Genomic DNA, 40,910 nt, shown 5'->3' on the forward strand with positions numbered 1-40,910 from the left:
GCGCTCGGCGGCGAGGCCACCCTCGTTCCTTGCGACGTCACCGATTTCGCGGCGCTCGACCGACTCGGCGCCGCGATTCACGAGCGTTGGGGCAAGCTTGACATCTTCGTCGGCAATGCCGGCGTGCTCGGCCCGCTGACGCCGATCTCCCATTGCGATCCGGACAAGTGGGACAAGCTTTTCGCGGTCAATGTCACCGCAAATTACCGGCTGCTGCGCTCGCTCGATCCGCTGCTGCGCGCCTCCGACGCGGGCCGCGTCGTTCTCATTTCCTCCGGCGCGGCTCAAAGGGCGGATTATCGCGCGTTCTGGGGACCCTATGCGGCCTCGAAAGCCGCGCTCGACGCGATCCTGCGCTCCTATGCCGCCGATGTCGTCAATGTCTCGAACGTCAAGGCAATGAGCGTCAATCCCGGTCCGCTGCGCACCAAGATGCGGGCCTCGGCCATGCCGGGCGAAGACCCGTCGACCTTGCGCACGCCTGAGGAATTCGCGCCGAAACTGGTTGATCTGTGCGACCCGGACTGGACCGAAACCGGCCGGATCTACGATTTCCCGGCCGACAAGGTGCTGTCCTTCCAGGGACCGGCTTGAGCAAGGCCCGGCTCAAGCCGGGCGCCTCGCCTCAGCGCTTGCGCTTTTTCCCCGCATAGGGATTGTCGCCCTGCTTCAGGGTGAGGCGGATCGGCGTGCCCGGCAAGGCGAAGGTCTGGCGCAGTCCATTGACGAGATAGCGCTGATAGGAGTCCGGCAGCTCGTCGAGCTGGTTGCCGAAAACGACGAAATGCGGCGGCCGCGCCTTGGGCTGGGTCATGTAGCGGATCTTGATGCGGCGTCCGGCCACGGCCGGCGGCGGATTCTGGTCGATCGCGCCTTCGAGCCAGCGGTTGAGCCGACCTGTCGAAATGCGCCGGTTCCAGATTTCATGGGCCTTGATCGCGGCTTCGATCAGCGCGTCGACGCCCTGCCCCGTCGCGCCGGAAACCGGAACAACCGCCGCGCCGCGCACTTGCGGCAGCAAGCGCTCGGCCTCCTCGCGGAGTTCAACCAGTTTCGCGCCCTTGTCCTCGATCAGGTCCCATTTGTTGACGCCGATGACGAGCGCACGGCCCTCGCGCGCGGCAAGGTCGGTAATGGTCAGGTCCTGTTTTTCGAACGGAATGGTCGCATCGAGCAGGATGACGACGACTTCGGCGAAGCGCACGGCGCGCAGGGCGTCGGCGGCGGCGAGCTTTTCGAGCTTGTCGTCGATCCGGGCGCGCCGGCGCAGGCCGGCGGTGTCGAAAACCTTGAGGGCGCGTTCCTGCTCGCCCTTGCGCCAGACATATTCGACGCCAATGGAATCGCGCGTGACGCCCGCCTCCGGCCCGACCAGGAGGCGGTCCTCGCCGAGCAGTCGGTTGATGAGCGTGGATTTGCCCGCATTGGGCCGGCCGACGATGGCGATGCGTAGCGGCTTGGTCGGGTCGAGTTCGCTGCCGTCCTCGTCCTCGGCGAGAACCAGCCTCTCGCGCACGTCCTCGTCGTCTTCCGACAGCGCCGTGGCTTCCGGCAAGGCGGTGAGCAGCGACGCATAAAGCTCCGCCAGGCCGTCGCCATGTTCGGCGGACAGCGCGACCGGATCGCCGAGGCCGAGCGTGAAGGCGTCATAGGCGCCCGCCTCGCCCGCCCGCCCTTCGGCCTTGTTGGCGATGACGATCAGCGGCTTGCCGGCGCGGCGCGCCAGCGACGCGAAATGCCGGTCTTCGGGCGTGACGCCGACGCGCGCGTCCATCACGAAGAAGATTGCGTCCGCATCCTCGATCGCCGCCTCGGTTTGGGCGCGCATGCGGCCGGTGAGCGTTTCGACGCCGCCCTCTTCCAGGCCGGCCGTGTCGATGATGGTGAAATTCAGGTCGCCGAGCTTCGCCTCGCCCGCGCGGCGGTCGCGCGTGACGCCCGGCTGGTCGTCGACAAGCGCGAGCTTCTTTCCGACCAGCCGGTTGAACAAAGTGGACTTGCCGACATTGGGGCGGCCGATGATGGCGACGGTAAAGGTCATTATTTCTTTGGGTTCTGGTCGGCCGGCTTGTCGGAAGCGGGCTCGGGGGGGGCCGCCTTGGCGGGCGCCGGCGGGGCGGAAGCCGCCGGCGTGAATTTGCCTCCGCCGCGCACCAGCGACAGATAGGCGTTGACTTGCTGGCGCAGGTCCTCGGGCGCCTTGGAATCGACTACGATCTGGTCGAACCACTTGCCGGCGTCTTCGAAATCGCCGCGCTTCAGGGCGGCGAGGCCGAGAAATTCCCGCGCGGTGTGGCGGAAGGAGCCGTCCAGCAGCGGCGTGAGACGCTGCTCCAGTTCGGCCTTGCTGGCTTCGTCCACCCGCAGCAGGGCGGCGCGCAGACGGGCGACATCGCGCAGCAGACTGTCGAGCGCGCTATCGGCGGCGAGCGCGTCCAGTTCCTTCACGGCCGTCGCGCGGTCCGACAAGGCGCGTTCCTCGGCCGCGCGCAGTCGCGCCAGCGTCTGATAGCCCAGCGGCGCGGTCCTGGCGAGTTCCTCGAAGGCGGCGGTCGCGGCTTCCGGCTTGCTGTCCCTGGACAGCGCCTGCGCCGCCGCATAGGCCGCCCCGGCCGCCTCGGCGCGCGACTGACGCTGATGGCTCAGGAAGACAAAAATGGCGGTGCCGACCACGATCGCGGCGGCCAGGCCATAGACGACGATGGAATATCGCGACCACAGCCGTTTCAGCACGTCAGAGCGGACGTCTTCATCGACTTCGCGGAAAATATCGGCCATTTCGTTTTTCCCTTGCGCCTTTCGCCTTGCGGTTAGCACGGCGCGGCGTCAAAGGCGAGGATCAGCCGCGTTTTTCTCGCGCGTCACGCTCAATCGGAGCGGGCGCGTCGCCGCCATAGCCAAGGACCTTCCGGGATCCGATCGGCGTTGGCACGGGTGTAATTCTAATTCCTCGCGCCGCCAGACGCGAGCCAGGCCGCATAAACGCCAACATCCTTCGGCCAATCGGCGATGATTGCGTCAAACTTGGCGTGATCGCCAGCAAACAGCGCGCGCGACGCCTCCTCGAACCCGGCGAAATCCCCGGCCATCGCCGACATGAACCCATAGGCTGCATCCCGGGCCTCCCTCTGGCGGTCGGATGCTCCTGCCTCCCTTCGAGCCTGATCGACAAGTTTGCGAAGGACTACGGACGCGCCGCCGGGTTGGCCGTTTAGCCAATCCCAGTGACGCGGCAGCAGCGTGATTTCTCGCGACACGACACCCAACTTGGGCCGGCCGCGTCCACGTGTTTCCGCGGCAGGGGCAAGTGGCGACGCCGCGCGCGGCGCGAGATCGATCTGACGACCTGTCGCGTCGTCGAAGATCAAGAGGCGCAGCGTGGGGTCGCTCCCCGCAACTCTGCTGGCTGCGTCGGCTATATCGTCGCGCGGCCCGCTGGCGACGCGACGAAAGCCCGCGAAGAGCGTACAGGAATCGATATCAAACGTGTTCATCGGAGCGGCGCCTTTCTTTGCAGCGCAAATTATACCCGGATAAAATGATATTGCAATTCTACCCGGGTGTTTTTTCATCCTTGACCTTCGGGCCGTGTGAAGCGAAATGTGCCGGGTTGAACACGGCGGAAAGAGCCGCCGTTGCGGTGCGCAGCTGCGCGAGCCCGCTTCTTTCCCATTGATCGGTGTAGATGACTTTACCTTCCAGACCCGTGCACATCGTCGGCGGCGGCCTCGCGGGCTCTGAAGCCGCCTGGCAGATCGCGCGCGCCGGCGTTCCCGTCATACTGCATGAAATGCGGCCCGAGCGCGCGACGGACGCGCACAAGACGGGCTTCTGCGCGGAGCTGGTCTGCTCCAATTCCTTCCGCTCCGACGACGCCGGGACCAATGCCGTCGGCGTGCTCCACCGCGAGATGCGGGCGATGGAATCGCTCATCATGCGCTGCGCCGATTCCCATCAGGTGCCGGCGGGCGGCGCGTTGGCGGTGGACCGCGACGGCTTCGCCGCAGCGGTAACGGCGGCATTGGAGGCCGAACCGCTGATCGAGATCCGCCGCGAAGAGATCGCTGGCCTGCCGCCTTCGGAATGGGACAATGTCATCATCGCCTCCGGCCCGCTGACCTCGCCGGCGCTGGCGCAGGCCATCGGCGCGCTGACAGGCGAGGCGGAACTGGCCTTTTACGACGCCATCGCGCCGATCGTACATTTCGACTCGATCGACATGGACAAGGCCTGGCTGCAATCACGCTATGACAAGGCCGGACCGGGCGGCACGGGCGCGGATTACGTCAATTGCCCACTCGACCGCGAGCAATATGAGGCCTTTGTCACGTCCTTGATCGAAGGTCCCAAGACGGAATTCAAGGATTTCGAGAAGACACCCTATTTCGACGGCTGCCTGCCGATCGAGGTCATGGCCGAGCGCGGGCGCGAAACCCTGCGCCACGGTCCGATGAAGCCAGTGGGCCTGACCAACCCGCACAACCCGACCGTCAAGGCTTACGCGATTGTTCAGCTTAGGCAGGATAACGCTCTGGGAACGCTGTATAATATGGTCGGATTCCAGACCAAGCTGCTCTATGGCGCGCAGGTCGAGACCTTCCGGAAGATACCCGGCCTGGAGCGCGCGGAATTCGCGCGGCTTGGCGGCCTCCACCGCAACACCTTCCTCAATTCTCCCAAGGTTCTGGATAAAGCCTTGCGGCTCAAGGCCCAGCCGCGCCTGCGCTTTGCGGGCCAGATCACCGGCTGCGAAGGCTATGTCGAGAGCGCGGCGGTCGGCCTGATCGCCGGGCGCATGGCGGCTTTGGAGCGCCTCGGGCGCGAACTGCCGGCGCCGCCGCTGACCACAGCCATCGGCGCCCTGCTCAACCACATCACCGGGGGCCATATCGAGACCATCGACGCCGGGCCGCGCAGCTTCCAGCCGATGAATGTCAATTTCGGCCTGTTCCCACCGCTCGACTTCACGCCCAAGGCGGAGGGCGGGAAGAGATTGCGCGGGCCGGAAAAGGCCGTCGCCAAGAAGCGCGCCCTTTCGGCGCGGGCGGAAGAGGATCTGCGCGGATGGCTGTCAGCCGCGCAATGAGCCTGTCTCCGCCGCTTACAGCGAGACGTAGACGAATTTCGGCCCTTTGAGAGCCGGATAATTCTCGCGCAGGGCCTTGGCGATCTTGCCCACCAGGGTCTTGTCGCTGGCCGCCGAGGGGCCGACGAAATCCGTTCCGGTCATCCACGTCTCGAAAAAGCAGTGCAGGCCTTCGTCATAGTCCGGACCGGTCGGATTGGCGCTCTTGTCGGAAAGCGACGCAATCCCGGCGGGATTGACCTCCAGCCGCCAGTCGCGATCGTCTCTTTGGGACGCCAGAAGTTTGGCAAGATCGGCGTCGGTCCAGTTTCCCTTGAGGTCGAGCGTCATGGTTTGATCCCTGTTCCGTGGCTTCCAGCCGCCGCCGCGCGACGCCTGTAGCGAAAGCGACACGTGCCGGACGAAGCAGAGAATGGGCCAAGGTCGAGCGACGCCCGCGAGGCCGCCGCTCAAAGCCCAAGGGCTGCGGATCTCGGGAAATCGGGCGCGGCATGAACCTTGATTGGCCTGGACGCCATTGTCGCGAGACCGCCATGCCAGAAATCATCGAAGGTCCGAAACTCGCCGCGCTTTCCTGCGGCAAGCCGGTATATCTTGTCGTCATGCTTCATGGCGAGGGCGAGAAGGGCCAGGATATGGCCGATCTGGCGCTCGGCTGGGCGCCCGGCATGATCAAGGCCGATTTCATCGCCCTTGAGGCGCCCTTCCGCGACGCTCACGGACGCGCGGTCTGGCGCGATCCGGCGCGGCCCGGCGATTCCATCGCCGAAGCCGCCATGGCGCTCGACGCCTATCTCGACGAACAATTGGCGCGGACCCGCCTGCCCGCCTCGCATGTCGCTCTGGTCGGCTTTGGCGAAGGCGCCGAACTGGCGCTTGATGTCGGCCTGCGCCGGCCGGAGCCTTTTGCGGCTTTGGTTGGCTTTTCCGGCGCCTATTACGCCTCCGGCCTGCCGGTACGGGAGTTTTCCGCCGCGCCGACCCTTCTCGTCCACGGCGAGGCCGATGGCGAAGCGCCCTTTTCCGGCATGCTCGCGCTCAAGGAGGCGCTGAAGGCGCGCGGGGCGCCCGTCTGGAGCTTCAAGCGCCCCGGACTCGGCCATGAGATCGACGGCGAGGGCGCGGACGCGGCCGGCGCTTTTCTCGCCCGCCATGTCAAACATCAGAATCCGCAACGTCAGGCAGTCGACCACGGCTGACAAGTCGCAACTGGAGCCAATCCATGCCGATGAACGAAGAAGATATCCAGCCCGGCAAGTGCTATTCGGCCGGCGCCGAGAATTACAAAGTCCTGTCGATCACCCGGCAGATCGTCACCTATCAGGCCTGGCCAAAAGGCGGCAAGTTCAGCCCCCTGCGCATCAATTGCGGCCTGAAGGCCTTCGCCGCCGCCGTCCGCAAGGAAATTGCCTGTCCCGCCGGCATATAGCGCGACGTCTTGCCGAAACTCCGTCGTTCGGGCGTCATGCGCCCGCGCTAGTCTCCCGGAAAATGGAGACGCACATGGCGGAAGATCTCGACCATCTCGACGAATTGCAGGGCGCCTACAAGGCCGCTGTCGAGGAATGGATCGCGGCGATCAAGCATGAAGAAGATCTCGCCACGGTCGATCACGATGTCGCGAAGATCGACCTGTGGGAACAGGCGCATTTCGACGAAGACGCGATCCGTTCGAAGGTGAAGGCCGCGAAAAAGCGCTATGAAGACGCGCTGCGCGAGAACATCTACGGATTTTAGAGCCTGTTGCGCCACAGCGCCCATTGGCGGCGCCAGAGCGGAACATCGACGAGCGTCAAATAAGGGTCGTAATCCCGGCGCTCCATTTCGCGCAGGTAAAGTTCGGGCAGTGTGAGAAGGCGGAAAGCCTCGCGTCCGGATCTTGGCAGGGAGAGAAGGCTATGTTTCGCTTTGCCGATATTGTCGCGCGCCAGAGCCCGCAGCTCCGCCAGAGCCGCAGTGATGGCGGGATTTTTTTCGCGGGCGAAAAAGTCGCCCGCCGTCAGCCCGTGCCGGGCCAGAAGGTCGCCCGGAAGGTAGCATTGCCGCTGCGCGACGTGCCAGGGCAGCGCCCGCAGCAGGCCGACGAGCGCAAAAGCGCGGCCGGCGTGACGCGCGGCCAGCGCCTCGGCCTCCCCGGCTCCACCCCCACCCCCCGAGCCCCCTATGATATGGGACGCAAGCGCAAACAGAGCCGAACAGGTCTCGTCGCAATAATGATCGAGAAAGGCCATGTCCGGCGCAGGGTCTTCGTAAAGGTCGAAGCGCCGCGCATCTAACGCGTCCAGCAGAACCTGACGCGGCAGGCCGCGGCTTTCCACGGTGGCGAGCAGCGCGTCCGCGACGGGATGGGCGCGCAGGTCGCCGCGCGGTTCGGCGCCTTCCAGAGAGTCGAGGGCGTCGATCCACCATTGCAGGCGCATTTCGCCCAGCATCGGCTGCGTGACCAGGCTCCGGATGCGCGCAATCTCGGCGTTGAAGGCATAGAGCGCGAAGAGATGCGGCCGCGCCGCCTCCGGCGCGAACAGGCAGGCGAGCCAGCGGTCGCGGTCGCTCTCGCGCAGGGCTGCGCCGCAGAGCGCATAATGCTCGGCCAGCCGGTCGGCCGTCACAGGCTCAACCGCATGAAGTCATAGGCCGGCTCGACATTTTCCGGCAAATTCCGGCGCAGCGTCTCGTAATCCAGATCGGTGTGGAGATTGGTCAGCACCGCCCGTTTGGGCTTGAAATGCGCGATCAACTCCAGCGTCTCGCCGACCGAAAGATGGCTCGGATGAAGGCGGTGGCGGAGGGCGTCGACGATCCAGAGATCAAGATTTTCCAGATATTGCGCGCTCTCCGGCGGGATATATTTCACATCCGGCGTATAGGCGCAGGCGCCGAAGCGAAACCCGAGCGCGTCTATGTCGCCATGATTGAGACGGAACGGCATGGTTTCGATCTCGCCCGCGGGACCGCCATGGAAGAACGGTCGGCCATAATGGATGAAATGCGGGATCAGCAGGGGCGGATAATTGCTGCCCGGCGGCGTCTCGAACAGGTAGTCGAAGCGCAGTCCGACAGATTTCCAGGTCGGCTGGTCGAGATAGGTGGCGATCTTGCGGTGCATCTCCATGGTCAGCGGGCGAAGATCGTCGAGCCCGTGGATGTGATCGGCATGGGCATGGGTGAGCAGCAACGCGTCAATGCTCTGAACGTTCGCCAGCAGCAATTGCTCGCGCAAGTCGGGGCCGGCGTCCACCAGCAGCCGGGTCGGCTCGCGCTCGCCGCGCTTCTCCACCAGAATGGCGCAGCGGCGGCGGCGGTTCTTGGGGTTGCGCGGGTCGCACGCGCCCCAGCCCTGCGCCACCCGGGGCACCCCCGCCGACGAGGCGCAGCCCAATATGGTGATGTCGAGGCTCATGCGGCGAGCGGCGGCATTTTATCGAACAGCCGCAGGGCGTTGGCCGTCGTCACCGCCGCCAGTTGTTCGGGCGTGATTTTCTTGACCTCGGCCAGCACCTTGGCCGTCGCGGCGACATAGGCCGGCTCATTGGTCTTGCCGCGATAAGGCGTCGGCGCAAGGAAGGGCGCGTCGGTCTCAACGAGAATACGGTCCAGAGGCACGATCTCCGCGACGTCGCGCAGCTCCTGGGAATTCTTGAAGGTCACGATGCCGGAAAAGGAGATGTAGAGGCCGAGTTTCAGCGCCGCTTCCGCCAGCGCGCGGCTGGAAGAAAAGCAATGCAGGAGCGCCTTGAACGGACCCTTGGCGGTTTCTTCCGTCAGGATCGCCGCCATGTCCTCGTCGGCGTCGCGGGTATGGATCACCAGCGGCAGGCCCGTTTTCCGCGCCGCGTCGATATGGGCGCGGAACACCCGATGGGCGAGATCGCGCGGCGCGCGGTCGTAGAAATAATCGAGCCCGGCCTCGCCGATGGCGACGCATTTGTCATGCTCCGCCAGAGCCGCGATCTCGACGGCGGAAAATTCGCGCTCGTCGAGCGCGTGATTGGGATGGGTGCCGACCGAGCAATAAATGTTTTCATCGCTCTCGGCGATTTCGCGAATGGCGCCGAATTTCTCGATCTCGGTGCAGATGGTGATCATCCGCCCCACTCCGGCGGCTCGCGCGCGGGCAAGCACGGCGTCGCGCTCTTTCGTCAGTTCCGGGAAATCGAGATGGCAATGCGTGTCGATCAGCATCAGGAAACCGCTCCTCTAGCGGGCGCCTCTTCCGCCTCGACATAGCGCGGGAAGATCGGCGACGGCGCGGGAAGGTCCGCGCCCGCAAACAGCCGGTGCTCCGGCCTGGCGTAGACATAGTCGCGTTCGTCCGCGCGAACAGAGAGCAGGTCGAGCAATTTTCCTGCCGCCTCCGGAACGAAGGGCTGGCAGAGGATGCCGACGACGCGCAGCGTCTCGATGGTCACAAAGAGCACCGAATCGCGCCGCGTCGGATTGGTCTTGGTCAGCTTCCATGGCTCCTGCCCGGCGAAATAGCGATTGGCCTCGCCGACCACGGCCCAGATCTCGGCCAAGGCCTGATGCGGGGCATAGACGATCATGGCGGCGCGCGCCTTTGCCACGGCCTCATAGGCCTTGGCCAGCATTTCAGCATCGGCGGGCTCGACCTCGCCCTGTTCCGGGACCTTCGCGCCGCAATTCTTGGCGATCATCGAAAGCGAACGCTGCGCCAGATTGCCGAGATCATTGGCGAGATCGGCATTGATGCGCTGGACGATGGCCTCATGCGAATAATTGCCATCCTGGCCGAAGGGCACTTCGCGCAGGAAGAAATAGCGCAAGGCGTCGACGCCATAATGGTCCGCCAGCGCGATCGGGTCGATGACATTGCCGACCGACTTCGACATTTTCTCGCCGCGATTGAACAGGAAGCCGTGGACGACGATCTGCTTTGGCAAGGGAAGGTCCGCCGATAGCAGGAAGGCCGGCCAGAAAATCGCGTGGAAACGGGTGATGTCCTTGCCGATGACATGGGCGTCGCAGGGCCAGAATTTTTTTCGTGGGCTGTCGTCGAACCAGCCGGTCGCCGTAAGATAGTTTGTCAGGGCGTCGACCCAGACATACATCACATGGCGCTCGTCGCCGGGCACGGGAATGCCCCAGTCGAAGGTGGTGCGGCTGATGGACAGGTCCTTCAGGCCCCGCTTCACAAAGGCGACGATCTCGTTGCGGTATTTTTCGGGCGTGACGAAATCCGGATTAGCCTCGTAATGGGCCAGCAGCTTTTCGGCATAATTGGAGAGGCGGAAGAAATAGCTCTCCTCCTCGACCCATTCGACCGGCGTGCCGGTGGGCGCGAATTTACGCCCTTCCGCATTCGCGGTCAGTTCGCCTTCGTCGTAATAGGCCTCGTCGCGGACCGAATACCATCCGGAATATTTCGACAGGTAAATGTCGCCCTTGGCCGCCATGCGGCGCCAGATTTCCTGCACCGTCGCCTTGTGGCGCGGCTGCGTCGTGCGCACCACATCGTCGGCGGCGGCGTTGAGCTTCTCGCCCATTTCCATAAATTGCGCGGCGGTGCGGTCAGCGAGCGCGAGCGGGGTCAGGCCGTCCCGCGTTGCCGTCTGCTGCATCTTCAGGCCGTGCTCGTCCATGCCCGTCACGAACAGCACGTCGCGCCCGTCGAGCCGGTTGAAGCGGGCGAAGGCGTCGGTCGCGATGCGCTCATAGGCGTGGCCGATATGCGGCGCGCCATTGGCGTAGGGAATCGCGGTCGTGATGTAAAAACTGGCGCGTTCGGACATGTGCTGGAATTTCTCCGTCATAAGGCCGTGAAACTAGAGAATGGCGCGCGGGAGGAAAAGGGTTTTCGCACCGCAGGGGCGTTGAAAGCGCACCCGCCTCAGCCGCGCAGCAGCAGGCAGGCGTCGCCATAGGAATAGAAGCGATAGCGCTCCTTGATGGCGTGGGCGTAGGCCGCTCGCATCCGCTCAAGCCCCGCGAAGGCGCTGACCAACATGAAAAGGGTCGAGCGCGGCAGATGGAAATTGGTCATGAGCGCGTCCACGGCGCGGAATTCATAGCCGGGCGTGATGAAGATCGCAGTGTCGCCAGCAAAGGGCATGATTTCGCCAGAGGGCGCGGCGGCGCTTTCCAGAATGCGCAGCGAAGTGGTGCCAACCGCGATGACGCGCCCGCCCGCCGCCCGCGCCGCATTGAGCCGCGCGGCGACATCGGCGTCGATCGATCCCCATTCCGAGTGCATGACATGATCGGCGGTGTCTTCGGCCTTGACCGGCAGAAAGGTGCCCGCGCCGACCAGCAGCGTCACTTTTTCTACTGCGGCGCCGGCTGCGCGCGCGGCGGCGACCAGTTCGGGCGTGAAATGCAGCCCCGCCGTGGGCGCGGCGACGGCGCCCGACTTCTCGGCGAACAGGGTCTGGTAATCGCGCGCGTCCTTCTCGTCCTCGGCGCGCCGCGCGGCGATATAAGGCGGCAGCGGCATGTGGCCGACCGCCAGAATGGCGTCGTCGAGCGCCGGGCCGGACAGGTTGAAGGCGAGCAGCGCCTCGCCCTCGTTGCGCTCCACGACCTCGGCCCAGAGCGCGCCAGCCTGGCAGGCGGCGCCCTCCCCCGGCTCGCCGAAAATAACCTTTTCGCCGGGCTTCAGCTTCTTGGCGGGACGCACGAAGGCGCGCCAGCGGTAGCCATCCTCGCGCTTGTGCAAGGTGACGTCGATGCGCGCAACTGCGTCGCCGCGCCTGCGCCAGCCGAATAGTTGCGCCGGAATGACCTTGGCGTCATTGACCACGAGCACATCGCCCGGCCGCAGGAATTGAGGCAGGTCGCGCACGAAAGCGTCCTGGAACCGGGCGTCCTGAAAACTCTGCGGCGCCACGACCAGAAGCCGCGCGGATTCCTTCGGCTCGGCAGGCCGCAAGGCGATCCGCTCCGGAGGAAGATCGAAATCGAACAGGTCTACACGCACGCGTCTTCGCCTTATGTTGAGGCTGCGGTCATAAAGCGCGCGTCCAAAAAGCTCAAAAGAAAAACCCCGCCGGAGCGGGGTTTCTCATCTGCCGTATGGGCCGATCAACGCGAGGCGAAGACCGGGGCCGACGGGCCAAGCGCCACCCACACATTCGGGTCCTGCTGGCTCTGGCGCTTCACCAGACGATAGGCGACGCGATTGACCGGCTTCACTTCGTCGTGGAGGTTGTCCAGAATATATTCGCCGCCATTGGTCTTCACGGTCAGGACGGCGTGGCCTTCGTTGTTTTCGTCACGCACCACGGTCATCAGCAGGGCCTGGCGCGGGAAGCCGCGTTCGATCAGGATCTTGCGCTTCATCAGGGCGTAATCTTCGCAATCGCCCTTGCCGTCCATCGGATAATCCCAGCGATCCACGACGCCCCAATGGTCCATGTCAGAGACCGCTTCGACGGAATGATTGACCTTGGCGTTGACCTGTTCGATCTCGCGCATGGACTTCTCGGTCATGTTGACGTCAGCCGCCGGCAGTTCCGGGGCGGCGCATTCACCCTTGTAACGCTGGCAGAAATCCACCCAGCCGAAGGGAATGCTGGTTTCGCCGCCGACCGAGGCGTAAGCGACATCCTTGCTGCCGAAGGCTTTGACAACGCTCGACTGCGACGCGAGAACCGCGAAGGCGAGAGCGAAACCGGCAAGAGACGTAAGGCGCATGTCATTCCCCTTTGATAGGGCAATAATGACCAACTCCTTTTGTTATGCGGCTAAGTAAAATCGCCGCATTTTAGACAAATGCGTTCATTTTTTGCTTTGATCGGCTTAAGTATAATATTCACTTCCCGATTTGATTCAAATTGCGCGCATTCGCCTGTAACGCTTGAGATTCAAGGCATACAGCGCGGCGGAAGCGCGTCGGAGGCTTTCCTGCTTTGCTTAACGAATTGCACGCGTTAACGTACTGCGGCTCGCGAAGGTTAATTCAGGGCTTGAAACCGCGCGAAAAGGCCACATTTTCTGTCTGATGCAGGAAGGCGCCCATGGGCCCGAAATTCGATAAGACGCAGATGACCCCCGCTGACCACGCTGCGCTGATCGAAGCGGTGCGGCGACTGGAGCGTATTGGCCCCGCGCTGCGCCTCGCCAATCTCGTCGGGCAAAAGGTCAATTTCTTCAAGAATCTGGCGCCGGAAAAGGCCGCCAAGATCATCGACAACGCAACCATGGTGGCGATGAAGCTGGCCCTGCGCGCCGCGCTCGCCAGCCTGCACGGCCGCCCCCTTCGCGACCGCGACCGCAGGCACAAGATCCTCGCCGCTGCTTCCGGCGCCGCAGGCGGCGCGCTGGGTCTGGCCAGCCTGCCCTTCGAACTGCCGGTCACGACCATTGTCATGCTGCGCTCGATCGTCGATATCGCGCGCGGCGAAGGCGAGGATCTCCGCGATCCGGAAGCCGCGATGGCCTGTCTCGAAGTCTTCGCGCTCGACGGCCGCGTTCCCGGCGACAATGTTTCGGAATCGGGCTATTTCGCCATCCGAAGCCTGCTGGCGCGCTCCGTTTCGGAAGCGGCGCGCTATATCGCCAGCCGGGGCGTCATCGACGAGACGGCTCCCGCGGTGCTCAGGCTGCTATCGCAGATCGCATCGCGATTTGGCGTAGTCCTCAGCCAGAAATTCGTCGCCCAGGCGACGCCCGCGCTGGGCGCCTTCGGCGGCGCGGCGATCAACGTCGCCTTCATCGACCATTTCCAATCCCTGGCGAAAGGGCATTTCACCGTGCGCCGGCTGGAGCGCAAATATGGTCAGGAGCATGTCCGCTCGGAATATCAACGCATCGCCGGGGCGCGCGAGCCGGACGAGATCCAGCCGCCCGCAGCCTGAGTCAGTGGGAGCGCAGGGCGTCGAAAGTGGCCGCCATGTCCTGCGCGGCGGCTTTATTCTCATGCAGATCGGCGAAGACCGGCTCGCCGCGCAGCCAGCGCGCTTCACAACCCTCGTCATGCAGCGCGCGGTCAAGCCCGGAGAGGAACTCGCACGCGCCCCAATCCAGCCCGGCGTCGCGCAGCGAGGCCTGCAGGGCGCTTTGCACCAGCGAGCGCACAGCGCGATGGGCGGCTGAGAGCGGCGCTTCCGCATCCTCCTCTCCCGCCGCCGCGGCGAGACAGGCCTCCTTGTCGAACGAGACATGGCCCCGGCAGGCCAGCGTGCGCACCGAATAGATCGCGCAGGCGCCGCCAATGATGAAGGGGCACAGCAGGCAAGAGGAAAAGCGCTCCTGCTGGCTCTTGCCAGCGGTCGTTTCATGGGCTCCGGCCAGTTTGCTTGCCATGTCGACGCCATGGCGCGCGAAAGCCGGCGCGGTCAGCCGCAGGAAGCGTGCGGCCAAGAAAATCTCTGGCGCCGTTGCCGAGACATGCAGGCAGCAGCAGGTGTCGCAGCCGCGCGAACAGGCCGGGTCCGGCTGCCCTTCGCTTTGAATTTCGGCGTTGCGGTCGAAACTCTCGAAAGCTTGCGCGGTCAAGGCGTCGACGAGTCGCGGATCGCCGCGCCCGACGGCGAGAATCCGGTCGAAACTCTCGCGCATCGCAAGGAAAAACGCTTGCGCGCCGCTCTCGTCTTCTCCCGTCACGCCGTCGGCTCCTGGTGCGGGATTTTGGGCGGGAACAGGCCCGCCTGGAAACAGACGCTCATATGCTCGACCCGCGCAATGGCGGCCTGCGCCGCCGCCGGCTTGAGATTGGCCTCGGCGTTTTTCCTGAACAGGCCCACCCAGCGGTCGAAGAATTCTGGCTTCAGGTTCATCGCCAGATGCGGCGTGAACGGGCTGCCCTGATAGCGCGTCGTGCCGAGCAGCGCGCGCGACCAGAAATTCTGCACGATCTCGAAATGATGCTCCCAATCCGAGACATTGCGCGCGAACACCGGCCCGATCAGCGGGTCCGCCATCGCTTCGGAATAGAAGGCGCGCACCATGGCCTTCAACTCGTCTTCGGTCGCGTCGATCTGCTCCCCGGCGTGCTCGCCCTCGCCGGCCGGCAGATTCTTGCCGCGATCCGGGATGAGCGCGGCGATTTCCGGCGCGGCGCGGCCCATCCGGAAGTCCTCGTTGAGGGGCGGATCATATTTGCCGACAAGATCGCGCAGCACATGAAGGCGCTGGCGCGCATTGTCGCGGGCGCTCCAGAAGCAGCCGTCGGCCAGGCCAGCGGCGAGGACCGGCTCGTCCGCGCGCAGGCGCGTCAGTGTGGCGTCCATGTCCTCCGCTTCGGCGAACAGCACGGGATAGAGAAATTCGCCGATGCGCCGCGTGAGCGCGAACAGGCCGGCGCGCGGCGGCGGATCGCCCGCGACGAAGGCGAAGCCCGCGAAGGCGACTTCTGGGGCGTCGGCGCGCGGCAGACTCGGACCGGCGCGATGCGCGGCGGGCATGGGCGAATGATCCAGTCGATGGGCGGCGTCCTGGCGCTGATGGGGCTGCATGCCGGTCCCTCCTCGAAATTGCCGCGTGGCTAATTTTTCGGCAGCGAGCATAAAGCGGGCCAGCGTTTTCGGGGGCTATTTTCATCATGGACACGGGAATATGGGCGCAGTCCAGACAATATGTGATTCACTTACGACATGTCCTGTCGCAAGCCGGCGAAACGCGTCGTATCCGCGCCAAAAGCGCGCGAGACGGAAGAGATTTGCCTCCTCGACGCGATGCGCGGTGGGGAGAAAACGCTGATTTTTCAGGAGAATGGAGGCCTCGGAGGGAATCGAACCCCCGTACAAGGATTTGCAGTCCTCTGCGTAGCCACTCCGCCACGAGGCCTCACGCGGGGACGTTCGTCCAGACCGCAACGACGCCTATAGCAGCAGGACGGCGCCTGCGGCAAGGGTCTGGCAAACTTTCCTTCCCTTGTCGTGAAAAGTTCGTTTTCGGGCTTTTCAATCGGATTCTTCGCTGCTATACGCCGCTCATCGCAAACGTGATCCCTGATAGCTCAGCCGGTAGAGCAAGCGACTGTTAATCGCTGGGTCGCAGGTTCGAGTCCTGCTCAGGGAGCCACCTCTTTTCCTCGAAAGATTTGGCGGCTAAGGCTTGGTCCGGCATCGGAACAAGCCGTGATTCATGAGTCGGCGAAAGCCGTTTCGCGAGGCCCATAAAAGCCCGACCGTCCGGGGAAAAAATGACGTTTAGCAATTATTTCGGCGCGCCGCCGCCGGAACTCGCAGACATCGCCGCGGATGCGCGCCAGTTTTCGCCGACCAGTCCCGGCGCTGCGGATCTGTCCGCCCTTCCGCCCGGCGCGCTGGACAATCTCGTCATGCTCGCGCCGCCCGGCGCCACCGAGCGCCGCCGCGCCCTCGCGCTCGCCCTGAGGGCTCTCGCGACCGGCGCACCCTTTCGCGTGATGGCGCCCAAGGACAAGGGCGGCGGGCGTCTCGCCAAGGAGCTGGCCGAACTCGGCTGCCCCAGCGAGGAGAGCGCCAAGCGCCACCATCGCATTTGCGGCGCGGCCGCGCAGGGCGACCCGGCCGCTCTTGAAGCCGCGATTCACGCCGGTTCGCCGCGATTCTCCGAATCGCTCGGCCTGTGGACCCAGCCCGGCGTCTTTTCCTGGGACCGAATCGATCCCGGCTCAGCGCTCCTGATTCGCCATTTGCCGGAATTTTCGGGACGCGGCGCCGATTTCGGCTGCGGAATCGGCGTCATCGCGCACAAGATCCTGTCCTCGCCCCGAGTCAAATCGCTGCTGATGGTGGATATCGACCGCCGCGCCATCGAACTTTGCGCGCGCAATGTCGATGACTCGCGCGTGGCGATTCTCTGGGCGGATGTGCGCGCGCTTTCGGTCGGGCCGTTCGATTTCATCGTTATGAACCCGCCCTTCCATGAGGCGGGCAAGGAGAGCAAGGCGCTCGGCCGCAGCTTCATCGACGCCGCCGCCGCCAATCTGCGCCCCGGAGGCCAATGCTGGCTGGTGGCGAATCGCCACCTCCCCTATGAGGCGGCGCTGGAGCAGAAATTCCGATCGGTCGCGCCGATCGCCGCCGAGGGAGGCTACAAGATCATCGAGGCGATCAAGTGAGCGCCGCAAAGTCGGTCCGGCTCGATCGCCTGCTCGCCAATCTCGGTTACGGTTCGCGACGCGAAATCCAAATTCTGGCGCGAACGGGACGCATCAAGCTCGATGGCGCGCCCCTGCGCGATGTCGAGCAACGCGTCGCCGCCGACGACGCTTTCGCCGCGCGCCTGACCGTGGATGGCGAGGAACTGGATCCCCTGCCCGGCGTCGCGGTGATGCTGAACAAACCGCTCGGCGTCACTTGCTCCCATAAAGAAGCCGGACCTTTGGTCTATCGCCTGCTGCCTGATCGCTGGCGCCGGCGCGATCCGGCCCTGTCCACCGTGGGGCGGCTCGACAAGGACACCTCTGGCCTGCTGCTGCTGACCGACGACGGCGCGCTGCTGCATAAAATCATTTCACCGCGCCAACAGATCGCCAAGTCCTATCGCGCGAAGCTCGATCGCCCTTTGCGCGGCGACGAGGCGGAGGTTTTCGCTTCCGGCGCGCTGATGCTGGAAGGCGAGGACAAGCCGCTGCTGCCGGCCCGAATGGAGGCGCTCGGCGAGTCCGAGGCGCTGCTGACCATTGTCGAGGGCCGTTACCATCAAGTCCGCCGCATGTTCGCCGCCGTCGGCAATCATGTCGTCGCGCTGCATCGCGTCTCGGTCGGCGGGCTGACCTTGCCGGATGATCTGGAGCCGGGCGAATTTACGGTCCTCGACGCAAGCGAGATCGCGCGAATTTTCGCGGAAACCTGAAGCGCAGGCCATAAGGTTACGTAACCAAATTTGGTCACGTAACCAATGATGGTTACGTGACTGTTTTTCCGCCGCGCGGCGGTGATCCTTCCCTGTCCTTTCACGTAAAAGGACCGATCCGAAACCTCCTCGCAAACGCCCTGCAAAGGCGCCCCTCATGCCCCAACCCTGCGCCCTCGTCTGGTTCCGCAACGATCTTCGCGTCTCGGACAATCCGGCGCTGGCGGCCGCGGCGGCGAGCGGCCTTCCCGTGCTCTGCGTCTTCATTCTAGATGAGGTTGGCGATGGTCTGCGGCCTGCTGGCGGCGCCAGCCGCTGGCGCCTCGATCAGGCGTTATCGGCTTTGGAAAGCGAACTGGCGCGGCGGGGCGGCGCCCTCCATTTGCTGCGCGGGCCGGCCGAAGAACTGCTTCCGCGCGTGGTGGAAGCCGCGAACGCGAGCTGGATTTTCTGGAGCCGCCGCTACGGCGGGGCCGAAATCGCGCAGGACGCGCGCCTCAAGCAGGCTTTCCGCGAACAGGGGCGCGAAGTCTGCAGTTTCAACGGCGCCTTGCTCGCCGAGCCTTGGCATATCGCCCCCAAGACGGGCGGCGCGTTCAAGGTTTTCACGCCCTTCTGGCGCGCCCTGCGCGCACAGCTCGAACCCCGCCCGCCCCTACCCGCGCCGGAGCGGCTTTGCGCCGCCGCCTGGCCTGCCGATGCCCCGCAAACGCTTGCGCGCGAAAAGCTTCTCCTTGCGCCCGGCAGGCCGAACTGGGCCGAAAGCTTTCCCGATCCGGACGCGGGCGAGGCCGGGGCGCAAAAACGGTTACGTGACTTTCTGAGCGACAGGCTCGATGGTTACGGAACCAATCGCGACCGCCTCGATCTCGGTGCGACTTCGCGGCTTTCGGCCCATCTTCATTTCGGGGAAATTTCGCCGCGCCAGATCTGGGCGGCCGTTCCAGCGCCAGCACGCGGCGCGGACAAATTCCTGTCCGAACTCGGCTGGCGGGAGTTTTCCTGCCACCTGCTTTACGCCTTCCCGGATCTGTCCTGGCGCAGCTTCAATTCGCGATTCGACGCCTTCGCCTATGCACACGACGCAACCTCGGAGAAGGACTTTGCGGCGTGGCGGCGCGGCCGGACAGGCTATCCGGTCGTGGATGCGGCCATGCGCGAATTATGGACCACGGGCAATATGCACAATCGCGCCCGCATGGTCGCCGCCTCTTTCCTCACCAAGCATCTGCTGATCGACTGGCGCGAGGGCGAGAAATGGTTCTGGGACACGCTGGCCGACGCGGACGAGGCCAGCAACGCCGCAAGCTGGCAATGGGTCGCGGGCTGCGGAGCCGACGCCGCGCCTTTTTTCCGTATTTTCAATCCCGTGTTGCAGGGCGAGAAATTCGACCCTGACGGCGCCTATGTCCGGCGCTTCTGCCCTGAACTGGCGCGCCTGCCCGCGCCGCACATCCACAAGCCCTGGGCCGCGCCGCCGGCGCTGCTCGCCGAAGCGGGCGTGAAACTCGGCTATACCTATCCGTCGCCGGTCGTGGATCACGATTTCGCCCGACGCCGGGCGCTCGCCGCCTTCGCAGCGCAACCGGCTTGATCGGCGCCGCGCTTGCAGGCCGGCGCCAGCGCCATTAGCATGGCGACAAAAGTCGATAGGGTTTGTCATGAAGGTCACGGAAACAGTTCTCGACGCCATTGGCGGCACGCCCCTCATCAAGTTGCGCGCCGCCTCCGCAGCCACCGGCTGCGCCATTTACGGCAAGGCCGAGTTCATGAATCCCGGCGGCTCGGTGAAGGATCGCGCGGGTCTGGCGATCATCCGAGACGCCATCGAAACGGGCGCGCTCAAGCCGGGCGGCACGATTGTCGAAGGCACGGCGGGCAATACCGGCATCGGACTGGCGCTGGTCGCCAATGCGCTCGGCTTCCGCACCGTGATCGTGATTCCCGAAACCCAGTCAGAGGAAAAGAAAAGCCTGCTGCGTCTGCAGGGCGCGGAGCTGATTGAGGTGCCCGCCGTCCCCTATTCGAACCCCGACAATTACGTGAAATATTCGGGCCGTCTGGCTGAGGAACTGGCGAGGACAAGTCCGGCGGGCGCGATCTGGGCCAATCAATTCGACAATGTCGCCAACCGGCGCGGCCATCAGGAAACCACCGGCCCCGAGATCTATGACCAGCTCGGCGGCAAACTGGACGGCTTCATCTGCGCGGTCGGGACCGGCGGCACGCTCGCGGGCGTTGGAATGGCGCTCAAGGCGCGCAATCCGGACATCAAGATCGGCCTGGCCGATCCCTTCGGCGCGGCGCTCTATTCCTATTACACCACCGGCGAGCTGAAATCCTCCGGCTCCTCCATCACCGAGGGCATCGGACAGGGCCGCATCACCGCCAATCTGGTCGACGCGCCGATTGATGTCGCCTATCAGATCCCGGACGAGGAGGCTCTTCCCGTCCTGTATGATCTTGCCGAGAATGAAGGGTTGCTTCTCGGCGGATCGTCGGGAATCAATGTTGCGGGCGCGATCCGCCTCGCGCGGGAGCTTGGCCCTGGCAAGACGATTGTGACGGTTCTTTGCGATTCCGGCGCGCGTTACGCGTCCAAATTGTTCAATCCCGCCTTCCTGCGCGAGAAAAACCTGCCCGTTCCGCCCTGGCTCGACAAAAAAGCGGCTGTGTAAAAACTTCACTCGCCAGAAAGAACGGGTTTCGCGTTGGGCGCCCGGCCTATAATTTGCCGCCAGCCAAGGAGCGGAACATGACCGGCGACACCGACAACACGTCACCTTATCTTGTATCGACAGACTGGCTCGCTCAGCATCTGGGCGCGCCGGGCGTGGCCATTGTAGACGCCTCCTGGCATCTGCCGACGGTCAATCGAAACGGCGCCGAGGAATTCGCGAACGCTCATATCCCCGGCGCGGTCTTTTTCGACATTGACGCCATTGCCGATCACTCGACCGACCTGCCGCACATGTTGCCCGACCCGGTGGCCTTCGCGAGCGCCGTTCGCAAGCTCGGCATCGGCGATGGCATGAAGGTCGTCGTCTATGACAGCCTCGGCCTGTTTTCGGCGCCGCGCGTATGGTGGACCTTCCGCGCCTTCGGCAAGCGCGACGTCGCCGTTCTCGACGGCGGCCTGCCCAAATGGATCGCGGAAGGCCGCCCCGTCGCCGAGGGCGAAGCCATTCCGCAGCCCCGCCATTTCACCGCCCGCCTCGACCATGCCCTGGTCGCCTCGCTGGACGACATGCGCGCGGCGAGCGCCCGGGCCTCCGCGCCCGGCGGCCCGCAGATCATCGATGCGCGCTCCGCGCCGCGTTTTCGCGGCGACGAACTGGAGCCCCGCCCCGGCCTCCGCTCCGGCCATATTCCCGGCGCGCGCAATCTGCCCTGGGGCAATCTCGTCTCGGACGGCCGCCTGAAGCCTCAGGCGGAGCTGGAAGCAGCCTTCGCCGCCGCTGGCTACGACCCCGCGCGCCCGGTGGTGACCACCTGCGGTTCCGGCGTGACTGCTTCGATCCTCGCGCTGGGCCTCGCCGTGATCGGGCGTGACGCCGTTCCGGTCTATGACGGCTCCTGGTCCGAGTGGGGCATGCGGCCTGAACTGCCGATCGCGACGGGAACGAACTGAGTCGCAACGCGAGGCGCGCCGCCTCAAAAAGGGGCGCCCTCGCGCCGCATTCACGAAGAATTGCGCGCCCGAAGAAAGAAAACGCTCGCTGACGGAGCGGGAACCCCGTCGGAGGGGTGGATTTTCCAGTTGGGCTGGCGCGAAATGCGGCGCAACGTCGCGCCCCGTGCCCGGTTGGGGCCAAAATTCCGTCCCTGCGCGAAATCCTGGCAGGAATTGCGGATTTTGCCCTCGCGGCGAGCAAAATGACGCCAATTCCGCCGTGCTTGTGCTGGCTTGTCGTTCGGCGCGGTGCTAGAACGCTGGAGTTGCGCGCGGCGAGCCGAAAGAGGCGGGTCCGCGCAAGACAGGGAGTGATACCCAGGAATGAAAAAAGTCGAAGCGATCATCAAGCCCTTCAAACTCGACGAGGTGAAGGAAGCCCTTCAGGAAGCCGGTCTTCACGGCATCACCGTCACGGAAGCCAAGGGCTTCGGACGGCAAAAGGGGCATACCGAGCTCTATCGCGGCGCGGAATATGTCGTTGACTTCCTGCCGAAGGTTAAGATCGAGCTGGTCCTCACTGACGAATCCGTCGAGCGCGCTGTGGAAGCCATCCGCCGGTCCGCTCAGACCGGACGTATCGGCGACGGCAAGATATTCATCTCGAATATTGAAGGCGCGATCCGCATTCGCACCGGTGAGACCGGTCCGGACGCCGTCTGACGCCTCCTCCTTAAAATCCCCTATCCCCTTTTCAACGTCACCTCCAACGACAAGAGGCGTGAAATGACGACTGCCAAGGACGTTCTCAAGAGAATCAAGGACGAAGACATCAAGTATGTCGACCTCCGCTTCACCGATCCGCGCGGCAAGTGGCAGCATGTGACCTTCGACGTCGCCCTCGTCGACGAGGAAATGTTCTCGGAAGGCACGATGTTCGACGGTTCCTCCATCGCCGGCTGGAAGGCGATCAACGAATCCGACATGCTGCTGATGCTCGATCCGTCGACCGCGACGCTCGACCCCTTCTTCGCCGCCGCGACCCTGTCGATCGTGTGCGACGTGCTCGAGCCGATGACCGGCGAGCCCTATAACCGCGATCCGCGCGGCATCGCCAAAAAGGCCGAGGCCTATCTCAAGACCACCGGCGTCGGCGACACCGCCTTCTTCGGTCCGGAAGCCGAGTTCTTCGTCTTCGACGACGTCCGCTTCAAGGCCGATCCCTACAACACCGGCTTCGTGCTCGACTCCGTCGAGCTGCCGACCAACCAGGACACCGCCTATGAGGGCGGCAACCTCGGCCATCGCGTCCGCACCAAGGGCGGCTATTTCCCGGTTCCGCCGGTCGATTCCGAGCAGGACATGCGCGGCGAAATGCTCGCGGCCATGGCGGCCATGGGCGTCAAGGTCGAAAAGCACCATCACGAAGTGGCCTCGGCCCAGCACGAACTCGGCATGAAGTTCGGCACGCTGACCACGATGGCCGACCATCTCCAGATCTATAAATACGCCATTCACCAGGTCGCCCATTCCTATGGAAAGACCGCCACCTTCATGCCCAAGCCCGTCTTCGGCGACAATGGCTCGGGCATGCATGTCCACCAGTCGATCTGGAAGGGCGGCAAGCCGGTGATGGCTGGCGACAAATATGCCGACCTGTCGCAGGAATGCCTGTGGTACATCGGCGGCATCATCAAGCACGCCAAGGCCCTGAACGCCTTCACCAACCCGACGACCAATTCCTACAAGCGCCTGGTCCCGGGCTATGAAGCCCCCGTTCTGCTCGCCTATTCGGCGCGCAACCGCTCGGCGTCCTGCCGCATTCCGTGGAGCAACAATCCGAAGGCCAAGCGCGTCGAGGTTCGCTTCCCCGATCCGACCGCCAATCCCTATCTGGCTTTCGCGGCCATGCTGATGGCCGGCCTCGACGGCATCGTGAACAAGATCGATCCGGGCGCCGCGATGGACAAGGATCTCTATGATCTGCCCCCGCGCGAACTGAAGAAGATCCCGACGGTGTGCGGCTCGCTGCGCGAGGCGCTCGTGAGCCTGGACAAGGACCGCGCCTTCCTGAAGGCTGGCGACGTGTTCAACGACGACTTCATCGACGCCTATATCGAGCTGAAGATGCAGGACGTGATGCGCACGGACATGACCCCGCATCCGGTCGAATTCGACATGTATTATTCCTACTGAGCCGCAAGCTCAGGGAAGCGCGAAGGGCGGCCGAAAGGCCGCCCTTTTCGTTTGGCGTGTGGAATGGAATGGCTGGGCGGCGCGCCAAACAGGCGCCGAGTGCGGGCAACCACGCAGAGACAGCGAGGGAAAGGCTTCGATGAAGCGGGGAAAGTCTCAGGCGGCGTCGCGGGCCGCGATATTGGCCCGTCCGACCGCAAGGGTGAAGACGAGGCTCAGGGCCAGCAAAAGCGCGGCGAGACCATAGCTGCCGCCCGGATTGCGCCCTCCCGCGATTTCCCAGGACAAGATCTGGGTATAGGCGATCGGGCCGATCATGCCGGAAATGCCGCGCAGACTCGCGATGGCGCCCTGAACGGTCCCCTGTTCGCTCACGCCGGCCAACCGCGTCGCCAAAGCCTGGAAGGCCGGCCCCGCGAGGCCCCAGAGCGCGACCAGCGGCAGCGCGGCGATGAAGACGGTCCCGGTCGGCGCAAGCGCGTAGGCGATGAAGCCGGCGACGCCGCAGGCGAGCCCGAACATGGCGGTCGGCAATTCACCGAATTTCTTGACCGACTGCCGCACCAGGCCAGCGGCGACAATGGTCTGGGCGAGTCCGACCAAAGCGAGCACCTCGCCGGTGGTGCGGGCGTCCCAATGATAGCGAAAGCTGGTGTAGAGCACGAAGATGCTCGGCAGCGAGTCATGGGCGAGATAGGACAGGAAGATCGCGGCGGACAGCAGCGCCAGCGCCGGTTCGCGCCCGAGGAAGCGCAGCGAGCCGATAACATGGGCCGTCTTCCAGACGACCCTTTTGGTGCGGTTCTCCGGCGCCAGCGACTCCGGAAGGACGAAAAAGCCGTAACAGGCGTTGATGAGGCTCAGGCCGGCGGCGGCCCAGAACGGCAGGCGCAGGTCGATCTGGCCGAGATAGCCGCCGATCGCCGGGCCAAGCACGAAGCCGAGGCCGAAGGCCCCGCCGAGCATGCCGAACCGCGCGGCGCGCTTATCGGCGGGGGTGATGTCGGCGATATAGGCGCTGGCGGTGGAGAAGCTGGCCGAGGCCGCGCCGGAGATCAGCCGACCCAGGAACAGCCAGCCAAGGGTCGGCGCCAGCGCCATCACGACATAATCCAGCCCGAGGCCGATATTGGACAGCAGAACGACCGGCCGGCGTCCGAACCGATCCGACAGAGAGCCGAGCACCGGCTGGAAGATGAACTGCATGAAGGCCCAGGCGATGCCGAAATAGCCCACGATGCGCGAGGCCGAACCGTAATCGCCGCCCTCGAAGGAAACGATCAGTTTGGGCAGCACCGGGATCATCACGCCCAGCGCGATCATGTCGAGGGCGACGGTGATGAAAATGAAGAGAAAGGCGGCTTTGCCGGGCTTGTAGTTCTGCATCGCCATAGCGTCGCGCCTCTGCTCGGGGCGGCGCGTCAGCGCCGGCGACCCGCGTGTGTGGATTTCCGTCTAGCGCGTCGGGACGCCGCGACGCAAATGAAAATCGCCGCGCCGCCAGGCGCAAATGATTAGGCTAAGGTCGTTGAGCAAGATCGCGGCGATTGGTTGGGCTTTGCGGGCGATTGGTGTAAATATGACTTTCTTGAGCTATTTGCCGCGCCGAAACATTTTGAAATAGCGATTTTATATTCGCGCGGCGCGCGGCGGCCTGTTGGGATGGGGGCAGCGTGCGGCAGGAAACGCAATCGGACATTGTCGCCGGAGACCCTGAAGGTCCCGATCCGGCGGCGTTCGATTGGATGACGCCCTATGTCGCCTACCTGAAACGCATCGCCAGTCTGCGTCACAGCGCGCCCGTGGCTCTGGCGTTTGGCATGGGGCTGCTCGCGGCCTCGGCCGGCGCAGCGTGCCAGGCCGGCCTTGTCGGGGCGGGCCTGGTCGCGCCCTCCGCTCTCATCGCCTTTTACCCTGTGGTCCTGATCGGCGCGCTCGCGGGAGGCTTTTTCTCGGGCCTCGCATCGCTCGTGCTGTCGGCCTTCGCCGCGCATGCGTTCTCGGCCTGGCTCGATACGCCAACCGACGGCCCGGCGGTGCTCGTTTTCGTGGTGAGCGGCATCATATTCGCCCTGATCGGGGAAGCGATGCATCGCCTCTATTCCGATCTGAAGGCCGCCGAGGCTCGCCTGGAGCTGCAGGCGCGCATTTCCGCGCTGGACGAGCACGCCATCGTCGCGGTTACCGACAAGCGCGGCGTCATTACCTATGCGAATGATAAATTCTGCACGATTTCGCAATATTCGCGGGCCGAGCTGCTCGGACAGAACCACAACATCCTCAATTCGGGCGCGCATTCGAAGGAGTTTTTCCGCTCGATGTGGCGGACCATCAGCAAGGGCGGGGTCTGGCGCGGCGAAATCTGCAACCTGGCCAAGGACGGGTCGGAATATTGGGTCGACACCACCATCGTGCCTTTCCTCGATGAGCGTGAGCGCCCACGCCAGTATGTCGCCATCCGCACTGACATCACCGAGCGCAAGCGCGCCGAAATCGCCCTGAAGGAGAGTGAGGCCGCGCTCCGGCAAAGCCAGAGCCGCCTGCGCCACGCCGCCGACGCCGGCCGCCTGACCTATACTGATTTCGACATCGTCAACCGGCGGGTCCATGTCGCCGAGAATTTCGCCCACGTCCTTGGCTACGAGCCGGTGACGCCGCCGGACGGCGGCCCGATGGAGGACGGGCTGAACAGGCTGCTCGATCACATGCCGCCGGATGATCGCCGGCGACTGACTGTGGCCGTGCAGCAGTGCCTCAACGGGGCCTCGACCGGACGGATCGAATATCGGGTCATCGGCGATGACGGCCAGGAACGCTGGATCGAAAGCGTCTGGAGCGCCGATATCGGCGCGGACGGCCGGCCGGTTCGCGTCTTCGTCACCGACCTCGACATCAGCGGCCTGCGGGCCGCCGAGGACGCCTTGCGCGAGAGCGAACGCAATTTCCGCTCGCTCGCCAACGCCATCCCGCAGCTCGCCTGGATCGCCAGCCCCGACGGCGACATCACCTGGTTCAACGAACGCTGGTACGATTATACCGGCGCAAAGGCGGCGGGACGGGATGGCATAGGTCTGAAGGACGTGGTGGAGCCTGACGCCCTGCCCCAGTTCCTGGAACGCTGGGCCGATTGCGTCGCGACCGCCCGCCCGCTGGACATGACCATCTCACTGCGTGGCGCGGACGGCCGCTTCCGGCCCTTCCTGACCCGCATCATGCCGCATTGCGACAGCGAGGAACGGGTGCTGCAATGGTTCGGCACCGGCACGGAAATCACCGAGCAGAAGGAGATGGAGGAGGCCTTGCGCGAGGCGACACTCGAGGCCGAGCGCGCCAATCGCGCCAAGTCCAAATTTCTCGCCTCCGCCAGCCATGATCTGCGCCAGCCGGTGCAGTCGCTGGTGCTGCTGCTCGCCCTGATCGAACGCCAGGTTGCGACCACCCCCAAGGCGCTCGAAACGGCGCGGATGATGAAGCAGGCGTTGGGCGGCCTCAACGGCCTGCTCACGGCGATCCTGGACATTTCCCGCCTCGACGCGGGCGTGGTCGCCCCGAGCATCGACAATGTGGACCTGCGCGGCATGCTGGACCGCCTCTCCGCCGAATATGGGGCCAAGGCCGAGGACAAAGGGCTGGAGCTGCGGGTCATGCCGCGCAATCTCTATGCGCTGGCCGATCCCTCGTTGCTGGAGCGCGCCCTCCGCAATCTGATCGAAAACGCCATGCGCTACACGCCAAGCGGCGGGGTGCTGATCGGGCTGCGCCGGCGCGGCTCGCGGGTGCGGATCGACGTCGTCGACACCGGCGTCGGCGTGCCCGAGGAAAAGCAGAAGGAAATCTTCGAGGAGTTCATCCAGCTCAACAATCCGGGGCGCGATCTCGCCAAGGGCCTTGGGCTGGGGCTCGCCATCGTGGCGCGCCTCGCCGCGCTGCTGGACGCGCAGGTCGAGGTCAGCTCGCGAGTGGGCCGAGGCTCCCGCTTTTCGCTATCCCTGCCCGCCGCAGAATCCGCCAGCGGCCCCGCCGAAGCGCTTCCCACGCATTTCGAGGACCCACGCGGCCGCATTCTGATCATCGAGGACAATCTGATCCTGCGCCGCGGCCTCGAAAACATCGCGCGCAAATGGGGCTGCAAGACTCTCGCGGCGTCAAGCGGCGAGGAGGCGCTGGAGCTGGCGCTGGCGCGGCGCTGGCGCTTCGATGCGGTCGTTAGCGACTATCGCCTCGGCGCGGGCCTGACCGGCGTGGACGCCGCCAAGGAAATCGCGCGCCAATCGGGCCGTGAGTTCCCGACCCTTATTCTCACGGGCGACACTGCGACGGAACATATCGCCGAAATCGCCGCAAGCGGCTTCGAACTCCTGCACAAGCCGGTCAGCGCGGAGCAATTGCGCCGCAAGTTGTCGCGCCTGCTGGCGACCGAACCTGCGAATTGATCATTCCGCCCGCTCGCGCCCACGCAGGGCGATCAGCCCGTCGATCATCCGCTGCAAATCCTCGAACTGGAATGGTTTGGTCAGAGCCGGCGCGTCACGATAGCCTGGCGCGAGTCCGCCGATGCCGTGGCCGGTGACGAAGGCGTAGGGCACCCCGTAAAGCGCCAGAGCGTCGGCGATTGGATAGGAGTCCTCGCCCTCGAGCGCGACATCGAGCAGCGCGCCATCGAGCGCTACGCCCTCCCGCTCGACCAATTCCAGCGCCGCCGGGACGGAGCGCGCCGGACCGACCACTTCGCAGCCGATCTCCATCAGCCATTCGGCGACCAGGAAAGCCAGGATCGGATCGTCATCCACGACCAACAGACGGCGCGCCATGTTTTCTCCGCCATGGGAGGGAATGCGCCATCGATAGCAGCCTTTTGGCCGCGGAGCCATGCGGAGCGCCCGCAAATGTGGCCCTTTTGCCGGCATGGATAAAAATTGTTTTCGTTCTGTTCCCTCCCTTTGCGCTTCATGCTAATCACACGACGACAGAACGCCGTCTGCGCGGCGCCAGCCGCGATCCATTCGAATTGTGGGAAACTCTTCGGCGAGGATCGCCTGACGCGCCGGATGCGTTAAGATTCGACATCTCAAACGTCTTTGCGGGACCATGGCCGAGCACGATCTATTTGGCGCGCCCAAGCCGGCGCCGGGCAAGAAAGCCCCCGAGCTGAAGAAGCCTCTGACTTCGGGCACGCCCGGGGAATCTGGCTATACGGCGGCCTCGATCGAGGTTCTGGAGGGGCTGGAGCCGGTGCGGCGGCGTCCCGGCATGTATATCGGCGGCACGGACGAGACCGCCCTGCATCACCTTTTCGCGGAAGTGCTCGACAATTCGATGGACGAGGCTGTGGCCGGCCACGCCACCCGCATCGACGTCGCGCTGGACGAGGAGGGCTTCCTGTCGGTGACCGATAATGGTCGAGGCATTCCGGTCGATCCGCATCCTAAATTTCCGAAGAAATCGGCGCTGGAAGTGATCATGACCACGCTCCATGCGGGCGGCAAGTTCGACTCGGGGGCCTATCAGACCTCTGGCGGCCTGCATGGCGTCGGCGTCTCGGTCGTCAACGCCCTGTCCGAGCGGCTGGAAGTCGAAGTCGCGCGCGGCCAGGTTCTTTATCGGCAGATCTTTTCGCGCGGCGCGCCGGTCGGCGGGATCGAGAACCTCGGCCGCATCGCCAATCGACGCGGCACCAAGGTGCGTTTCCGCGCCGATCCGGAGATCTTCCGCGAAACCGCGCGTTTTTCCCCCGCGCGGCTGTTCAAGATGGCGCGGGCCAAGGCCTACCTGTTCGGCGGCGTCGAAATACGCTGGAAATGCGCGCCTTCCCTGCTCGACCCCAATGGCAAGACGCCGCCGGAGGCGGTCTTCCATTTCCCCGGCGGCCTCAAGGATTATCTGGCCGCCGACATCGAGGGGAAGGAGCTGGTCGCCGAGCAGTTTTTCGTCGGCCGGGTGGAAAAGCCGGAGCGGCACGGCTCGCTGGAATGGGCCGTCGCCTGGCTCGCCCAGGACGATGGCGCGGTCCATTCCTATTGCAACACCATTCCGACCCCGGACGGCGGCGCACATGAATCGGGCCTGCGCCTCGCCCTGCTGCGGGGACTGAAAGACCACGCCGACCGCATTGGCCTGGGCAAGCGCGCGGCGGCGGTGACCAGCGAAGACTTGATGGCTGGCTGTGCGGCTATGATTTCCATCTTCATCCGAGAGCCGGAATTTCAGGGCCAGAACAAGAGCCGCCTGATGAGCGCCGAGGCCTCGCGCATCGTCGAGAGCAATATGCGCGACGCCTTCGACCATTGGCTCGCCGCCGCGCCGGCCCAGGCCAAGGCCCTTGTTGAATGGGCGGTTGATCGCGCCGAAGAACGTTTGCGCCGCCGCGCCGAGAAGGACGTGGCCCGCAAGAGCGCCACGCGCAAGCTGCGCCTGCCGGGCAAGCTCGCGGATTGCACGAATAATTCCGCACAAGGTTCTGAAATCTTTATCGTCGAGGGCGATTCCGCGGGCGGCTCCGCCAAGCAGGCGCGCGACCGCGCCAATCAGGCGATCCTGCCGCTGCGCGGCAAGATCCTCAATGTCGCCAGCTCGACGCGCGAGAAAATGACGGCCAACCAGCAGCTCGGCGACCTCATCCAGGCGCTGGGCGTCGGCACCGGTTCGCAATATCGCGCCGAGGACCTGCGCTATGACAAGGTCATCATCATGACCGACGCCGACGTCGATGGCGCCCATATCGCGTCGCTTCTCATCACTTTCTTCTATCGGCAGATGCCCAAGCTGATCGATCAGGGCCATCTGTATCTGGCCGTTCCGCCGCTCTACAAGCTCACGCAAGGCGCAAAAATCGCCTATGCGCGCGACGATTTTCATCGCGACGAATTGCTGCGCAAGGAGTTCAATGCGCGCGGCAAGGTCGAGATGAGCCGCTTCAAGGGCCTTGGCGAAATGCTGCCCGCGCAACTCAAGGAAACCACTATGGCGCCCGGCAAACGCACCCTGCTGCGCGTGGGTATCGTCGACGAGGACCGCGAGGAGACCGCGGATTCGGTCGAGCGCCTGATGGGAACCAAGCCCGAGGCGCGCTTTGCCTTCCTGCAGGAGCGCGCCGCCTTCGCCGCCTCCGCCGATCTCGTCGATCTTTGAAATTGGAGCCGAGAATGTCCGTGATCGCCGGCAGGAAAAATTACGAGGCCCCGCTCATCCTGCTCCATTGGCTGATGGCGCTGCTGATTTTCGGACTCTATGCGGTCGGCCTGAGCATTGACCTGTTCGACAAGCCCTTGCGCCCGCCGATCGTCAATCTCCACGCCATCTTCGGCCTTCTCCTGCTCAGTTTGATCCTCCCGCGCATCCTGTGGCGCGTCACCCACCCCAAGCCCGCCTATCCCGCCAGCATGGGACGGATGTTCCAGCGGGCGGCGGCGGCCGGCCACGGCGTGCTGTACCTGCTGATGATCGCCGTGCCGCTGGTCGGAATCCCGACCTTCCTGTGGCGCGGGGCGCCGCTCAACTTCGGCTTGTTCCAGGTTTCCTCGCCTTTCGAGGGAAATCGCGACGTCGCCCATCAATTCGGCGAGGTCCACGAACTGCTGGCGCACGCCCTGATCGCCGTCGCCGTCGGCCATGTGCTGATCGCGCTCTATCACCAGTTCGTTCTGCGCGACAACATCATCGCACGCATGAAACCGTGATCTCGTAACGCTCCGTTTACCGTGGCCCTTCATAAAGGATCCATCATGTCGGGAGCGTCAGATGTCCGCAGACAAGGATTTGGCTAACAACCGGAAGGGATCCGCGGTCGATAAATTCGCGCTGATTTGCGCGTTTGTTTCGATCGTCTGCGTGTTCGGCGCGCATGGAATGGACAAGCTCGCCCAAAGCGGAGCTCTGCCCACTTTCGCGTTTGATCGCGCCGGCGTCGACTATGCGCCCACGGCCTCTATCCGCGGACAGGCTGGCAAGGTCCAGCTCAATCCTTGCGGCGAAAGCGCGAAAACTCGCTGAGAAGCGGCCCCTTTCGGCGCTATATTCCGAGATATTCATTGACTTTGACGCCGCTTGGCCTAATGGTCCACGTGGCGTTTCGGGGTGTGTGCGCCAGGGATGACGGCTTGCCTTCACGGCCAGCCAGTCTCGGGCGCCCTCCGCCGAAGTGACGCACAAAGCGATCATGCTTCGTGGCGTCTTTGCCGATTGGGTTCAGGGTCCCGCCGCTCGGCTCGATAAATTGAATTGGCTGACCTCGGCGGCTGCTTCCTGTGGGAGCGGCGCCAGCTCTTTGGCGGGGCCGATCCTTTTCAAACCCTGATATTGGAACCTTTAATGCAGTTTTCCGAACTCGGCCTCAGCGAAAAAGTGCTGCGCGCCGTCGAAACTTCCGGATATACCACGCCGACGCCGATCCAGGCTCAGGCCATTCCCTGCGTACTGGCTGGCCGCGACGTGCTCGGCATCGCGCAGACGGGCACCGGCAAGACCGCCGCCTTCACACTCCCAATGCTATGCAGGCTCGAACAGGGCCGCGCCCGCGCCCGCGTGCCGCGCACGCTGATCCTGGAGCCGACGCGCGAACTCGCCGCCCAGGTCGAGGAAAGCTTCAACAAATACGGCTCGCAGCACAAGCTCAACGTGGCCTTGCTGATCGGCGGCGTCTCCTTCGCCGACCAGGAAGTGAAGATCATGCGCGGCGCTGACGTGCTGATCGCCACGCCCGGCCGCCTGCTCGACTTTTTCGAGCGCGGCAAGCTGCTGCTGTCCGGCATCGAAATCCTCGTCATCGACGAGGCCGACCGCATGCTCGACATGGGATTTATTCCCGATATCGAGAAGATCTGCAAACTGGTGCCCTTCACCCGGCAGACCCTGTTCTTCTCCGCGACCATGCCGCCGGAAATCACCCGGCTGACCGAGCAGTTCCTGCATAATCCGACGCGTATCGAAGTCGCCCGCGCCGCCACCACGGCCTCGACGATCACGCAGCAGCTGGTCGCATCGCATGGCGGCGGCGACAAGCGCGAAACCCTGCGCCGCCTGCTGCGCGCAGCCGAGGGCCTTAAAAATGCGATTGTGTTCTGCAACCGCAAGCGCGATGTGGCCATCGTCTACAAGAGCCTCGAAAAGCACGGCTTTCCAGTCGGCGCGCTGCATGGCGACATGGACCAGTCCGCGCGCATGGCCTCGCTCGACGCCTTCAAGAATGGCGCGGTCGATATTCTGGTCTGTTCCGACGTCGCCGCGCGCGGCCTCGACATTCCGGACGTCAGCCATGTCTTCAATTTCGACGTGCCGACCCATTCCGAGGATTATGTCCATCGCATCGGCCGCACCGGCCGCGCCGGCCGCACCGGCCACGCCTATACGATCGTCACCGAGGACGATTCCAAATATGTCGCCCAGATCCAGGATCTGATCAAGCAACAGATCGAGTGGGCCGGCCCGCGTTTCGGCGAGTTGGCTCCGGCCGAACATATTGGCCGCGACCGCGACCGCGCGTCCGAAAGACCGCGCCGTGGATCGCGCGGCGACCGCCCCGAGCGGGGACCGCGTCGTGAACGCGCGCGCGGCGGCGAAGAGCCGGCCCGGCAGGCCCGCCAGGACGCTCCACACGCAAATAACGAGGCGCCCCGCGCGCGACTTGACTCGCCCAATAGCGACGAGCCGCGGGCAAGAAACGCTCCGGCCCGCGCGAAAGATGCGCCGGCGCGGGTCAGGGACGAGGCGCCCCGGCGGAAGAGCGCCGGCCGCCAGGCTGATGACGATGCGCCTGTGATCGGCATGGGCGATCATGTGCCGAGCTTCCTGCTCCGCCCGGTGCGGATCAAGAGCGTCAAGACGGCCGAGTAACCGACTCCAGCAGGGCCATCGTCAGGCCCTCGCAATTCGGCAATTCGACCGCCGCGCCGGCGAGATCGTCGTCGGCGCTGAACGGCGAGCGCACAGCGACGACCCGCAGGCCCGCCCCCCGCGCCGCCAGAACGCCGTTGCGGGAATCCTCGATGGCGACGCAAAGCTCCGGCGCCTTGCCAAGCTTATCCAGCACCAGCCGATAGACGTCCGGCGCGGGCTTCTTCTTCTCCACCATGTCGCCCGCGCCGACGACGGGAAAGATCGCCCGCCAGTTCGGGCCGAGCGCCGCGCCGAGCAAAGCCTCGATATTGGGCATGGAGGTAGTGGTCGCTATGGCCAGCTCCAGCCCCGCCGCGCGCGCCGCCTCGATGAATTCCCTGACCCCCGGACGCAACGGCACGCCGCCGGCGGCGACCATGCCGGTATAAATCGCGGTCTTGGCCCTGTGCAGGTCGGCGACGAAGGCGGGTTCGGCGCGTCCGCCGCTTCGCTCGATGAAATGAGCAATCCGCTCCTTGCCTCCAGTCACCTTCAGCAACTCGCGGTAGAGCGGGACGTCCCAGTCCCAGTCGAGGCCGGAATCGGCGAAGGCCCGATTGAAGGCGAGACGATGGACCTCCTCGGTCTCGGCCAAAGTCCCGTCCAGATCGAAAATTACCACCTCGACCACGCGCGCCTCCTCTGCTTTTTCGCCAAAGTGAGGGCGCGGCGGCCAAAATGAAATTTAAAACTTCGCAATCCGTCTTAAATTTTTCTGCATATCAGTGGGGGAGGATGCCGAAAATCTTGCGTAAAAATCCCGGGGCTATGGCCGAGAGCGGATTAACCGACAGGACCGGCGATGCGGTTTTGCCCGAAACGCGGAAATTGACGCCGATCAGCCCTTCCTCCTGACCGCCGCCAAGCACCATCCCGATGACGGGCAACTGGCCAAACAGATTGTTGACGCCATAGGCGGGCACGAAGGTGCCGGATACGTCGAGGGTATCCTTGTCGAAATCGATCCAGCCCTCGAGCGTCGAGCCGATGCTCGGATTGGCGATGGCCCCGTCGCGCACCACCAACCGGCCGTTGCTCTTTTGTAGCATGGCGTGCATGCGCGTGAATGAGACGGCGTTCGGATTCAGCTTGACCTTGGAGGCGAGCGCCTCGGCGTTGGGCGCGTCCGCGAAACTTTTCAGAGCCGGTTCGCCGCGCAGCACGAAATTCTCGACATCGACCGAGCCGGAAAATCCGCCGTCGGCGAGGCGCAATTCGGCCGCGAAGGCGCCGCCCTCCATATGCGTGTAAAAATCAAGGAAGGCGAGCAGCGCCCCGCCGTCGGACGTGTTGAGTGTGAAGAGCGGCGGACCGGAATCGGGACGGGTCAGGACGCCCTTCACCGGATCGGCGCCGAAGTTCCCGGAAATGTTGAGCGCCTGGAACTGGCCGCCCTTCTTGGCAAGACGCATTGCGGCGTTGGAAATGATCTGGCGATTGGCGCCGGTCAACAGGGTCGTATTGAGGTCAAGATCGAAATCGGTGGTCGGGCCGCGAGATGGACTGCTGTCCGTCAGGCTGCTCAGAAAGGGACGCGCGTCGACGGCGGCGCCGCGCGCCGTGATTTTCATGGTCTCGCCGCTCTTCTGGGCGTCGACCTGCAGATTGTCGCCGGGCGAGAATTTCAACTGCGGCAGTTTCGCCGCCGCCAGCGCGCCTTCGGGCGAGAGCTGCAGCATTCCCCGGGCGCTCTGGCCGGAGCCGTCATAAATGAAATCGTCCAGCGTCGCGCCGCCGCGCTCGTCCTCACGATAGAAGAAGGTCGATTTCGCGGGGCGCCCCGCGGGCTTGAAAAGCCCCGGCACGGGATAGATCAACCCGGTCCTGGCGAGATCCAGCTCGACCTGGGCCTGCGGATGAGCCGCGCCGACATCGCCGACAATTTTCACGCCGACAGGACCGACGACGCTGGAGCCGAAATTCAGCCCGGCCTTGGCGCGCGCCGCCTCGTCCATCGGGAAGGAGATTGTCCCCTTGGCCGGCTGGTCGTCGCTTCGTGTGAATTCGAGCGTCGCCGGGGCGCCGAACAGCTTGCCCGTTCCGGTGATGTGGGTCACGCCGCCGAGCAGGCTCACCGATAGCGAGCCCTGCTCGAGACCGGCCTTGCCGATCAGGCGATCCGCCGCAAAACTCTCGACCCGGGCCTTGACCTCCATGCTGGACAGCTTCGGGTCGTAAACCTCCTGGAGCGCGGTCCGGTATGTGAATTCGCCGTCGAACTGGCCCTTTGTCGTCTTGGGGTCCAGCGGCAGGCTGGCGACCTTGGCGAAGCCCGGCATGGCCAGGATCTCGCCCAGCACATCGAGCGAGCCGCGGCCATGCGCGCCGACGATGAGCTGCATCGGCCTGGCCTTGAAATCAGGCATCGTCATGCGGCCATCCGTCAGGTCGATCCGCCGCCCGGGCGCTGCTTCCATGAAGGCGACGCTGGCGTCCATCCGCGCCGACCGGCCGGTCGAGACGCCTTGCGCATTCATGCCCTGGACGGCCGGAGCGCCGTCGAGAAAGGTGAAGGCCACATCCCGAACGGTATAATCCATCGCCACGCGGTCGTTCATGGGCGGAATCTGCGCCCGCATCATGCGCAGGTCCAGATCGTCGAGATCGACCGCCAAACGGAAGTTCTCGAGCGTTCCGGAGAGGAGATGGTCGCCGGCCCAGCCGCGCACCGGCGCGCCAAAGGCGTGGGGCCAGACCGCCAGCACGCCCGCGGCCGTCATCTTGCCGGCGGAAACGCCGAGGCGCATGTGGGCGCCCTCGACCCAGTCGACCGAACCCTGCACGGCCGCGGCCACCTCCGGCCCCACCAGCTCGATGCGATTGAGCGACAGGATCTTGTTCGGCGGATCGAGCGCCAGATCGACGCGAATCGTGGCGATCGTCACCGGCTTCTCGCCAGCCCGGTCCGGACCGATCACACAGGCCTCGGCCTGTTTGAAGGAGATGCTCCAGGGCGCGGCGTCCTGCGAGGGCGGCGCGATCACGCCGTTGAGGAAACAGCGCGAGGCGCCCGAGAAGATCTGCGCCTGGTCAACCACGGCGCGATGATTGGCCGCGTCCCAATGCGCGGCGGCGAAAAACTCGTCCAGGAAAACCGGTGGAAAATCGGGATCGTCGAAGCGCCAGAACCCCTGCCCTAGCGCCAGCCGGGCGTTGGCGTCGAACACATGACCATCGCCCCGGAAGGAGGCCGAGGCCTTGAAGGAAATCGGAATGTCGGAATCGATCGGCAGACTTGTCTTGCCGGCCAGCAGCGCGATTTCGTCGATGGAAAAGCCCGATCCGTCAATCGCCAGCTCATGGGCCTCGTCGCGGCCGCCGCGTGCGACGCCCTCGACCGACCAGCGGCCGCTGGGGCCGCGCGCCGAAATTTTCACGTCGACCACGGGGCGGTGGCTGGCGACGGCGCGGTCGAGTGAAAATTCGAACTCCTCGAAGCCGCGCTTCTGCCCGGCCTCGCGGTCATCGACGATCAGGCGCCCTCGCCTGATCCCGAAATGATCGAGCGTGGCGATTGGACTGTCCCGGCCTTGCCCGAGGTCGAAAATGGCGTTGATCGCCTTGGCGGCCTGCCGCAACACCCTGGCCCGCTCGACATGGACCTCGCCGCTGGTCGGCGGCGCGACGCTGGGCTGCGGGGTCGCGGCGGAGGCGTCTGCCGGCGCATTCGGCGCGGCGTCGGGCGCCGTCGGGGGCGTCAGGCTGGAGGGTTCGCCCCCCGCCGAAAGATCGAGGCCTCCGTCGGGCAGCACCCGCAGCTCTACATTCAGGCCGTCGATATCGACCCGCGACGGCTTGATCTGCCCGGCCAGCAGGGAAAGCGGATCGAAAATGAGATCGGCCTTGGGCGCGGAAATCAGGCGGTGGCCGTCGGCCCGGTTCAGCTTGACGCCCGTGACCGCCAAGGCGAGGCCGCGATCCTGCCGCTCGACGCCTATGCCTTCGATTTCCAGCGCATAGGCGGGGCCCAGGCGCTGCTGAAGCGCGGAGACAAGAACAGGCTTGAAGACGTCGAGGCTGACGCGACCGAAAGCGAGCGCTGCGACGACAATTCCCAGGACGCACAGAACCGTCATCAGCGCGAAGGACAACGCCGCGCTGGCGAGACGGCGCGCGCGACGAAAGCGCCTCCTCCGTTCCGGCGGGGGCGGCGGCGCTTCAAGAACTTCTAGATCTCTCGTTTCGACCAATGCGATCGCTTTCTTCACCCTTGCCGCTGGCCTTGCCAACCGAATCGTCATTCTACAGCAAAACGCCGCCGCCTTCCGGCCCGGAGGCGCGGCGGGCCTGCCTTTTGCGGCGCAGAAATATGCAGACATTTACGCCCGAATTAAGCAAAAATGGCGGCTTGAGCGGAGGCCCCGTCATGGGCTTCGCGAACTGAAGGGACAGGCGATGGCGGCGGTTTTACAGGCGGGCGATTCGGCCCCGGATTTCACCTTGCCAAGGGACGGCAAGGGCGAGATCTCACTGGGCGATTTCAAGGGCGGCAAGCTCGTGCTCTATTTCTATCCCAAGGACGACACCTCGGGCTGTACCGCCGAAGCCATCGCCTTCAACGGGCTGACGAAGGAATTCGCGGCGGCGGGGGCGACGATCGTTGGCGCCTCGCCCGATCCGGTCAAGATGCACGACAAGTTTCGCGACAAATATGAACTGACCTTTCCGCTGGTCGCCGACGAAGCCAAGCAGATGCTTGAAGCCTATGGCGTCTGGGTCGAGAAGAGCATGTATGGCCGCAAATATATGGGAGTCGAGCGCACGACCTTCCTGATCGGCCCCGATGGCAAGATCGCCCGCGTCTGGCGCAAGGTGAAAGTGCCGGGCCACGCCGAGGAAGTTCTGGCGGCGGCCAAAAGCCTGTAACCAGGGCGCTCCACGCCCCCCGTTGGCGAAACATTAACCATGTTCGCTTACCTTTTCTCCTGAACTCGATCGCGCCCTGGTCGGCGCGATCCTTCGGGATGAAGCATGATGCGTGGCGCGGCAATTCCGGCGCAGGCCTCTCGGCCTGGCTTGATCCTTCAGGTGTCTCTCGGCGAATTTCATCGCCAGATCGCGCTTCCCCGGGCGGTCGCCGCAGCGGTGCTTTTCATCGTTCCGGCGCTTGCGCTGACCTGCCTCGCGGCGGGCTCCTACCTGATGTTCCGCGACGATATGCTCGCATCGTTGATGCGCCGGCAGGCGAGCAATCAATTCGCCTATGAGGACCGCATCGCCGCGCTGCGTTCGCAGATCGACTCCATCGCCTCGCGGCAATTGCTCAATCAGGACAGTTTCGAAGGCAAAATGGCGGAGCTGACGGTCCGCCAGGCCAAGCTCGAATCCCGCTCCGCCCTGCTCGCCGCGCTGGCCGCGCGGATCGACCCGCAGGATCTCTCCGCCGCCCGCCGGCCGGGAACGGCCGCGCCGGCCCAGCCGCCCGCGGCGGCCTCGCAGGCGGCGCCTGCGCCTGCCGCCGCGCGGGAAAATTTCAAGCCGGCGCCCGAAGGCTTCGATCTGCGCCGCGCCCATCCGCTGGAGCCTGCCGGCGAGGACGTGTCCGAAAACGTCGATCCGGCCCTGCCCAATCAGCGCCTGCGCACGTTCTCGGCGCGTTTCGACCGCATCGAGCAGCGCCAGATCGCGGCCCTGAACGGACTCAAGGCGCCAGCCGCCGCCAAAGCCGAACGCCTCCGCGAAGCCTTCGCCGAAGCCGGTCTGCCGGTCGAGCGCATGGTGCGGCAGGCGGCGGCCCGGCCCGACAAGGACGGCGTCACCAATGTCGCGATGGGCGGACCCTTTGTGCCTGCAACGTCGCCGGAGCGCGGCGGCGAGTTCGAACGGGCCTATGCCAGCCTGAACACGTCCATCGTCACGATGGACGGGCTGCGCCGGGCCCTGCCCTTTGCGCCGCTGCGCCAGCCCCTGCCCGGCCCGCTCGACGTCACCTCGACTTTCGGTTATCGGACAGACCCTTTCCTCGGCAAGCCCGCCCTGCATAGCGGCATGGATTTTCGCGGCGATTACGGCGATCCGGTGCGCGCCACCGCCGCCGGCCGCGTGATCGCGGCGGGACCGGCGGGCGGCTATGGCAATATGGTCGAGGTGGATCATGGCGCCGGTCTCACCACCCGTTACGGCCATCTGTCGCGCATCCTCGTCGAGGATGGCCAATGGGTGCAGGCGGGCGCGACGCTCGGGGCGATTGGCTCCACCGGGCGCTCGACCGGCCCGCATCTGCACTATGAGGTGCGCGTCGATGGCGCGCCGGTCGACCCAAGCCGCTACATTAAAGCTGGACGGTTGTTGAACGCGGGGCTGTGACCTGCGTTATCCTGCCGGCATCCGTGCTCCGGGAGGTTTTCATGCGCAACCACACCCTTGTTTTCCTGCTTTTCGCGTCCATTCTGACGCCCCTGTCCGCCTCCGCTCAGCAACCCGCCGCGCCGCCTCCTTACCCGCTCGACGCTATCCCCGACAAAATGCCTTTTGCGACGCCCTATGGGCCGCCGATATCGCTGGCTCACGCGCAGGCCGCAATCGCCGCCGCGCAGGCCGAGGCCGAGAAGCATGCCTGGCCGCTCAATATCGCCGTCGTCGATTCCGGCGCCAATCTCGTCGCCTTTGCGCGCATGGACGGGGCGCAGCTCGCCTCGATCGCCATCGCCGAACATAAGGCGCGCGCCGCCGCATCCTTCCGTCGCCCCACGCGGGTGTTCGAGGAAGGGGTACAGAAGGCCGATTACAAATATGTCCTCACACTCGACGGCGTCATCGCCTCGCGCGGAGGCTTTCCCTTGATCGAAGACGGCAAGCTCATCGGCGCCATCGGCTGCTCGGGCGGGACAGGATCGCAGGACGAGGTCGCCTGCGCGGCGGGCGCGGCGACGATCAACAAATAACGCCAGCAAAAAAATGGCGCGCCGGATGAAAAAGGCGCGCCAGGCGGCGCGCCGAAATAAAAGAGCCTTCAAGAAATGAAGTCGCGACGCCGATTATTACCCGCGCCCGCAAGATTGTTTCTATTTGCGGCCCTGGCGGAGGATATCCTGGAGCCAGTCCGCGTTGAGCGTCGCCGGCTGCATCCACATTTTCAGCAAGGCTTCCGGCGAATAGCGCTCGACCGAATCCAGCATGCGCTTTTCGAGTTCTTCCATCGCGCGTTTCTGCATCGGCTCGAAATCAGGCAGGCCCATGAACGCCCGTGCTTCTGCGGGCGTGCAATCTATGTTCACGGTGATCTTCATGACCCGGCTCCACGCCACGACGTAATAAAAAATATCTACTTAAACATAGGCCTGCGACGCGAAAACACCACGCCTTTCTTGGTCGATGTTTAAAATTGCATTTTTCCGGCCGCGCGGAGGCTCCCGCCACTGGCTTCGACCGCCAATTTGGCGGCGATCGAAGCGCCCGGCGGCG

38 protein-coding genes and 2 tRNA genes (1 of these 40 running past the window's edge) are annotated in these 40,910 nt (G+C 64.7%); 22 read left to right on the forward strand and 18 right to left on the reverse strand.

What is annotated here, in order from left to right:
• On the forward strand, positions 1-594 hold the 3' portion of the coding sequence (locus QM467_RS03970; RefSeq protein ID WP_283364999.1) for an SDR family NAD(P)-dependent oxidoreductase. The gene continues 174 nt to the left of window position 1, outside the view; only the last 594 of its 768 coding nucleotides appear in the window; the start codon falls outside the window, past its left edge; its stop codon occupies positions 592-594.
• Positions 595-625: 31 nt separating this feature from the next.
• Here QM467_RS03970 and der read toward each other — a convergent pair whose 3' ends face one another.
• The 3 genes from der to QM467_RS03985 form a co-directional block, all read right to left on the reverse strand.
• The gene (der, locus tag QM467_RS03975; RefSeq protein WP_283365000.1) at positions 626-2,041 is read right to left on the reverse strand and encodes a ribosome biogenesis GTPase Der; all 1,416 of its coding nucleotides are present in this window, start codon (positions 2,039-2,041) and stop codon (positions 626-628) included.
• The gene (locus tag QM467_RS03980; protein WP_283365001.1) at positions 2,041-2,778 is read right to left on the reverse strand and encodes a tetratricopeptide repeat protein; all 738 of its coding nucleotides are present in this window, start codon (positions 2,776-2,778) and stop codon (positions 2,041-2,043) included. The genes der and QM467_RS03980 overlap by 1 nt, the downstream gene beginning before the upstream one ends.
• A gap of 164 nt (positions 2,779-2,942) precedes the next feature.
• Entirely contained in the window at positions 2,943-3,494 is a 552-nt protein-coding gene (locus tag QM467_RS03985) for a DUF2239 family protein (protein WP_283365002.1), read from the reverse strand.
• Between the two features lie 191 nt (positions 3,495-3,685).
• Here QM467_RS03985 and trmFO point away from each other — a divergent pair, with 191 nt between their 5' ends.
• Positions 3,686-5,086, forward strand: a complete 1,401-nt coding sequence (gene trmFO, locus QM467_RS03990) for a methylenetetrahydrofolate--tRNA-(uracil(54)-C(5))-methyltransferase (FADH(2)-oxidizing) TrmFO (protein ID WP_283365003.1) — start codon at positions 3,686-3,688, stop codon at positions 5,084-5,086.
• A 15-nt stretch (positions 5,087-5,101) separates the two neighbouring features.
• Here the strand turns inward: trmFO and QM467_RS03995 are convergent, their stop codons facing one another.
• Positions 5,102-5,416: a hypothetical protein gene (locus QM467_RS03995; protein WP_283365004.1), complete on the reverse strand. Its 315-nt coding sequence runs from the start codon at positions 5,414-5,416 to the stop codon at positions 5,102-5,104.
• Positions 5,417-5,619: 203 nt separating this feature from the next.
• On the opposite strand from QM467_RS03995, the gene QM467_RS04000 reads away from it, so the two are divergent.
• From QM467_RS04000 to QM467_RS04010, 3 genes are all read left to right on the forward strand, one after another.
• Positions 5,620-6,285 (forward strand): alpha/beta hydrolase, encoded by a 666-nt coding sequence (locus QM467_RS04000; RefSeq protein WP_283365005.1) that lies wholly within the window; start codon positions 5,620-5,622, stop codon positions 6,283-6,285.
• Between the two features lie 23 nt (positions 6,286-6,308).
• Complete coding sequence (locus QM467_RS04005) at positions 6,309-6,515, forward strand: hypothetical protein (protein WP_283365006.1); 207 nt, start codon at positions 6,309-6,311, stop codon at positions 6,513-6,515.
• A 74-nt stretch (positions 6,516-6,589) separates the two neighbouring features.
• Positions 6,590-6,823 (forward strand): hypothetical protein, encoded by a 234-nt coding sequence (locus QM467_RS04010; RefSeq protein WP_283365007.1) that lies wholly within the window; start codon positions 6,590-6,592, stop codon positions 6,821-6,823.
• Here the strand turns inward: QM467_RS04010 and QM467_RS04015 are convergent.
• The 6 genes from QM467_RS04015 to QM467_RS04040 all read right to left on the reverse strand — a co-directional run bounded on the left by QM467_RS04015 (position 6,820) and on the right by QM467_RS04040 (position 12,736).
• Complete coding sequence (locus QM467_RS04015) at positions 6,820-7,695, reverse strand: phytoene/squalene synthase family protein (RefSeq protein WP_283365008.1); 876 nt, start codon at positions 7,693-7,695, stop codon at positions 6,820-6,822. The two genes, QM467_RS04010 and QM467_RS04015, sit on opposite strands and share 4 nt — an antisense overlap.
• Positions 7,692-8,486 carry an MBL fold metallo-hydrolase gene (locus QM467_RS04020; RefSeq protein WP_283365009.1) on the reverse strand — a complete coding sequence of 265 codons (795 nt, stop codon included), beginning with the start codon at positions 8,484-8,486 and terminating at the stop codon, positions 7,692-7,694. The genes QM467_RS04015 and QM467_RS04020 overlap by 4 nt, the downstream gene beginning before the upstream one ends.
• On the reverse strand, positions 8,483-9,268 hold the full coding sequence (locus QM467_RS04025; protein ID WP_283365010.1) for a TatD family hydrolase: 786 nt from the start codon (positions 9,266-9,268) through the stop codon (positions 8,483-8,485). The genes QM467_RS04020 and QM467_RS04025 overlap by 4 nt, the downstream gene beginning before the upstream one ends.
• Positions 9,268-10,836, reverse strand: coding sequence for a methionine--tRNA ligase (gene metG, locus QM467_RS04030; protein ID WP_283365011.1), 1,569 nt, complete (start codon positions 10,834-10,836; stop codon positions 9,268-9,270). The genes QM467_RS04025 and metG overlap by 1 nt, the downstream gene beginning before the upstream one ends.
• A gap of 98 nt (positions 10,837-10,934) precedes the next feature.
• Positions 10,935-12,020 (reverse strand): tRNA preQ1(34) S-adenosylmethionine ribosyltransferase-isomerase QueA, encoded by a 1,086-nt coding sequence (queA, locus tag QM467_RS04035; protein WP_283365012.1) that lies wholly within the window; start codon positions 12,018-12,020, stop codon positions 10,935-10,937.
• Between the two features lie 104 nt (positions 12,021-12,124).
• The gene (locus tag QM467_RS04040; protein ID WP_283365013.1) at positions 12,125-12,736 is read right to left on the reverse strand and encodes a transglutaminase-like cysteine peptidase; all 612 of its coding nucleotides are present in this window, start codon (positions 12,734-12,736) and stop codon (positions 12,125-12,127) included.
• Positions 12,737-13,059: 323 nt separating this feature from the next.
• Here QM467_RS04040 and QM467_RS04045 point away from each other — a divergent pair, with 323 nt between their 5' ends.
• Positions 13,060-13,899: an EcsC family protein gene (locus QM467_RS04045; protein ID WP_283365014.1), complete on the forward strand. Its 840-nt coding sequence runs from the start codon at positions 13,060-13,062 to the stop codon at positions 13,897-13,899.
• A gap of 1 nt (position 13,900) precedes the next feature.
• Here QM467_RS04045 and QM467_RS04050 read toward each other — a convergent pair whose 3' ends face one another.
• From QM467_RS04050 to QM467_RS04060, 3 genes are all read right to left on the reverse strand, one after another.
• The gene (locus QM467_RS04050; RefSeq protein ID WP_283365015.1) at positions 13,901-14,647 is read right to left on the reverse strand and encodes a hypothetical protein; all 747 of its coding nucleotides are present in this window, start codon (positions 14,645-14,647) and stop codon (positions 13,901-13,903) included.
• Positions 14,644-15,498, reverse strand: coding sequence for a group III truncated hemoglobin (locus tag QM467_RS04055; protein ID WP_283365016.1), 855 nt, complete (start codon positions 15,496-15,498; stop codon positions 14,644-14,646). The genes QM467_RS04050 and QM467_RS04055 overlap by 4 nt, the downstream gene beginning before the upstream one ends.
• A 257-nt stretch (positions 15,499-15,755) precedes the next feature.
• Positions 15,756-15,829 (reverse strand) — tRNA-Cys (locus tag QM467_RS04060).
• Between the two features lie 161 nt (positions 15,830-15,990).
• Between QM467_RS04060 and QM467_RS04065 the strand changes: the two genes are divergently transcribed.
• From QM467_RS04065 to glnA, 8 genes are all read left to right on the forward strand, one after another.
• Positions 15,991-16,066 (forward strand) — tRNA-Asn (locus QM467_RS04065).
• 121 nt (positions 16,067-16,187) lie between these two features.
• On the forward strand, positions 16,188-17,090 hold the full coding sequence (locus QM467_RS04070; RefSeq protein ID WP_283365017.1) for a class I SAM-dependent methyltransferase: 903 nt from the start codon (positions 16,188-16,190) through the stop codon (positions 17,088-17,090).
• Entirely contained in the window at positions 17,087-17,827 is a 741-nt protein-coding gene (locus tag QM467_RS04075; protein ID WP_283365018.1) for a pseudouridine synthase, read from the forward strand. The genes QM467_RS04070 and QM467_RS04075 overlap by 4 nt, the downstream gene beginning before the upstream one ends.
• A gap of 157 nt (positions 17,828-17,984) precedes the next feature.
• A complete protein-coding gene (locus QM467_RS04080; protein WP_283365019.1) occupies positions 17,985-19,421 on the forward strand; it encodes a cryptochrome/photolyase family protein in 1,437 nt (478 codons plus the stop codon).
• A gap of 67 nt (positions 19,422-19,488) precedes the next feature.
• Complete coding sequence (locus QM467_RS04085) at positions 19,489-20,505, forward strand: cysteine synthase A (protein WP_283365020.1); 1,017 nt, start codon at positions 19,489-19,491, stop codon at positions 20,503-20,505.
• Positions 20,506-20,582: 77 nt separating this feature from the next.
• Positions 20,583-21,458, forward strand: coding sequence for a 3-mercaptopyruvate sulfurtransferase (gene sseA, locus QM467_RS04090; RefSeq protein ID WP_283365021.1), 876 nt, complete (start codon positions 20,583-20,585; stop codon positions 21,456-21,458).
• 366 nt (positions 21,459-21,824) lie between these two features.
• The gene (locus QM467_RS04095) at positions 21,825-22,163 is read left to right on the forward strand and encodes a P-II family nitrogen regulator (protein WP_283365022.1); all 339 of its coding nucleotides are present in this window, start codon (positions 21,825-21,827) and stop codon (positions 22,161-22,163) included.
• Positions 22,164-22,226: 63 nt separating this feature from the next.
• Positions 22,227-23,636, forward strand: coding sequence for a type I glutamate--ammonia ligase (glnA, locus tag QM467_RS04100; RefSeq protein WP_283365023.1), 1,410 nt, complete (start codon positions 22,227-22,229; stop codon positions 23,634-23,636).
• Positions 23,637-23,792: 156 nt separating this feature from the next.
• Here glnA and QM467_RS04105 read toward each other — a convergent pair whose 3' ends face one another.
• Entirely contained in the window at positions 23,793-25,028 is a 1,236-nt protein-coding gene (locus QM467_RS04105) for a TCR/Tet family MFS transporter (RefSeq protein WP_283365024.1), read from the reverse strand.
• 281 nt (positions 25,029-25,309) lie between these two features.
• On the opposite strand from QM467_RS04105, the gene QM467_RS04110 reads away from it, so the two are divergent.
• Positions 25,310-28,069, forward strand: a complete 2,760-nt coding sequence (locus tag QM467_RS04110) for a PAS domain-containing hybrid sensor histidine kinase/response regulator (protein WP_283365025.1) — start codon at positions 25,310-25,312, stop codon at positions 28,067-28,069.
• On the opposite strand, the gene QM467_RS04115 is transcribed toward QM467_RS04110, so the two are convergent.
• A complete protein-coding gene (locus QM467_RS04115) occupies positions 28,070-28,447 on the reverse strand; it encodes a response regulator (protein WP_283365026.1) in 378 nt (125 codons plus the stop codon). It lies immediately after the preceding gene.
• 277 nt (positions 28,448-28,724) lie between these two features.
• Here QM467_RS04115 and parE point away from each other — a divergent pair, with 277 nt between their 5' ends.
• The 4 genes from parE to QM467_RS04135 all read left to right on the forward strand — a co-directional run bounded on the left by parE (position 28,725) and on the right by QM467_RS04135 (position 33,464).
• The gene (parE, locus tag QM467_RS04120) at positions 28,725-30,764 is read left to right on the forward strand and encodes a DNA topoisomerase IV subunit B (protein ID WP_283365027.1); all 2,040 of its coding nucleotides are present in this window, start codon (positions 28,725-28,727) and stop codon (positions 30,762-30,764) included.
• Positions 30,765-30,778: 14 nt separating this feature from the next.
• Complete coding sequence (locus QM467_RS04125) at positions 30,779-31,312, forward strand: cytochrome b (RefSeq protein WP_283365028.1); 534 nt, start codon at positions 30,779-30,781, stop codon at positions 31,310-31,312.
• A gap of 61 nt (positions 31,313-31,373) precedes the next feature.
• A complete protein-coding gene (locus tag QM467_RS04130) occupies positions 31,374-31,625 on the forward strand; it encodes a hypothetical protein (RefSeq protein WP_283365029.1) in 252 nt (83 codons plus the stop codon).
• Positions 31,626-31,943: 318 nt separating this feature from the next.
• Positions 31,944-33,464 (forward strand): DEAD/DEAH box helicase, encoded by a 1,521-nt coding sequence (locus tag QM467_RS04135; protein WP_283365030.1) that lies wholly within the window; start codon positions 31,944-31,946, stop codon positions 33,462-33,464.
• On the opposite strand, the gene QM467_RS04140 is transcribed toward QM467_RS04135, so the two are convergent.
• Positions 33,448-34,137: an HAD-IA family hydrolase gene (locus QM467_RS04140; protein ID WP_283365031.1), complete on the reverse strand. Its 690-nt coding sequence runs from the start codon at positions 34,135-34,137 to the stop codon at positions 33,448-33,450. The genes QM467_RS04135 and QM467_RS04140 overlap by 17 nt on opposite strands.
• Before the next feature lie 91 nt (positions 34,138-34,228).
• Positions 34,229-37,582: an AsmA-like C-terminal region-containing protein gene (locus tag QM467_RS04145; RefSeq protein WP_283365032.1), complete on the reverse strand. Its 3,354-nt coding sequence runs from the start codon at positions 37,580-37,582 to the stop codon at positions 34,229-34,231.
• A 319-nt stretch (positions 37,583-37,901) separates the two neighbouring features.
• Between QM467_RS04145 and QM467_RS04150 the strand changes: the two genes are divergently transcribed.
• The 3 genes from QM467_RS04150 (at position 37,902) to QM467_RS04160 (ending at position 40,390) form a co-directional block, all read left to right on the forward strand.
• On the forward strand, positions 37,902-38,372 hold the full coding sequence (locus tag QM467_RS04150) for a peroxiredoxin (RefSeq protein ID WP_283365033.1): 471 nt from the start codon (positions 37,902-37,904) through the stop codon (positions 38,370-38,372).
• Positions 38,373-38,480: 108 nt separating this feature from the next.
• Entirely contained in the window at positions 38,481-39,812 is a 1,332-nt protein-coding gene (locus QM467_RS04155; RefSeq protein WP_283365034.1) for a M23 family metallopeptidase, read from the forward strand.
• Positions 39,813-39,853: 41 nt separating this feature from the next.
• Positions 39,854-40,390 carry a GlcG/HbpS family heme-binding protein gene (locus QM467_RS04160; protein WP_283365035.1) on the forward strand — a complete coding sequence of 179 codons (537 nt, stop codon included), beginning with the start codon at positions 39,854-39,856 and terminating at the stop codon, positions 40,388-40,390.
• A gap of 120 nt (positions 40,391-40,510) precedes the next feature.
• Here the strand turns inward: QM467_RS04160 and QM467_RS04165 are convergent, their stop codons facing one another.
• Entirely contained in the window at positions 40,511-40,735 is a 225-nt protein-coding gene (locus QM467_RS04165) for a DUF6489 family protein (RefSeq protein ID WP_283365036.1), read from the reverse strand.
• Positions 40,736-40,910 lie beyond the last annotated feature (175 nt).

The organism is Rhodoblastus sp. 17X3 (genome assembly GCF_030056575.1).
Lineage (GTDB): Bacteria > Pseudomonadota > Alphaproteobacteria > Rhizobiales > Beijerinckiaceae > Rhodoblastus.

Excerpts from the sequence above, each read along its gene's own strand:
- trmFO (WP_283365003.1), top strand. The coding sequence starts at position 3,686 with ATGACTTTACCTTCCAGACCCGTGCACATCGTCGGCGGCGGCCTCGCG.
- der (WP_283365000.1), bottom strand. The coding sequence starts at position 2,041 with ATGACCTTTACCGTCGCCATCATCGGCCGCCCCAATGTCGGCAAGTCC.
- QM467_RS04020 (WP_283365009.1), bottom strand. The coding sequence starts at position 8,486 with ATGAGCCTCGACATCACCATATTGGGCTGCGCCTCGTCGGCGGGGGTG.
- QM467_RS03980 (WP_283365001.1), bottom strand. The coding sequence starts at position 2,778 with ATGGCCGATATTTTCCGCGAAGTCGATGAAGACGTCCGCTCTGACGTG.
- sseA (WP_283365021.1), top strand. The coding sequence starts at position 20,583 with ATGACCGGCGACACCGACAACACGTCACCTTATCTTGTATCGACAGAC.
- metG (WP_283365011.1), bottom strand. The coding sequence starts at position 10,836 with ATGTCCGAACGCGCCAGTTTTTACATCACGACCGCGATTCCCTACGCC.
- QM467_RS04055 (WP_283365016.1), bottom strand. The coding sequence starts at position 15,498 with ATGCAGCCCCATCAGCGCCAGGACGCCGCCCATCGACTGGATCATTCG.
- glnA (WP_283365023.1), top strand. The coding sequence starts at position 22,227 with ATGACGACTGCCAAGGACGTTCTCAAGAGAATCAAGGACGAAGACATC.
- QM467_RS04155 (WP_283365034.1), top strand. The coding sequence starts at position 38,481 with ATGCGTGGCGCGGCAATTCCGGCGCAGGCCTCTCGGCCTGGCTTGATC.
- QM467_RS04135 (WP_283365030.1), top strand. The coding sequence starts at position 31,944 with ATGCAGTTTTCCGAACTCGGCCTCAGCGAAAAAGTGCTGCGCGCCGTC.
- QM467_RS04070 (WP_283365017.1), top strand. The coding sequence starts at position 16,188 with ATGACGTTTAGCAATTATTTCGGCGCGCCGCCGCCGGAACTCGCAGAC.
- QM467_RS04105 (WP_283365024.1), bottom strand. The coding sequence starts at position 25,028 with ATGGCGATGCAGAACTACAAGCCCGGCAAAGCCGCCTTTCTCTTCATT.
- QM467_RS04080 (WP_283365019.1), top strand. The coding sequence starts at position 17,985 with ATGCCCCAACCCTGCGCCCTCGTCTGGTTCCGCAACGATCTTCGCGTC.
- QM467_RS04000 (WP_283365005.1), top strand. The coding sequence starts at position 5,620 with ATGCCAGAAATCATCGAAGGTCCGAAACTCGCCGCGCTTTCCTGCGGC.
- parE (WP_283365027.1), top strand. The coding sequence starts at position 28,725 with ATGGCCGAGCACGATCTATTTGGCGCGCCCAAGCCGGCGCCGGGCAAG.
- QM467_RS04010 (WP_283365007.1), top strand. The coding sequence starts at position 6,590 with ATGGCGGAAGATCTCGACCATCTCGACGAATTGCAGGGCGCCTACAAG.
- QM467_RS03985 (WP_283365002.1), bottom strand. The coding sequence starts at position 3,494 with ATGAACACGTTTGATATCGATTCCTGTACGCTCTTCGCGGGCTTTCGT.
- QM467_RS04150 (WP_283365033.1), top strand. The coding sequence starts at position 37,902 with ATGGCGGCGGTTTTACAGGCGGGCGATTCGGCCCCGGATTTCACCTTG.
- QM467_RS04160 (WP_283365035.1), top strand. The coding sequence starts at position 39,854 with ATGCGCAACCACACCCTTGTTTTCCTGCTTTTCGCGTCCATTCTGACG.
- QM467_RS04025 (WP_283365010.1), bottom strand. The coding sequence starts at position 9,268 with ATGCTGATCGACACGCATTGCCATCTCGATTTCCCGGAACTGACGAAA.
- QM467_RS04125 (WP_283365028.1), top strand. The coding sequence starts at position 30,779 with ATGTCCGTGATCGCCGGCAGGAAAAATTACGAGGCCCCGCTCATCCTG.
- QM467_RS04040 (WP_283365013.1), bottom strand. The coding sequence starts at position 12,736 with ATGCGCCTTACGTCTCTTGCCGGTTTCGCTCTCGCCTTCGCGGTTCTC.
- QM467_RS04005 (WP_283365006.1), top strand. The coding sequence starts at position 6,309 with ATGCCGATGAACGAAGAAGATATCCAGCCCGGCAAGTGCTATTCGGCC.
- QM467_RS04045 (WP_283365014.1), top strand. The coding sequence starts at position 13,060 with ATGGGCCCGAAATTCGATAAGACGCAGATGACCCCCGCTGACCACGCT.
- QM467_RS04095 (WP_283365022.1), top strand. The coding sequence starts at position 21,825 with ATGAAAAAAGTCGAAGCGATCATCAAGCCCTTCAAACTCGACGAGGTG.
- QM467_RS03995 (WP_283365004.1), bottom strand. The coding sequence starts at position 5,416 with ATGACGCTCGACCTCAAGGGAAACTGGACCGACGCCGATCTTGCCAAA.
- QM467_RS04115 (WP_283365026.1), bottom strand. The coding sequence starts at position 28,447 with ATGGCGCGCCGTCTGTTGGTCGTGGATGACGATCCGATCCTGGCTTTC.
- QM467_RS04145 (WP_283365032.1), bottom strand. The coding sequence starts at position 37,582 with ATGACGGTTCTGTGCGTCCTGGGAATTGTCGTCGCAGCGCTCGCTTTC.
- QM467_RS04130 (WP_283365029.1), top strand. The coding sequence starts at position 31,374 with ATGTCCGCAGACAAGGATTTGGCTAACAACCGGAAGGGATCCGCGGTC.
- QM467_RS04165 (WP_283365036.1), bottom strand. The coding sequence starts at position 40,735 with ATGAAGATCACCGTGAACATAGATTGCACGCCCGCAGAAGCACGGGCG.
- QM467_RS04085 (WP_283365020.1), top strand. The coding sequence starts at position 19,489 with ATGAAGGTCACGGAAACAGTTCTCGACGCCATTGGCGGCACGCCCCTC.